37 protein-coding genes are annotated in these 46,685 nt (G+C 65.1%); 22 read left to right on the top strand and 15 right to left on the bottom strand.

Annotation, left to right across the window (positions count from 1 at the left end; genetic code table 11):
- Positions 1-82: 82 nt before the first annotated feature.
- The 4 genes from UNPF46_RS33590 to UNPF46_RS33575 all read right to left on the bottom strand — a co-directional run bounded on the left by UNPF46_RS33590 (position 83) and on the right by UNPF46_RS33575 (position 4,422).
- The gene (locus UNPF46_RS33590) at positions 83-805 is read right to left on the bottom strand and encodes a TIGR03809 family protein (protein WP_181770236.1); all 723 of its coding nucleotides are present in this window, start codon (positions 803-805) and stop codon (positions 83-85) included.
- A 626-nt stretch (positions 806-1,431) separates the two neighbouring features.
- Positions 1,432-3,144: a S8 family serine peptidase gene (locus tag UNPF46_RS33585; protein WP_142252934.1), complete on the bottom strand. Its 1,713-nt coding sequence runs from the start codon at positions 3,142-3,144 to the stop codon at positions 1,432-1,434.
- A gap of 16 nt (positions 3,145-3,160) precedes the next feature.
- Entirely contained in the window at positions 3,161-3,856 is a 696-nt protein-coding gene (locus tag UNPF46_RS33580) for a hypothetical protein (RefSeq protein ID WP_100180222.1), read from the bottom strand.
- On the bottom strand, positions 3,853-4,422 hold the full coding sequence (locus UNPF46_RS33575; RefSeq protein WP_174719206.1) for a sigma-70 family RNA polymerase sigma factor: 570 nt from the start codon (positions 4,420-4,422) through the stop codon (positions 3,853-3,855). Before UNPF46_RS33575 ends, UNPF46_RS33580 begins: the two co-directional genes overlap by 4 nt.
- Before the next feature lie 438 nt (positions 4,423-4,860).
- On the opposite strand from UNPF46_RS33575, the gene UNPF46_RS33570 reads away from it, so the two are divergent.
- Together UNPF46_RS33570 and UNPF46_RS33565 are read left to right on the top strand one after the other, a co-directional pair.
- A complete protein-coding gene (locus UNPF46_RS33570; RefSeq protein ID WP_142252933.1) occupies positions 4,861-6,018 on the top strand; it encodes a GGDEF domain-containing protein in 1,158 nt (385 codons plus the stop codon).
- Positions 6,019-6,081: 63 nt separating this feature from the next.
- A complete protein-coding gene (locus UNPF46_RS33565) occupies positions 6,082-7,185 on the top strand; it encodes a DUF2336 domain-containing protein (protein WP_142252932.1) in 1,104 nt (367 codons plus the stop codon).
- 11 nt (positions 7,186-7,196) lie between these two features.
- On the opposite strand, the gene UNPF46_RS33560 is transcribed toward UNPF46_RS33565, so the two are convergent.
- Positions 7,197-7,835 carry an NrsF family protein gene (locus UNPF46_RS33560; protein WP_100180226.1) on the bottom strand — a complete coding sequence of 213 codons (639 nt, stop codon included), beginning with the start codon at positions 7,833-7,835 and terminating at the stop codon, positions 7,197-7,199.
- 2 nt (positions 7,836-7,837) lie between these two features.
- Entirely contained in the window at positions 7,838-8,383 is a 546-nt protein-coding gene (locus tag UNPF46_RS33555) for a sigma-70 family RNA polymerase sigma factor (RefSeq protein WP_100180227.1), read from the bottom strand.
- A gap of 290 nt (positions 8,384-8,673) precedes the next feature.
- Here UNPF46_RS33555 and UNPF46_RS33550 point away from each other — a divergent pair, with 290 nt between their 5' ends.
- From UNPF46_RS33550 to UNPF46_RS33535, 4 genes are all read left to right on the top strand, one after another.
- Complete coding sequence (locus UNPF46_RS33550) at positions 8,674-9,366, top strand: hypothetical protein (protein WP_142252931.1); 693 nt, start codon at positions 8,674-8,676, stop codon at positions 9,364-9,366.
- Between the two features lie 111 nt (positions 9,367-9,477).
- A complete protein-coding gene (locus tag UNPF46_RS33545; protein ID WP_142252930.1) occupies positions 9,478-10,257 on the top strand; it encodes an enoyl-CoA hydratase in 780 nt (259 codons plus the stop codon).
- A gap of 220 nt (positions 10,258-10,477) precedes the next feature.
- On the top strand, positions 10,478-11,875 hold the full coding sequence (locus tag UNPF46_RS33540) for a TolC family outer membrane protein (RefSeq protein WP_181770237.1): 1,398 nt from the start codon (positions 10,478-10,480) through the stop codon (positions 11,873-11,875).
- Between the two features lie 143 nt (positions 11,876-12,018).
- On the top strand, positions 12,019-12,981 hold the full coding sequence (locus UNPF46_RS33535; RefSeq protein ID WP_142252928.1) for an amidohydrolase family protein: 963 nt from the start codon (positions 12,019-12,021) through the stop codon (positions 12,979-12,981).
- A 2-nt stretch (positions 12,982-12,983) separates the two neighbouring features.
- Here UNPF46_RS33535 and UNPF46_RS33530 read toward each other — a convergent pair whose 3' ends face one another.
- The 3 genes from UNPF46_RS33530 to UNPF46_RS33520 all read right to left on the bottom strand — a co-directional run bounded on the left by UNPF46_RS33530 (position 12,984) and on the right by UNPF46_RS33520 (position 18,941).
- On the bottom strand, positions 12,984-16,100 hold the full coding sequence (locus UNPF46_RS33530; protein ID WP_100180232.1) for an efflux RND transporter permease subunit: 3,117 nt from the start codon (positions 16,098-16,100) through the stop codon (positions 12,984-12,986).
- Between the two features lie 38 nt (positions 16,101-16,138).
- Positions 16,139-17,383 (bottom strand): efflux RND transporter periplasmic adaptor subunit, encoded by a 1,245-nt coding sequence (locus UNPF46_RS33525; RefSeq protein WP_100180233.1) that lies wholly within the window; start codon positions 17,381-17,383, stop codon positions 16,139-16,141.
- Positions 17,384-17,528: 145 nt separating this feature from the next.
- Complete coding sequence (locus UNPF46_RS33520; protein WP_142252927.1) at positions 17,529-18,941, bottom strand: CoA transferase; 1,413 nt, start codon at positions 18,939-18,941, stop codon at positions 17,529-17,531.
- Positions 18,942-19,009: 68 nt separating this feature from the next.
- On the opposite strand from UNPF46_RS33520, the gene UNPF46_RS33515 reads away from it, so the two are divergent.
- Together UNPF46_RS33515 and UNPF46_RS33510 are read left to right on the top strand one after the other, a co-directional pair.
- A complete protein-coding gene (locus UNPF46_RS33515; RefSeq protein ID WP_100180235.1) occupies positions 19,010-19,297 on the top strand; it encodes a hypothetical protein in 288 nt (95 codons plus the stop codon).
- A gap of 211 nt (positions 19,298-19,508) precedes the next feature.
- Positions 19,509-20,279 (top strand): SDR family NAD(P)-dependent oxidoreductase, encoded by a 771-nt coding sequence (locus UNPF46_RS33510; RefSeq protein WP_142252926.1) that lies wholly within the window; start codon positions 19,509-19,511, stop codon positions 20,277-20,279.
- Between the two features lie 166 nt (positions 20,280-20,445).
- Here the strand turns inward: UNPF46_RS33510 and UNPF46_RS33505 are convergent, their stop codons facing one another.
- Genes UNPF46_RS33505 through UNPF46_RS33495 form a run of 3 tightly spaced genes read right to left on the bottom strand, consistent with a single transcriptional unit; the run spans position 20,446 to position 26,190 of the window.
- Positions 20,446-23,916: an error-prone DNA polymerase gene (locus UNPF46_RS33505; RefSeq protein WP_142252925.1), complete on the bottom strand. Its 3,471-nt coding sequence runs from the start codon at positions 23,914-23,916 to the stop codon at positions 20,446-20,448.
- Positions 23,913-25,505: a Y-family DNA polymerase gene (locus UNPF46_RS33500; protein WP_181770235.1), complete on the bottom strand. Its 1,593-nt coding sequence runs from the start codon at positions 25,503-25,505 to the stop codon at positions 23,913-23,915. Before UNPF46_RS33500 ends, UNPF46_RS33505 begins: the two co-directional genes overlap by 4 nt.
- Complete coding sequence (locus tag UNPF46_RS33495) at positions 25,402-26,190, bottom strand: ImuA family protein (RefSeq protein ID WP_142252924.1); 789 nt, start codon at positions 26,188-26,190, stop codon at positions 25,402-25,404. Before UNPF46_RS33495 ends, UNPF46_RS33500 begins: the two co-directional genes overlap by 104 nt.
- Before the next feature lie 163 nt (positions 26,191-26,353).
- Between UNPF46_RS33495 and UNPF46_RS33490 the strand changes: the two genes are divergently transcribed.
- The 3 genes from UNPF46_RS33490 (at position 26,354) to UNPF46_RS33480 (ending at position 30,758) form a co-directional block, all read left to right on the top strand.
- Positions 26,354-27,589, top strand: a complete 1,236-nt coding sequence (locus UNPF46_RS33490) for a putative DNA modification/repair radical SAM protein (RefSeq protein WP_142252923.1) — start codon at positions 26,354-26,356, stop codon at positions 27,587-27,589.
- Positions 27,589-29,031: a UdgX family uracil-DNA binding protein gene (locus tag UNPF46_RS33485; protein WP_142252922.1), complete on the top strand. Its 1,443-nt coding sequence runs from the start codon at positions 27,589-27,591 to the stop codon at positions 29,029-29,031. Before UNPF46_RS33490 ends, UNPF46_RS33485 begins: the two co-directional genes overlap by 1 nt.
- A gap of 98 nt (positions 29,032-29,129) precedes the next feature.
- Positions 29,130-30,758 carry an inorganic phosphate transporter gene (locus UNPF46_RS33480; protein WP_142252921.1) on the top strand — a complete coding sequence of 543 codons (1,629 nt, stop codon included), beginning with the start codon at positions 29,130-29,132 and terminating at the stop codon, positions 30,756-30,758.
- A gap of 74 nt (positions 30,759-30,832) precedes the next feature.
- Here the strand turns inward: UNPF46_RS33480 and UNPF46_RS33475 are convergent, their stop codons facing one another.
- Positions 30,833-32,005 (bottom strand): M20 aminoacylase family protein, encoded by a 1,173-nt coding sequence (locus tag UNPF46_RS33475; protein WP_100180242.1) that lies wholly within the window; start codon positions 32,003-32,005, stop codon positions 30,833-30,835.
- A gap of 174 nt (positions 32,006-32,179) precedes the next feature.
- Here UNPF46_RS33475 and UNPF46_RS33470 point away from each other — a divergent pair, with 174 nt between their 5' ends.
- From UNPF46_RS33470 to UNPF46_RS33430, 8 genes are all read left to right on the top strand, one after another.
- Positions 32,180-33,799, top strand: a complete 1,620-nt coding sequence (locus UNPF46_RS33470; protein WP_142252920.1) for a GMC family oxidoreductase — start codon at positions 32,180-32,182, stop codon at positions 33,797-33,799.
- A 12-nt stretch (positions 33,800-33,811) separates the two neighbouring features.
- The gene (locus tag UNPF46_RS33465; RefSeq protein WP_142252919.1) at positions 33,812-34,693 is read left to right on the top strand and encodes an alpha/beta fold hydrolase; all 882 of its coding nucleotides are present in this window, start codon (positions 33,812-33,814) and stop codon (positions 34,691-34,693) included.
- 234 nt (positions 34,694-34,927) lie between these two features.
- Positions 34,928-35,872: a metallophosphoesterase family protein gene (locus UNPF46_RS33460; protein WP_142252918.1), complete on the top strand. Its 945-nt coding sequence runs from the start codon at positions 34,928-34,930 to the stop codon at positions 35,870-35,872.
- Between the two features lie 14 nt (positions 35,873-35,886).
- Positions 35,887-36,222, top strand: coding sequence for a cupredoxin domain-containing protein (locus tag UNPF46_RS33455; RefSeq protein ID WP_100180246.1), 336 nt, complete (start codon positions 35,887-35,889; stop codon positions 36,220-36,222).
- A gap of 103 nt (positions 36,223-36,325) precedes the next feature.
- On the top strand, positions 36,326-36,877 hold the full coding sequence (locus UNPF46_RS33450; protein ID WP_142252917.1) for a sigma-70 family RNA polymerase sigma factor: 552 nt from the start codon (positions 36,326-36,328) through the stop codon (positions 36,875-36,877).
- Complete coding sequence (locus tag UNPF46_RS33445; RefSeq protein ID WP_142252916.1) at positions 36,874-37,638, top strand: anti-sigma factor family protein; 765 nt, start codon at positions 36,874-36,876, stop codon at positions 37,636-37,638. Before UNPF46_RS33450 ends, UNPF46_RS33445 begins: the two co-directional genes overlap by 4 nt.
- Before the next feature lie 104 nt (positions 37,639-37,742).
- Positions 37,743-37,928, top strand: coding sequence for a hypothetical protein (locus tag UNPF46_RS33440; protein WP_142252915.1), 186 nt, complete (start codon positions 37,743-37,745; stop codon positions 37,926-37,928).
- A gap of 222 nt (positions 37,929-38,150) precedes the next feature.
- Positions 38,151-38,759, top strand: coding sequence for a hypothetical protein (locus tag UNPF46_RS33430; protein ID WP_181770234.1), 609 nt, complete (start codon positions 38,151-38,153; stop codon positions 38,757-38,759).
- A gap of 75 nt (positions 38,760-38,834) precedes the next feature.
- Here the strand turns inward: UNPF46_RS33430 and hpnO are convergent, their stop codons facing one another.
- Positions 38,835-40,226 (bottom strand): aminobacteriohopanetriol synthase HpnO, encoded by a 1,392-nt coding sequence (hpnO, locus tag UNPF46_RS33425; protein WP_100180252.1) that lies wholly within the window; start codon positions 40,224-40,226, stop codon positions 38,835-38,837.
- A gap of 142 nt (positions 40,227-40,368) precedes the next feature.
- Here hpnO and UNPF46_RS33420 point away from each other — a divergent pair, with 142 nt between their 5' ends.
- On the top strand, positions 40,369-41,001 hold the full coding sequence (locus UNPF46_RS33420) for a DUF2147 domain-containing protein (protein WP_174719208.1): 633 nt from the start codon (positions 40,369-40,371) through the stop codon (positions 40,999-41,001).
- On the opposite strand, the gene hpnN is transcribed toward UNPF46_RS33420, so the two are convergent.
- Positions 40,969-43,557: a hopanoid transporter HpnN gene (gene hpnN, locus UNPF46_RS33415; RefSeq protein ID WP_142252913.1), complete on the bottom strand. Its 2,589-nt coding sequence runs from the start codon at positions 43,555-43,557 to the stop codon at positions 40,969-40,971. The two genes, UNPF46_RS33420 and hpnN, sit on opposite strands and share 33 nt — an antisense overlap.
- A 462-nt stretch (positions 43,558-44,019) precedes the next feature.
- Here hpnN and ispH point away from each other — a divergent pair, with 462 nt between their 5' ends.
- Both ispH and hpnH read left to right on the top strand, forming a co-directional pair.
- Positions 44,020-44,946 (top strand): 4-hydroxy-3-methylbut-2-enyl diphosphate reductase, encoded by a 927-nt coding sequence (gene ispH / locus UNPF46_RS33410; protein WP_100180255.1) that lies wholly within the window; start codon positions 44,020-44,022, stop codon positions 44,944-44,946.
- A gap of 36 nt (positions 44,947-44,982) precedes the next feature.
- A complete protein-coding gene (hpnH, locus tag UNPF46_RS33405; protein ID WP_100180256.1) occupies positions 44,983-46,143 on the top strand; it encodes an adenosyl-hopene transferase HpnH in 1,161 nt (386 codons plus the stop codon).
- The last annotated feature ends 542 nt before the right edge of the window (positions 46,144-46,685 follow it).

The following is a 46,685-nucleotide window of genomic DNA, read 5'->3' as shown; positions in this document are numbered from 1 at the left end:
TTGAATCAGAACCGAAGCTCTAGATTCTTGTTTTGACGCGTTTTCTTCACGCGAACCGGTGTCCACTTCGCTCGAAAACGCTCTAGAACGCGTTCCTGAGCAGCGGGTACTTGGCTTCCAGGCCGTCGAGGCTGAAGGTGAATTCGACGACGCGCTCCGGGGCCGCGACGATTTCCTCGGCCGGCGGGGCGAATTGCGGCAGGAGCGCTGCCATCGCAGCAGGCGCGGCCTTCGGCGGCTTCGCGGCAGGCGCCGCGAGGGGCGGCCTCACTTCCGGCGCGGTGAACGGCGCCGTGGCCGCAGGCGCGAGCGGCGACCTCACGGCGGGTGCGGTGAGCGGGGCGGCCTTCGTGGCGGGAGCCTTGAGCGGCGGCATCCCGGCAGGCGCGGTGAACGACGCCACCGCTGCGGGCGCGGCAAGCGGCGCGATCGGGGCTTCGGTGATCTCGGCGAGAACGCCCGGCTTCGGATCGAGCCTGACCGGCACGGCGGTCTCGGGGGCGATGTGGACGGCCTTCGGCTGCACGGTCTGCACCTGCGGCTCACGCGGAAACACGCGGGGCATGGCCGCCGGCGACCAGCCGAAGGCGGGCGTCACGCTTGCAGCCGCCTCGGCAACGTCAGCGCCGGTTGCGAGCGCACGCCAGGTCTGGACGGCGCGCTTGGCCTCCTGGATGTTCTCGAGGAATGCGATCTCTGAATGATAACGCCGCCAGCGGCCGGTCTCGAACATTTCGGAGAGGTGCTGCAGCCGCTGCTCGGCGAGAGCGCACCAGCGCGCCGCAACGTCGCGACCAACAGCCACGGCACGAACAGACGTGCAGTCAGATTCTTGGCGAAGTGTCATAAACCAGCCCGTCAGGAGAAAATACGGACGCGGGGACGCAACGCACACGAATCAATTTAGACGTGACATGAATATTTTGTGGAAAAGTTTTGACTTGTCCAGCAACGACACGGCGCACATCGCCAAACACCGTAGTCGTGCGGAGATTTACTGTGTTTTCGAGTCAAGCTTCGCACAAGCATAGCGGACGTGCGGCGTGTTGCCCGAACGATGGCCGTGGACGTCGACGCGACCTTTCAACCGAAAGCTGAGCGCACGCGAAGTTTCAAAGAATCCGACGCCCAGAGCTGCGGGTCCGAGTGAATCACAACCGAAGCTCTGGCCCCTCGTTTCGACGCGTTGTCTTCCCGCAGACCGGAATCCACTTCGCTCGAAAACGCTCTGAAAAGAAAAGACCCGTCCGGGGGGACAACCGGACGGGTCGAGCCATATGGGCGCTTGGGGTGGATGGGCGCTCGCGCCTGATATGACTGATGGGGAGGGATAACCGCTCCCACATAATTTGGTCGTGGCAGCCAGCTGAACGTTCAACGCGGGGTTCGCTTTTTTGAGCTTCGATCTCCCGCGCGTCTTCGACCCAGCCGCTATCGCGTCGCCGGCCTATCCGTCTGAGAAACCGCGGATTTATCGTCCGCACTCGACAGCGAGGGTTGTTCGATCGCGCGGCTATTGGGCTCATCGCGACGCTTCGCGGCATCTTCACGTTTTGTTGTACCGGACGCAGCCGCAACCGGCGTCGTGCTGTCGGCGGGAATAGCCATGACCGCGGCAAATGCATCGGTCTGGCCGTCGCCGAAGAGTTCGTCGCGCCCGGGCGAGCCGAGGTCGCGCGCGGTCTTCGTCAGCGTCGTGCGCAGCGCTTCCGGCTTCAAGGCATAGTTGCGCTCGAGCAGCAACGCCGCGACGCCGGAGACATAGGCGGCCGAGAACGAGGTTCCCGACGTCATCTGGTACTTGCCGTCCGGCGCCGGCAGGAAGATGTCGACGCCGGGGGCGGCGATGGCGATGTAATTGCCGCGGTTGGACGCGCTGAACAACCGGTCCTGCTGGTCGGTCGCGCTGACCGCGATCACGTTCGGATTGGCGGCCGGGTAGAGCGGCGGCGATTTCGCGCCGGCATTGCCGGCAGCGGCAATCAGCACGAGACCTCGCGCGGCGGTCGCCGCGATGGCCCGCTCGATGACCGCGTCCTTCGGGCCGGCAAAGCTCATATTGACGATCTGCGCACCGTGCTCGGCGGCATAATTCAGCGAGCGCAGGATGATGTAGGACGAGCTCTCGGCGCCGCCATTGGCGCCGCCGAAGGCACGGATCGCGATGATGCGGGCCTCGGGCGCGCTGCCCATCAGCCGGGAATGCGCCACGATCGCGCCGGCGATGCCGGTGCCGTGGATGTGCGGCCCCTCGGCGCTACCGAGCGCATCGAAATTGTCCGCGACGGAATTGGCAAGCTCGGGGTGTCCGGCGTCGATGCCGGAGTCGATCACGGCCACCGTGACGTTGGCGCCGTGCGCCAGCGTATGCGCCTGCGGCAGGCGAAGCTTGGCCAGCGCGTATTGCGCGGGATCGCCCTCGCTGAGGGTCGTCGATTTCTGGTCCTGAAGCAGATAGCGGAAGTTCGGCTGGACCGAGCGCACGCTGCCGTCGGCCGCGAATTCCCGCCGCACCGTCTCGGTGGGCCGGCCGTCGGTGATCCGGAACAGGCCGAACGTGGCACCGATCAGCGGGAAATTTTCCGAGGAAATGCGCGTCAAGCCGTGCCGGCGCGCCAGCTCGTCGGCCTCGGCCGGCGACAGCGCACCGTCGATCTCGGCGACGAATTCGTTGGCGAAGCTGGTCGAATTCATCGCGGCCGGCGTATTGCTGCCGCGGCCCTTGCCCGCGCTCTTCTTGCCCGATTTCCCCGTGCCTTCGCCGCCGGCATTCGGCTGCGCCAGGCATTCGCCGTCGGCAGCGCGATAGGGCGCGGTGCAGGCCGGATACAGGTTCGGCGAGTAGCGCGCATAGGGCAGCACCGTCGTCGGCCGGATGCGCGAGGTCGTGGTGTGGGGGATGGCCGCGATGGTGCGCGGGCCGCGATCGACGCTGACCGCGCGCGCGGCGACGTTGGGACTGACGCGCGGGGTGATGTTCGACGAGATGGTCGGCGTTCGCGAGGGCAAGCTGATCGTGGGCGTGCGCATGATCGCCTGCGCCTTAGCGATCTCGACGCCGAGACAGGTGGCGATCAGAAGCGCGGCGCCGACCGACGAAACGTGGGCCCCGGCGCGCAACCTGCTCTTGGACTTGCCCGTCATCGGCTCAGCGGCGCGCCTAGGGCGCCGCGACGGCGAGGTTGACGAACTTCTCGCGCTGCATCTTGCCGAGCAGCGAGGCAAGCTCGTCCTGGCTCAAGGCCCTGTCGAACTGGAGGCGGAACATGCCGCCCTTGGCATCTCCGATGATCGAGGCCTGATAGCTGTCGAGCAGCGCGGTGATGTCGGCGACGCGCGCCTCGGGCGTGAAACGCACCAGTGCGCGCGCCGGTGCGGCGGTTGACCCGAGTTCGCGCGTGATCGGCGCACTGGTCGAGAGCGAGGCGGTCTGGAAGGTCGCGGGCTGCTTCTTCATCAGCACGGCGCCGATGATGCCGGCCTGCAGCACCAGCGCGACGGCGCCAAGGCTGGCCGACCAGGCCAGCGCGCGCGGCGACAGGCTCGCGAAGAAGGTCGCGATGCGCGCCGACAGCGGCAGCGAACCGCTCGCCCGCGCCGGCTCGGCGTCGATCGCGGCGAACAGCTTCTGCATCGCGCGCGCCGACGGAGCGCCCAGGCTCTCGTTCAGATGGATGGTCTCTTCGTACTCGCCGCGGATCGCGGCATATTGCTTCGCCAGAGCCGGATCGCGCGCCAGCGCTTCCTCGACCCGGCGCGCATCGCGCGCGTTCAGGGTGCCGGCCGCGTGCCACGGCAGCAGGAGTTCAATTTCACTGGGCTCTTGCTCCAGCATCTTCTTGCTCAAAGCCATCATGGCCAGCCTCGCTCAACGCCGGCTGCCTTCAGCAGTTCGGCCAGTTTCTTGCGCGCATAGAACAAGCGCGTCTTCACAGTGTTCTCCGGAATGCCGACGATCTCAGCCACCTCTTCCACGGACTTCTCGTGGTAGTAGACGAGATCGACGATTTCCCGGTGGTCCGGCGAGAGGCCGGTCAGACACTCCCGCAACGCTTCACTGGTATCCTTCTTCTGCACCACCGTCTCCGGATCGTCGGACGTATCCTCGATCGCGTTGGCGGCGTCTTCGTCCAGTTCAAAATCCTTTCTGCGCCGGAGCGCAGACAGGGCCTTGAACCGGGTGATTGCCAGCAGCCAGGTGGAAACAGCGGATCGGCCCTCGAACTTGCCGGCTTGACGCCAGACGTCCAGAAACACCTCGCTGATGAGGTCTTCCGCCGCCTGCTCGTCCCGCACGAGCCTCAGCCCGAAACGATACACCCTGACATGGTGCCGCCCGTACAGCACCTGCATGGCGAGCCGGTCACCCTGAGCGATCCTGGCGATGAGGACCTCGTCCGAAGCCGCCTGTGTCACGCTCAATGCCCGTCTCGCAAAGTTGGTCGGGTCGGCACGGCGGACGGTTCGACAGGGGGGGCAAAATTGTTCAGCCTACCGCAGTCATACGGGCGTCTGTGTGATCCACCCCACATACGCGCGCTTTTATTGGCACACCCACGGCGGTCAGCCGCCATCATCCAGATCGGTAACATAGTACTGCAATTCTTCCCTGCGGCATGCCTGTCCGGTACAGGCGGCCCAACCTCGTCCGGTTCCATAGCAGCCCTGCACGACATATGTCTCGCCAAGTCCGAATTAGGCTCGATCGCATCGCAGACTGGTGCCCGGTCCGCCGGCAAATTTCTCCCGCGGGCCCTTCACCTTGTTCCGCGCTGCACGGTTCGGATTCGGTTTCAAAGGATACCAAACCTAAAGGCTTGCCACGTAGATTTTTGCGCTGACACCACCACTGGCGGGACCATGAACACGGCCGCGACGTCCTTTCCCGAGAGGAATGCCGCTGAGGTCGCGGATCTCGTGCTGGCGCCCGAGACGGCCGCCCCCGAAGTCCTGGCGCGCCGGGCCCGGCAGCGCCGCCAGATGTATATCGGCCAGGTGGCGAGCTATTCGCTGGGCGCCTCCGTCCTGCTGCTCTACGCCTATGGCGGCGTGGTCTCGACGGCCGTTCCATCGCTGTTCTGGCTTGGCGGCCTGCTGATCATCGGCACGTTTACCGTGCTGTCGGAAGCCGGCTTCGGTGACCGCTTTGAGGATCACTACCTCACCGTTTTCCAGATCTCGGCGCATATGGCGCTGCAACTGGTGTTCCTGCTCGCCGTGCCGACGATCGGGGTCGCGTTCATCGCCGTGCTGTTCCTGATCTTCGCATTCGGCACGCTGCGGATGACCTCGAGCCAGGCGATGGTCACCTGGGGCCTTGCCACCTGCGGGCTCGCCGTCGTCTTCCTGGGCTCGGACCTGCCGATCGGACTGCCGGTCAGGACCCGCCTGGAGCGAACCGCCTCGATGCTGTGCTTCGTGCTGGTGATCGGCCAGTGCGCCTTCCTCGGCCTGTTCGGCGCCACTCTGCGCAAGATCCTGTACCGGCGCAGCATCGAGCTGAAGGCCGCCTATCAGCGCATCGAGGAACTGGCCGAGCTCGACGAACTCACCGGCTCCTACAATCGCCGCTGCATCATGCGCCTTCTCGACGTCGAGATCGAAAAATCGCGGCAGACGTCGACGCCAATCGCGATCGCGCTGATCGATCTCGACTGGTTCAAGCGCATCAACGACGCCCACGGCCATCCCGTCGGCGACGAGGTGCTACGCACCTTCGCGATCACCATTTTCGCCAACATCCGTCCGGACGATAGCTTCGGCCGCTACGGCGGCGAGGAATTTCTGCTGCTGCTGCCGGACACGTCGGGCGACGCCGCGCTGCGCATGCTCGAACGCTTGCGCAGCATCGTCGCCGATCTCGACTGGAGCGCCTTCTCGCCGGGCATGCGCGTGACCATTTCTGCGGGCGTCGTGACGCTGCGCGAGACCGATACTGCCGACACGTTTCTCGCGCGCGCCGACCGCGCGCTCTATTCCGCCAAGGCGCAAGGGCGCAACCGCATCGCAACGAGCTGACCAATCCATTTCCTCCCGACGTGGCAGCAGCCGCCGCCGGACCGAACGCTCCAGGACAGGGCAATGAGATCCAAATCCGCAAGATCATCCGAGAATCTGCTCGAGGAATTGCAGGCTGCGCTGTCGCACGGCACCGTCGCGCTCCGCGTCGAGACGCTGCGCCGTGTCACTGATCTCTTCGTCGGCAACGCGGTGGACTATTCCGACGACCATATCCGCGTGTTCGACGACGTGTTCCAGTGCCTGATCGAGCAGATCGAGGTTTCAGCCAGGGCGCTGCTCGCCGACCGCCTCGCACCGATCGCGGCCGCGCCTCCGAACATCATCCGCACGCTCGCGCTCGACGAGGTCATCGAGGTCTCGGGCCCCGTGCTGTCGAAATCGGAACGGCTCGACGAGACGACCTTGATCGAGATCGCGCGCACGAGGGGCCAGGCGCATCTCAAGGCGATCTCGCTTCGGCGGGTGCTGTCGGAAGCGCTGACCGACGTGCTGGTCAGCCGCGGCAATGACGATGTGGTGCAGTCGACCGTCGGCAATCCGGGCGCGCGGCTCTCAGAAGGAAGCCTGTCCGACCTCGTCACCCGCGCCGAACGCGACGGCGACCTCGCCGCCTGCATCGGCCTGCGCAAGGACCTGCCGCGTCATCATTATTTGAAGCTGGTCGCGAGAGCCTCCCTGAGCGTGCGCCGCAAGCTCGAGGCTGCGCATCCGGAGCTCGCGGACGAGGTGTCGAGCGTGGTCCAGGAAGTGGCCCAGCGGGTGCGCGCCGCCGCCATGACGAAGCAGACCGAGATGGCGCGGGCGCTGGTGAAGTCGCTGCACGCGGACGGCCGTCTCAACGAATTCCAGGTCACCACCTTTGCCGAGCAAGGCAAGTTCGACGAAACCAATGCGGGGCTTGCCGCGCTCGCCGGCGTCGCGGTCGAGACCGCCGAGACCATGATGATCGAAAGCCGCACCGAGGGCGTCATGATCCTCGCCAAGGTCGCGGGCATGTCCTGGCCGAGCGTGCGCGCCATCATCGCCATGCGCGAGAAGCTCTCGGGCGGCTCGCAGACCGACATGCTGACGCTGCGCGATACTTACGAGGCGCTGCGCTCATCGACCGCGCAGCAGGTGCTGCGCTTCCACCGCATGCAGCAGACCACCACGCCGGCGGCGTAAGACCGCAGCGTCTAGTATCTCAGGACCTTCGAGCCGGCCAACGCGCCCACCGCCGCGACGAACGCCGCCGCGAGCGTGTACCAGGTCGCGACGAACAGGGGTGAATCGTCGGTGCAGTGCGAGGCATAGAGCGTCGCGGCAAGGCCGGCCGACACCAGGCCGGCGAACGCACCGGCCAGCGCGGGCCGCGCAGGCGCGCCATGGCGCAGGCCGAACAGCGCGCCTGCGAGCAGCGGCAATGACATCGCAGGGATCGCAATCAGGCACACCCTGGAATTCTTGCCCACCAGCCGCATCGTCATCGGCATGGCCGGCGCCATCATCGCCTCGCTCCCGATCGCAACCGCAAGCAGCCCGACGGGGAGCAGCAGCAGCCAGGCCCAGCCGCGCATCAAGGCCTCGGGGCGTGACAGATGCAGGCTGACGATGATCGCGGGGATCGCGAGCGACAGCGTGACTGCGAACTTCATGTCGAAGAACGGGTTGCGCATGGCCGTCATCACGTCGGGCCGCACGCCGAGGAAGGTCGCGAAAATCAGGATCGACAAGGGCGCGGCGACCAGCAGCGCCGTGGTCAGCATGGTGCCGACGCGCGGCGCGCGGTGGGCGTTGTCGGCTGCGAGCGAGCGGATCAGTTGATCGGTATCCATGACTAGTGGTCCCGCAGTTTGGCCGTCAGCGCGGCAAGTCCGCGATGCAGTGCGACCCGCACCGCGCCTTCGCTCATCGAAAACTTCGTCGCCGTGTCCTTGATCGAGGCGCTCTCGACCGCGATCGACTGCAGCACGTCGCGCTGGCGCTGCGGCAGCGTGTTGAGCTGGGCTGCGACCTCGCCCGCGGAGGCCGTCTCCTGCGGCGCTTCGCCCGGCAGCGTCTCGGCGAAATCGTCGATGTTGACGAAGACCCGCCTGCCGCGCCGCCTGAGCGCATCGATCAGCTTGTTGCGGGCGATCGCGAACAGCCACGGCGCGAAGGGTGCTTCGCTGTCCCAGGTGTGCCGCTTCAAGTGCACCGCCAACAAAATCTCCTGCACGATATCCTCGGCCTGATCAGGGGGTTGCCCGGCCCGCGCCAGACCACGCCTCGCCGCGGCGCGCAGCACCGGCGTGACCGCCTTCAACAGGCGATGATATGCCGCATCATCGCCTGCCATGGCCGACCGCATCAGGCCGGTCCATTCGTCCTCACGTCCGCGCACGCGCGCCCCTCACCATGCAATTCGGCCGTTCGTTCAGTTTGTTACGCGGATCGGCGCGAGATCACAAATTCGTGATCAGAGCCGGACCTCGCGACCGATCCGGCCGTCAACCTCTGCGACGGCTCATAACACCGATCCGCTCGCACCGCACCCGGCGGCCGGCGGTACCGGGCCGGTTTGCCCCGTTTTTGCCCGGTGCAGCCCGAAGATTCCCATTTTCTGCCCCGCTGTCGTCACGGCCCAGGGTCTCTGTTCGCTCCGGGACGGGCGGAATTGGGGAGATCATCACCATGATGAAAGCCAGCGGGCGCGCGGCCCTGATCATTCTGGCCGGAATGTTGCTGCTGTTTGGAGGCCTCGCACAGGCGGCCCCAAGCTCAACCACCGGCAAATCGGACAGCGCGGGCCAGCGGGCCGACACGGCCAAGCCCGGCAAGCACCGGCGCCATGAGTCACGCCGCACCGGGAGCAGCATGACGGCGCAGAAGTCGGGCGACAAGACCGACACCCCGGCAAAGGCCGACGCGGCCAAATCTGATGGCAACAAGCCTGATGGCAAGACGGCCGACAACAAGGCCGACAATGACGTGCCGGTGTCGAGCCAGATGCCGCCGGCGGTCGCCAACGCCAACGCGCAGCTCGCCGCCACCGATACGCCGACCGCGGCTGCGGCCTCCGCGATGACGGATCGCGCCAACGACAACGTCCAGGCGGCCGCCGACAATACCAACGCCCCGAACGCCGAGAGCCAGGTCGTCGCAGCCGATCAGCTCAGCGACATCGATCGCGCCCTGCAACAGGACAGCCCACCGGCACAGAAGACGGTCCTTGCCGCAACCGAGGCCCAGCCCCGGCCCGCACCGGTCATGGCGAGCAGCCAGCAGAGCTCGGCCTGGGACCAGAGCTCCCTGATCGGCAAGATCTTCATCGGCGTCGGCACGCTGCTGACGCTGGCGTCCGCCGCACGCATGTTCATGGCCTGATTGCCGGTTCGGCCAGGACGCGCGGCCGGCGCGTCCTGCGTCCCCGGCCCCTCTTGAAGGCATCCGCGCCAGCGGGCACATTGCCCGCCCAATCAAAAGCGTGGGTGAAGCATGAGCACGTTCGAACACATCATCGTCGAAAGCACCGGTGCGGTCGGTATCATCAAGCTGAACCGGCCGAAGATGCTCAACGCGCTCTCCTTCGGCGTCTTCCGCGAAATCGCCGCGGCCGTCGACGACCTCGAGGCCGATGACGCCATCGGCTGCATCGTCGTGACCGGCAGCGAGAAGGCTTTTGCCGCCGGCGCCGACATCAAGGAGATGCAGCCGAAGGGCTTCATCGACATGTTCTCGGAGGATTTTGCCGCGATCGGAGGCGACCGCCTCGCGCGTTGCCGCAAGCCGACGATCGCAGCGGTCGCCGGTTATGCGCTCGGCGGCGGCTGCGAGCTCGCCATGATGTGCGATTTCATCATCGCCGCCGACACCGCCAAGTTCGGCCAGCCCGAGATCACGCTCGGCACCATTCCCGGCATCGGCGGTACCCAGCGCCTGACGCGCGCGATCGGCAAGTCCAAGGCGATGGATTTGTGCCTCACCGGCCGCATGATGGATGCTGCGGAAGCCGAACGTTCAGGTCTCGTCAGCCGCATCGTGCCCGCCGACAAGCTGATGGACGAAGTGATGGCGGCGGCCGAGAAGATCGCGTCGATGTCGCGCCCTGCGGTCGCGATGGCCAAGGAAGCGGTGAACCGCGCCTTCGAGACCACGCTCGCCGAGGGCATGAGCGTCGAGCGCAACCTGTTCCACGCGACCTTCGCGCTGGAGGACCGCTCCGAGGGCATGGCGGCGTTCATCGAGAAGCGCAAGCCGGTGAACAAGAACCGCTGACGCGGGCGGACGGTCAGGCTGGTGTAAGGCTCGGCCGCGTTCCCGCTAAATCCCTGTGACGAAGCTGCAACAAGCACGGATTTCATGGGAGTTTCCCCCGCGGCAGTTTGCCTGCGGGACCTCGGCTGGTTAAACAGTTAAGAGGCCCCGTCGGCGGGGGCGGACAGCCGGGGTTAAGCAGGATTACATGATTGGGCGTACCGCCAGAGCTGGTCGCGTGATGACGCGGCATCGATCGGGCGTGGGTCCTGTGCTTGCGACATGGACCACGCTGGCGCTCTGTTGCGCCCTGCCCGCCGCTGCGCGGGCCGAAGCCCTGCCGGAGGCGCTCGCCAAGGCCTACCAGACCAATCCACAGCTCAATGCCGAACGTGCGCGGCAACGCGCCACGGACGAGAACGTGCCGCAGGCCCTCGCCGGTTACCGGCCGCAACTCGTGGCAAGCCTCAGCGCCGGCTTGCAATCGGTGCGCAATCTGTTGCCCAACAACACGATCCAGACCGCCAATCTGAAGCCATGGGTCATCGGCGTCACCGTGACGCAGACCTTGTTCAACGGCTTCCGCACCGCCAATAACGTGCGCGCCGCCGAGTTCCAGGTGCAGTCGGGCCGCGAGGCGCTACGCAATGTCGGCCAGGGCGTCTTGCTCGACGCGGTAACCGCCTACACCAACGTGCTCGCCAACCAGTCGCTGGTCGAGGCGCAGCGCTCCAACGTCGCCTTCCTGCGCGAAACGCTCTCGGTCACCCAGCGCCGCCTCAACGCCGGTGATGTCACGCCGACCGACAGCGCCCAGGCCGAGGCCCGTCTCAACCGCGGACTTGCCGACCTCAACGCCGCCGAGGTCGCGCTCGCAGTCAGCCAGGCGATATACGCACAGGTGATCGGCAATGCGCCATCGCAGCTTCGGGCCGCCGAAGTGGTCGATCGTTATCTGCCGAAGAGCCGCGAGGATGTGCTGACAATGGCGATCCGCCAGCACCCAGCCGTGATGGCGGCAGGCTTCGACGTCGACGTCGCCTCCACCAATATCCGCGTCGCCGAAGGCGCGCTGCTGCCGAGTGCCACCATCCAGGGCAGCGCCAGCAAGAGTCGCAACAACGACCCGACGCTCGGCACCTTCGCCGAGGACCAGGCCTCCATCGTCGCCAACGTCACCGCGCCGATCTATGACGGCGGCCAGGCCGCCGCGCAGACCCGGCAGGCCAAGGAGATCACCGCGCAGAGCCGTCTCGTGCTCGACCAGGTGCGCAACCAGGCGCGCACTGCGGCGGTCAGCGCCTGGGTCGCCAATGAAGGCGCCAAGGTCGCGGTCTCGGCCTCGGAGTCCGAGGTGAAGGCGGCGACCGTCGCACTGCAGGGCGTGCAACGCGAGGCCGCCGGCGGGCAGCGCACGACAGTCGACGTTTTGAACTCGCAGGCCGATTTGATCCAGGCCAAGGCCCGCCTGATCGGTGCGCAACGCGACCGCGTCATCGCCTCCTACACGCTGCTCAGCGCCATCGGCCATCTCGACGTCAAGACGCTGAATCTGAACACGCCGGATTACCTGCCCGAGGTGCACTACCACCAGGTCCGCGATGCCTGGCACGGCCTGCGCACACCGTCGGGACAATAGCTTCAGATCATCGAGCCGGCGCATCGACGGCCCACGCCCGCTTGCGGTGCTTGTCGAGCAGCCATGCAGCGAAGCGCTGCGGCGGCTGGCGGGCCGATGTGATACCGTGCCGTGCGACCGAAAAAAAATCAGGGAGAGAAACCGTGCTCAACCGACGCTGTCTTCTGCTTGCCTCCCTCGCCGCCGGAGTAGCCATGACCAACAGAGCCCACGCGCGCGCGGCGCAGCCCGCGACGCCGATCAATTTCGATGTTCCGCCGCATGCCTGCGACTGCCATACCCACATCCATGGCGATCCCGAAAAGTTTCCGTTCTTCGCCGGGCGCGTCTACACGCCCGAGCTGGCCTCCCCGGAGGAAATGGCTGCACTCCACAAGGCGCTTCATATCGAACGCGTGGTGATCGTGACGCCGAGCGTCTACGGCACCGACAATTCCTCCACCCTGTTCGGCATGAAGGCACGCGGCCCGGATGCGCGCGGCGTCGCCGTGATCGACGACAAGACGACGGAAGCGCAGCTCGACGCTATGCACCAGGACGGCTTCCGCGGCATCCGTCTCAATCTCGCGACCGGCGGCGTCAACGATCCCAATGTCGCCCGGCCGCGCTTCACAGCCGCCGTTGAGCGCATGAAGGCGCGCGGCTGGCACGTGCAGCTCTACACCACGCTTGCGATGATCGCGGCGATCAAGGATCTCGTCGAGAGCGCACCGGTCCCGGTCGTCTTCGACCATTTCGGCGGGCTCGAAGCCGAGCGTGGCCTGGAACAGCCCGGCTTCTCGGACCTCGTCGCGCTGGTGAAGTCCGGCAAGGCCTATGTGAAGATCTCGGGCGCCTACCGCTCGTCGAAGCTCGCGCCCGATTATCAGGACATGGTGCCCTACGCGCAGGCGCTGATCGCGGCCAATGCGGACCGCATCGTCTGGGGCACCGACTGGCCGCATCCGGATTCCAGTCGCGTCGAAGGACGCAAGGCCACCGACATCGCGCCGCTCTATCAGATCGACGACGGGCGTCTCCTCAACCAGTTGCCGGTGTGGGCACCCGATGCCGCCGTGCGCAAGAAGATTCTGGTCGACAACCCGGCGCGACTTTACGGCTTTTGACGTCAGCGCGCGCGGCGCGAGAAGAACGAGATCAGGACCGGCAAGGTCACGAGGATCACGACCGGCGCCAGCATCATGCCGGTGACGACGACGACGGCGAGCGGCTTCTGCACCTGCGAGCCGATGCCCTCCGACAGCGCCGCCGGCAGAAGGCCGACGCCGGCGACGACGCAGGTCATCAGCACCGGACGAAGCTGCAGCTCGCCGGTGCGCACCACCGCGCTCATGCGGTCCATGCCCTCTTCGATCAGCTGGTTGAACTGCGACAGGATGATGATGCCATCCATCACCGCGATGCCGAACAGCGCGATGAAGCCGATCGCCGCGGAGACGCTGAACGCCGTGCCTGAGATCAGAAGGCCGAGCACGCCGCCAAAGATCGCCATCGGGATCACGCTCATCGCGAGCAGCGTGTCGGCCATCGAGCCGAAATTGAACCAGAGCAGCACGCCGATCAGCGCCAGCGAAATCGGCACCACGATCGACAGGCGGCGGATCGCGTCCTGGAGATTGCCGAACTCGCCGACCCATTCCATGTGCGAGCCGGGCGGCAGCTGCACCTGCTCGGCGATCTTGTCCTGGGCCTCGCGGATCGCGCTGCCGAGGTCGCGCTCACGCACCGAAAACTTGATCGGCAGGTAGCGTTCCTGCTGCTCGCGATAGATGTAGGCCGCGCCCGAGACGAGGCTGATGGTGGCGACCTCGCTGAGGGGAATCTGCGTGACGGTGCCGTTCGGCCCGGGTGCGCCGATGCGCAAATTCTGGATCGCCTCGGCGCTGCGGCGATATTCCGGCGCGAGACGAACGATGATCGGGAAGTGACGGTCGGAACCGGGCTCGTAGAGATCGCCGGCCGTATCGCCGCCGATCGCGACCTTGATGGTGGCGTTGATGTCGCCGGGCGCGAGGCCATAGCGCGCGGCCTTGGCGCGATTGATGTCGATCTGGACCGTCGGCTGCCCGAGCGAGGTGAACACCGCAAGGTCGGTGACGCCCTGAACTGTCGACAGCACCTGCTTGATCTTGTTGGCGGTGTCGGTCAGCGCCTGAAGGTCGCTGCCGAACAGCTTGATCGAGTTCTCGCCCTTCACGCCGGAGACGGCTTCGGAGACGTTGTCCTGAAGATATTGCGAGAAGTTGAACTCGACGCCGGGGAAGCGGTCGTCGAGCTGCTTGAGCAATTGCGCGGTCAGCTCTTCCTTGTCGCGGGTCCCGGGCCATTGGCTGATCGGCTTCAGCGGCGCGAAGAACTCGGCGTTGAAGAAGCCGGCGGCGTCGGTGCCGTCGTCGGGACGGCCGTGCTGCGATACGACGGACTCGACCTCGGGCCGGGCGCGGATCAGCTTGCGCATCTCGTTGACGTAGCTGTTGCCCTCCTGGAGCGAGATGGTCGGCGGCAGCGTGGCGCGAATCCAGAGATTGCCCTCCTCCAGCTTCGGCAGGAATTCGAGGCCGAGCAGCCGGGCGAGCGCCACCGTCATCAGCACGAGCCCGACCGCGCCGCCGAGCACGATGGCGCGATTGGCGACCGCCCATTGCAGCAGAGGCGAGTACAGGCGATGCAGGATCCGCATGACCCTGGTCTCGGTTTCCTCGACATGCGCGGGCAGGATGATCGCGGACAATGCCGGCGTGACCGTGAACGTCGCAAGCAGCCCGCCGGCGAGCGCATAGGCATAGGTGCGGGCCATCGGCCCGAAGATGTTGCCCTCGACGCCGGACAGCGTGAACAGCGGCAGGAAGGCCGCGATGATGATCGCCGCGGCGAAGAAGATCGAGCGCGAGACGTCGGCGGCCGCGCTGAGGATGGCGTGGCTCTTCATGCCGAACAGCGTCTCGTTGGACATGTGCTCGGATTCCGACATCGGCGTCGTCTGCGTCAGGCGGCGGAAGATCGCCTCCACCATGATGACGGTGGCATCGACGATCAGGCCGAAATCGATCGCCCCCACCGACAGCAGATTGGCCGATTCCCCGCGCAGCACCAGGATGATGACGGCGAAGAACAGCGCGAACGGAATGGTGGCACCGACGATCAGCGCGCTGCGGAGGTCGCCGAGGAAGATCCACTGCAACAGCACGATGAGGAGAATGCCGACCACCATGTTGTGCAGCACGGTGTGGGTGGTGAGCGCGATCAGGTCGCCGCGGTCGTAGATGCGCTCGATGCGCACGCCGGGCGGCAGGATGCTGGAGTTGTTGATGGTCTGGACGAGCTGGTGGACGCGCTTGATGGTTGGCGAGCTCTGCTCGCCGCGGCGCATCAGCACGATGCCCTGCACGATGTCGTCGGCATCGTCGATGCCGGCGATGCCGAGGCGCGGCTTCTGACCGACGGTGACGGTGGCGACGTCCTTGACCAGCACCGGATTTCCATTGGTCTGCGAGACCATGGTGTTGGCGACATCGTCGATGGAGCGGATCAGGCCGACGCCGCGGACCACGGCCGATTGCTGGCCGATATTGACGGTGTTGCCGCCGACATTGACGTTCGCATTTCCGACCGCCTGTAGCAGTTGCGGCAGCGTCAGGCCGTTGGCGACGAGCTTGTTGAAATCGACCTGGATCTCGTAGGTCTTGCTCTTGCCGCCCCAGCCGGTGACGTCGATCACCCCGGGCACGGCGCGGAAGCGGCGCTGCAGAATCCAGTCCTGGATGGTCTTGAGATCGAGCACGCTGTAGTTCGGCGGACCGACGAGACGGTAGCGGAAGATCTCGCCGATCGGGCTGAGCGGCGAGATCTGCGGCTGCACGTTGCCCGGCAGCGGCGCCAGCTGCGCCAGGCGGTTCAACACCTGCTGCAGCGCCTCGTCATAGGTGTAGGCGAACGAGAACTGGATTTTGACGTCGGACAGACCGTAGAGCGAGATGGTGCGGATGGTCGTGATGTTCTTCAGGCCCGCGACCTGAGTCTCGATCGGGATCGTGATGTAGCGCTCGATCTCCTCCGCCGACAGCCCCGGCGACTGCGTCACGATGTCGACCATCGGCGGGGTCGGGTCGGGATAGGCTTCGATGTTGAGCTGGTTGAATGCGATCACGCCGCCAATCAGCACGGCGACGAACATCCCAACCATCAGAAAGCGCCGGTTGACGGCAAGGGCGACGAGACGATCCATTCAAGCTTCAGTTTGTCTTGAGTTTATTGGGTCGTCGATCAGCTACCGGACGCCGCGCGGTCGATGAACAGGCTGCCCTTGACGACGATCTGCTCGCCGGGTCGGAGATTGCTGGTGACCTCGACGAGGTTACCGTTGATGAGGCCGATCTTGATCTCGCGCAGCTCGACCGACTTGTCGTCGCGCGCAACCCAGATGCGGACCTTGTCGGCCTCATAGATCAAAGCTTGTTTCGGCACGGCCGGCGCGGCGCGGTCGCCGGCCGAGTAGATCGTGACGTTGGCAAACATTTCCGGCTTGAGCAGGCCGTCCTTGTTGTCGATCGTGGCGCGGACCAGCAGGCGGCGGGTGGCGGGATCGATCGCAGCGGCGACGTAGTTGATCTTGGCCGTCAACGGCCGGCCCGGCAGCGCCATCACGTTGACGGTGATGTCCTGGCCGATGCACACCGCGGCCGCGTCGCTCTCGCGCACGAAGGCGGTGAGCCAGACGGTGGAGAGGTCGCCGATTACGAACACCGGATCGCTGGCGCCGGCGCTCACATACTGGCCGGGGCCGATCTTGCGCTGCACGACCGTGCCGGAGATCGGCGAGTAGATCGTGATCTCCCGATTGATGATGCCCTGGTCCTGGAACGCCTTGATGGTCTCGTCGGTGAAGCCGAGGATGCGCAGCTTGTTGCGCGCGGCTTCCAACGCGGTCCCCGAAGAACGCATGTCGTTCTGCGCCTGGACCTGGGTGGCTTCCGCCTGCTGGTAATCCTTCAGCGGAATGGCGTGGCCTTCGTAAAGATCCTTGGCGCGCTTGAACTGGATATCGGCCAGATCGATCGCCGACTTCGCCTTGTTCTGCGCGGTCATCGCCGCGATGAAATCGTTCTGGGCCTGCACGGTGTCGGCGGCCTCGATTGTGAACAGCGGTTGACCTTGCTTCAGCGTCTCGCCCGGCTTGGCCAGCAGCTTGGTGACGCGGCCCGCATAGGGAGAGAACACCGGGGTCGAACGGTCCTCGTCGACGGCGACCTTGCCTTCGGTGACGTATTCGGCACGGAAGGCCTTGGCCTTGACCGGCTCGATCGTCAGCGTCGCCCATTCGGATGCGGTCGGTGTGAAGTTCTGCGCATTCCTGCGCGACTGGCTGGAGATCTCGGAGTGCTTCTTTTCCTTGGGCCCCAAAGAGAGGAAGCCGTAGGCACCGGCGCCGGCAAGAGCTAGTAGAACTACGGATGTGATCACCCGTTGTTTCGTAAACACCTGCAATCGCTTGGTATTTTCAATTACCATGGAGCCCGGTCGTGTCTGCGACGATCTCGGCAGGTCCCTGCCTTATCGGTTGCGCTAATAGTGCCGAATTGGGATTTCAAACAACCTAAAAAGTGCCGATCGGCTTTCGGTTTGCGTTAAAATTTTGCGACGCGTCAGCTTCACGTCAGCTTCGCGCCGGCCACCGTGCCGGATGACTGCCGAGCGGCATCGCCGGACGCGACCATTGCGCCGGTGTCGCCGACAGCAGCGCCGCATGACGCACCGCCTTCAACATGCCGAATCCAGATGGCATGCTCTCGATGAACGCAGCATGTACGGCTTCGCCCGTAAGATCCGGGATACTTAGTCCGCCGTCCAGCCGGCCGAGATTCCACAGCCAGCGCCCGGTCTGCGCCAGTGACACGCGCACGTGCCAGCTGCCGCCTTCGCGGGCCTGGCGCATCCGGGCCATCGTCGCGCCGAACGCCATCAGATAGCCGGTGGCATGGTCGAGCATCTGCGCTGGCAATTCCTTGGGACCATCGAGGCCGGCAGCGCGCCCCTCGGCGTGATTGAATCCGGTCGTGGTCTGCACGAGGGAATCGAAGCCGCGCCGCTCGGCCCAGGGGCCGGCATGGCCATATGCTGACAGCGTGACGTAAACGATGCCGGGATTGAAGCTCGCGGCATCCTCCGGTGAAAAGCCGAGCGCTGCGAGAGCGCGCGGGCGATAGCCTTGCGAGAGGATGTCGGCGTCTTTCAACAGTTCGCGCAATTGCGCCCTGCCCGTCTCACTCTTCAGCTCGATGAAGCTGGTGAGCTTGCCGCGGCCGGTGTCAATGGTGAGCCAGTCAATGGCGGGCAGCTCCGGACCCGACACCAGCATCACATCCGCGCCGTGCGCAGCAAGCGTGCGGCCGGCGACGGGACCTGCGATGACGCGGGAGATATCGAGCACGCGAAGACCTGCAAGCGGACGATCGTCCTTCGCGTATCTTTGCGGCCACGGTTTCGGCGCGGCCTCGCCGATCTTCTCGATCGAGATCAGCGGCAATTGCGCGAGCGCGTGCGCCTGCGGCAGCGCCGACCATTCGTCGTAAGAGCGCATCAGGGCGACAACGCCGCCCGCGGCATAAGCCGCAGTTTCGAACGCCTCGCCCTTCCATTGCATCAGTGCCGCCTGCACCTTCTCGCGCTCGGGCTCGCAGGCCAGCACGCTGCAGACGGCGTCGCGATGATGCGGGAAGTTGGTATGACAGCGGACGAAGCGGCCATCGCCGGTCCTGTAGACACCGGCGATGGCGTCCCAGGCCGGCGGCGGAGGCTTGTCGTCGAGACGCAAATAGCGTTCGGAGCGGCACTCGGCGACGGCATGGCGCATGTCGACGGAGACGTCCTGCACCTGCCCGCTGCGCAGCCGCCAGATCTCGGCGGCAGCGAGGCCCGCGGCAGCGATGGTCGTTTGTCCGGCGACGGCGACACGGAACGAGGACGGAAGCTGCGGCTCCTCGCCGGTCAGCCGCGCGCGTTCGAGCGCAGCCGGATCGCCGCCGGCGGACGTCCAGATGTTCTCGAGAATGTCGGAGGGGCTTTGCATGACCGCTTCTCTCCCTCGTCATTTGCTGTACTTTTCTCAACCATGTCATGATCGCAGAAAGGAATGCAATGGCCGCCATTGATCCCCTCATCGCCGGTGCCGTGTTCATCGCAACGGCCGCGACCGACGCCGTCTACGTCATGTTCACCTCGGCCGTCATCGCGCGCAAGCGTATCCCGGCGGCGAACTGGAGCGCGGTCTGGTACCTGCTCTCATCCTACGCGGTGATCAGCTACACCGAAAACGCCGTCTACGTCGCCTTCGCCGCGATCGGCTCCTGGGCCGGTGCCTATGCCTCGCTGACCTTCCTGCACCGCCCGCCCGGCGGCCCGCCGGTGGGGGCTGCGCCGGAGTGAGGACACCGTCTCTCTCCACGTCATTGCGAGAAGCTCTTGCGACGAAGCAATCCAGACTGTTTCCGCAGATGCATTTCTGGATTGCTTCGCGGAGCCTGTCATCGGGCCGCGCTTTGCGCGGACCCGGTGGCTCGCAATGACGATGTGGAGGCTTCTGAATTCCTCTCGAAACAATTACACTCGCTGCCACCAACAACAAGGACAACCAACAATGGATCTCGGTCTCAAAGGAAAGAACGCCATCGTGCTCGGCGGCACGCGCGGCATCGGACGGGCGATCGCGGCAACGCTCGCCGGCGAAGGCGCCAATGTCGCGGTGTGCGCCCGCAATGCCGATCAGGTTGCGACCACCGTCGCTGAACTGAAGGCGAGCGGCATCAAGGCGACCGGCGGCGCAGTCGACGTCACCGACGGCGCGGCGCTGAAGTCCTGGATCGAGAGCGCCGCAAAGGAGCTTGGCGGCGTCGACCTGCTGTTCTCCAATGCCGGCGCGATGGCCCAGGGTCACGATCCTGCATCGTGGCAGCAGAATTTCCAGCTCGACGTTCTCGGCGCCGTGCATGCCTTCGACGCTGCGCGGCCGTTCCTCGAAGCGAGCGGCGCGAACAGCGGCGACGCCGCCTTCGTCATCATCTCGTCGATCTCGGCGGCGCAGGCCGACACGGCCAGCTCCTACGGCCCGATCAAGGCCGCGCTGATCCACATGGCCAAGGGACTGGCGCGGCAATATGCCAGGAAGAAGATCCGCGTGAATGTCGTGTCGCCCGGCACCGTCTATTTCAAGGGTGGCGTCTGGGAGATGATCGAGAAGAACATGCCCGACCGCTACAACGACGCGATGAAGCGCAATCCGACCGGACGCATGGCGACGCCGCAGGAGATCGCGAGCGCGGCGGTGTTTCTGGCGAGCCCGGTGTCGGGCTTCACCACGGGATCGAATCTCGTCGTCGACGGCGCGATCTCGAACCGGGTGAATTTTTGAGAAGAACGCGGCTTGCATCGTTCTCTCCTCCGTCATGGCCGGGCTTGACCCGGCCATCCACGAGGTGCCGCGCGCGCTGAAGGACGTGGATGCCCGGAACAAGCCCGGGCATGACGACTGAGAGTATGACGCGGCATTACGGTGTGGACGAATCCCGCACCACGCTTCAATGAAAATCCCGCGACGGCGGCAGGATGCGGACGTTGCGGGGGTGGCGGATTTTCTGCGCGGGCATATCGGGGAGATCGCGGCGATCGTCGTTGAGTTCGCCCCCGGTCTCAAGCGGCACAGGATGCTTGCGGCTGAGGGCATCGTTGGCGAGGCCGACCAGATCGTGCGAGCGGTCGATCATGCGCTGGGCGATGAGATGCGTCACCTTCTCGGGGCTGCTCTGGACATAGCCCTGGACCTCGATGAGGCGCGCGCCCATCACCTCCTTGCGGTACTGCTCCATGACCTTGGGCCACACCACGACATTGGCGATGCCGGTCTCGTCCTCCAAGGTCATGAACACGACGCCGCTGGCGCTGCCCGGCCGCTGCCGCACCAGCACCACGCCGGCGCAGCGGACACGGCGCCGCTCGTTCTCGTGGCTGATCTCCTTGCAGGCGACGATCCGCTCGCGCGACAACATCTCGCGCAGAAATTCCATGGGATGGCCCTTCAGCGACAGCCGGATGGTCTGGTAATCCGCGACCACCTGCTCGGGGAGCGGCATCTCGGGCAGCGGCTTTGCATGCTCGTCCGGCTGCTCGCGCGCGGTCGCCGCCTCGAACAGCGGCAGCGGCACGTCATCGGGCAACCGCCGCACCTGCCACAGCGCCTCGCGGCGGTCGAGCCCGAGCGAGCGGAACGCGTCGGCGTCCGCGAGCAGGATCAGCGCGCGCTTGGGCAGGCCGGTGTCACGGGCGAAATCCTCGAGCGAGGTGAAAGGACGGCGGTCGCGGGCGGCGACGATGCGGTCGGCCCAGTCTTCCTTCTTGTCATTCCGGGGCGACGCGTCAGCGTCGAGCTCTGATGCGCAATTGCGCATCTGAGAATCCATTCCGCCAGGCGTATGCGGCCCGATGGATTCCGGGTTCGCGCTTTGCGCGCCCCGGAATGACGACTGAGAGCGCTTCAACTGCTCTTCATCCTCGTCAAGCCAATGAAAACCGTCGATCTGGCGGAAGCCGAGGCGCACGGCGCAGTATCTGCCTCTCCCCTCCTCCAGCGTGTTCTGCGCAAAGCTGTAGGACACGTCGATGTCACGCACCTCGACACCGTTCTTGCGGGCATCGCCGACGATCTGTGCCGGGGCGTAAAAGCCCATCGGCTGCGAGTTCAACAGACCACAGCAGAACGCGTCGGGGTGATGATATTTCAGCCATGACGAGATGTAGACGAGTTGCGCAAAGCTCGCGGCATGGCTTTCCGGGAAGCCATAGGAGCCAAAGCCCTTGATCTGGTCAAAACAGCTTCGGGCGAAATTGGCATCGTAGCCGCGCGCCACCATGTTGCCAATCAGCTTCTCCTCGTACTGGCCGATGGTGCCGACATTGCGGAAGGTCGCCATCGAGCGGCGCAGGCCGTTGGCCTCCTCGGAGGAGAATTTTGCCGCCTCGATCGCGATGCGCATCGCCTGCTCCTGGAATAAAGGCACGCCTTTGGTCTTGTGCAGCACCTTGTAGAGCTCGTCCGCGGGGCCATGCTCGGGGGATGGCGAGGGATAGGTCACCTTCTCCAGACCGTTTCGTCGCCTCAAGTAAGGATGCACCATGTCGCCCTGGATCGGCCCCGGCCGCACGATCGCGACCTCGATGACGAGATCGTAGAAGGTTCGCGGCTTCAGACGCGGCAGCATGTTCATCTGGGCGCGGCTCTCGACCTGGAACACGCCGAGCGACTCGCCTCGTTGCAGCATTTGATAGACTTCGTCGTCATCCTCCCCCTTGATATCCGCCAGCACGTAGCGCTTACCCTTGTGCTGATCGATCAGATCGAAACATTTCCTGATGCAGGTCAGCATGCCCAGGGCAAGCACGTCGACCTTCATCATGCTCAGCGCATCGACGTCGTCCTTGTCCCATTCGATGAAGGTGCGGTCGTCCATCGCGGCATTGCCGATGGGGACATAGGTGTCGAGCCTGTCCTGGGTCAGCACGTAACCGCCGACATGCTGGGACAGATGGCGCGGGAATTCGATCAGCTCGGTCGCAAGCTCGACCGCGAGGTTGATCATGGGATTTTGCGGATCGAGCCCGGCCTGCCTGACCTGCATGTCGTTGAGGCCCTTGCCCCAGCTGCCCCACACGGTGTCGGCGAGCGCGGCGGTGACGTCCTCGGTCAGGCCCAACGCCTTGCCGACGTCGCGAATGGCGCTGCGCGGACGGTAGTGGATGACGGTGGCGATGATCGCGGCACGGTGGCGGCCGTAGCGGCGGTAGACATATTGCATCACCTCCTCGCGCCGCGAATGCTCGAAATCGACGTCGATGTCGGGCGGCTCCAGCCGCTCCTTGGAGATGAAGCGCTCGAACAGCAGGTCGACCTTGGTCGGATCGACCGAGGTGATGCCGAGCACGTAGCACACGGCCGAATTCGCCGCCGAGCCGCGGCCCTGACACAGGATGTTCTGGCTGCGCGCGTAGTGCACGATGTCGTGCACGGTGAGGAAGTAATGCGCGTATTTCAGCTCGGCGATCAGCGCGAGCTCCTTGTTGAGCGTCGCGCGCAGCTTGTCGTCGATCTCGCCGCCGAAATATTTGTCGACGCCCGCCCAGGTCAGATCCTCCAGATGCCCCTGCGCGGTCTTGCCCGGCGGCACCGGCTCATCAGGATATTGGTATTTGAGCTGATCGAGCGTGAAGTCGATCCTGTCCGCAAAACGCATGGTCTCCGCGATTGCCTCAGGAAAATCGCGGAACAGCCGCGCCATCTCCCTTGGCGTCTTCAGGAAGCGTTCGGCATTTGCCTCCAGCTTACGTCCGACCGCTTCGATCGTGGTCTTTTCGCGGATGCAGGTCAGCACATCCTGAAGCGGACGGCGGCCGGGATCGTGATAGAGCACTTCGTTGGTCGCAAGCAGCGGCACTTTTGCCTTGGCTGCTAGATCATCCAGCTGTGCCAGGCGTCGCCGGTCATCGCCACGATAGATCAGGCTCGCCGCCAGCCATACACCCTCAGCGCCGCTGGTCCTGAGCTTGGCAAGGATATCGAGCGCCTGCACGGGATCGAAACGATGCGGCAGCGTCAGGATCAGAAGCTGGCCTTCCGAGAATTCGAGAAGATCGGCAAACCCGAGATGACACTCGCCCTTCTCGATCCGCGTGATGTCGTCGCCGCGCTTGCCCCGGGTGAGAAGCTGGCACAGCCGGCCATAAGCGGCGCGATCACGCGGGTACACAAAAATATCGGGCGTGCCGTCGACGAAGACGATGCGGGCGCCGATCAGGAGTTTCGGCTTGTGCACCACCTTGTCATTGTCGAGCTCATTCCAGGCCCGCACCACGCCGGCGAGCGTGTTGTGATCGGCAATACCGATCGCGGGAATGCCGAGCTTGCTCGCCTGATGCACATAGGCGCGGGGATCCGAGCCGCCGCGCAGGAAGGAGAAGTTGGTGGTGATGCCGATCTCGGCATAGCTAAGCGTATTCATGCGAAGAGACCGTGCACATACCAGTTGGGCGGCGCGGGCTTGCCGTCGGCGTCGAACACCTCGCCCTCGTAGAGACCGTCGCGAAAGATCCAGAAGCGCAGGCCCTCGGCATCCTCGATGCGGAAATAGTCCCGCGTCAGTTGCTTGCCGTCCTGCCGCCACCATTCCATGGCGATGCGCTCGGGCCCTTCCACCCGCACGACCGCATGTTTTGCACGACGCCAGGTGAATTGATGGGGCGGGCCGTCAGGCACGGTCGCGAACGGCACGGTGACCGGCTCCGGCTTGTCGAACAGCCTTAAAGGACGCAGCGGCGGCTCGCTCTCGACACGTGCGGGCCATTCGGCCTGCATGGCGGCGGCGAGATGATGCTGCGCGGACACGGCCAGCGCCGCCTGCTCCGGGATATGAGTATCCTCGGGCAGGTGCACGATCACGCGCTTGCCCCCGATGCGCGCGGCGATGCGGTCGATCAGCGCGGCAAGCTCGTCATTGTCATGGACATGGGCGTCGAGATCGCGCTGCTCCTGCACCACGATCTCGGTGCGGCTCGCCGACAGGCGCACCATGTCGAAGCCGAAGCCGGGATCGAGGGGATCGGCGAGCGCATCGAGCCGCTCGCGGAACAGGCGGTCGATCACCGCGCTGCGCGTCACGGGACGTCCGGTCTCGACCATGATCGCACGCACCGCGCCGTCGGTGCGGAAGAACGCCGCTTCCAGCCGCCGCGCGCCTTTTCCCTGCTTCTCCATCGACGCGATCAGCGTGTCGGCGAGCCGCGACAGCGTCATCGCAATCATGGTGTCGGTCGCGATCGGCTCGGCAAAACGCTTTTCCACGATGTAATCGGGCAGCGGTTTTCGCGGGCTGATCGGCGCATCGCCCTGCCCCAGTGCATGGGCGAGCAGCGTGGAAAACCGGGCGCCGAACCGCGCCGTGATCTCGCTTCGTGAGCGCGCGGCGACGTCGCCGATGGTCTTCAGGCCGGCGCGGCGCAGGCCGGTGGTGATGGCCTCGTCCGCACCGAGCGCGGACACCGGAAACCGGTCGATCGCCGCCGCCTCGCCGCCATCGGGAACGATGCTGCCGGAGGCCTGCCGCGTCAGCGTACGCGCGCAGACCGAGGTGCCGGCGATCGCCGCCCCCACGGCAAAGCCCTGGCGGGCAAGCGCACGAACCAGCGTCTTGAGCAGCGCGGCTTCGCCGCCGAACAGATGCGCGCAGCCGGTGATGTCGAGGAACAACCCGTGCGGCGGATCGAGCGCCACCAGCGGCGTGAAGCGGTCGCACCAGTCGGCGATGTCGCTGAGCGTCTTCGCATCGGCCACGACGTCGGCGTCGAACACACGCAAGTCCGGGCACATCGCCCGCGCATTGGCCAGGGGCTGGCCGATATACAGACCGAGGCGCTCGGCGGTCTCGTCCAGGGCATGGATCACCAGCGCATTGTTGTCCTTGATGACGACGATGCTGGGCTCATTGTTTTTATGCAGTCCGACGTTCCCAAAGAACCGCTGGATCCGGTCGATCGGCAGGCGTGGCAGCCACAGGCTGAGAATACGTCGACGGTTCACTGAACTGGCACTCATCACAATTCCATTCCATGATCCACCGGCCGCAGAGGCCATGACGATTACGCAAGAGCTCGGCATCGAAGCGCGGCGTGCCCCAGGCGCTCCACACGGACCCCGGCGGCGAATGCGCCGCGCGCAGCATCCATCGCGTCTCCGCAGTCGAGGGCAGCGGCTGCGCGGCCATGCGCAGCATCAGGCCGGTGACGCCGGAGCCTTGCGCAGCCAGCGTCAGCTTGCGGCTCGCCACGAGATCGAACTGCCTGACATCGCCCCAGAGCTCGAGCACCACGGCGCCCAGCGCATCGCAGGCGAGCGCATCGGCCGAGGTGCGCAGCGCGCTCTCGACATCGGCGGCGCGCACCATCACCACGCGGCGCGGATCGAGGCCGAGCTCGGCGAGCCCGCTCATCGACAGCGCGCCGGTTTCCAGTTCCGAAAAATCCTGCCGCACCCACAGCAGGGGCCGCTGCGCCGAGATGCGCCCTGCGAGCCCCATGACGAACCCCGTGGCGGCCGTGCCCTGCCGGCCCTCGCAAAACACCTCGTGGATCGCCGCGCGCGCAAGTCCGCCCTTCAGCACGCCGTCGATCTCGCCGTGGCCGAGCGCGACGCGCTCGTGCAGATGCACGGCTCCCGCCGTCTCGATGCGCTCGATCTGGCCGCGCAAGGTCGCAAGCGCGCTCATACGTGCGCCGCTCATATACGCCGCTCCTTCAGAGGTGATTGCCGAGGGTCCTAAAAATAAGAACCTGCGGCTGGCTCATTTGTTCATGATATGTTCTAATATAAAGCTAACGCCGCCAGAAGAGTCAATCGAATTGGCGCGCTGTCGGATTCATCAGCGGAATCAAAGGGATTCAACCATGGACGTGCAACGCAAGCTGGCGATCCTGGCCGACGCCGCCAAGTACGACGCGTCCTGCGCCTCCAGCGGCACCGAGAAGCGGGATTCCAGCGACGGCAAGGGCATGGGCTCGACCGCCCCCGGCATGGGCATCTGCCATTCCTACGCGCCGGACGGACGCTGCATCTCGCTGCTCAAGGTGCTGCTGACCAACGCCTGCAATTACGATTGCCTCTATTGCGTCAACCGCGCCTCCTCCAACGTGCCGCGCGCCCGCTTCACCATCGACGAAGTGGTCAAGCTGACGCTCGACTTCTACCGGCGCAATTACATCGAAGGCTTGTTTCTCTCCTCCGGCATCATCCGCAGCCCCGACTACACCATGGAGCAGGTCGTCAGCGTCGCGCGAACCTTGCGCGAGGCGTATCATTTCCGCGGCTACATCCACCTCAAGACCATTCCCGAGGCCGACGACGCGCTGATCGCGGAGGCCGGCAAATATGCCGACCGCCTCTCCATCAACATCGAGATGCCGCAGGAGACGAGCCTGCAGCAATTCGCGCCGGAGAAGGACGTTCGCGCGATCCGCCGCACCATGGGCCGGCTGCGGCTGAAGCTGGACGAAGCCGAGGAGAACCGCGCAACAAAAACGAAAGCAAAGCCTCAGCGTTTCGCGCCGGCCGGCCAAAGCACCCAGATGATCGTCGGCGCCGACGCGGCCTCCGATCACACCATTCTCCACACCAGCTCCAATCTCTACGGCTCATACAAGCTGCGGCGCGTCTATTACTCCGCCTTCAGCCCGATCCCGGACGCCAGCCGCGCCTTGCCCCTGGTGCAGCCGCCGCTGCTGCGCGAGCACCGGCTCTACCAGGCCGACTGGCTGATGCGGTTCTACGGCTTCGATGTCGGCGAGATCGTCGACGACAGCGCCATGCTGCCGCTGGACATCGACCCGAAGCTCGCCTGGGCGCTGCGCCACCGTGACCGCTTCCCGCTCGACATCAACCGCGCCAGCCGCGAGGAATTGCTGCGCGTGCCGGGCTTCGGCACCAAGGCGGTCGAGCGCATCATCGCAACGCGGCGCACCACCACGATCCGCCTCTCCGATCTGGCGCGGCTGCACGTGCCCAAGCACAAGGCGCTGCCGTTCATCGTCCTCAGCGATCACCGCCCCTCACCGCATCGCCTCGATGCGGCCGGGCTGATCGAACGTTTCAAGCCGAAGGCAACACAATTGGGGTTTGGCTTCTGATGCAGTACATCACCCTCGACACCGAAACCGATTTCGACGGCTGGCGTAAAGCGGCACGCAGCCTCGTGCTGCATCATGTGCAGCCCGCCGATGTCACCTGGACCGTGCAAGGCCGCGATGCCGAGCTGTTCGCACCGCAACCGCCGTCTCCGATCCTCGAGGTGAACGAAGGCACCTTCAACGTATCGGGCAAATTCGTCGAACTGGCCCAGGCCGCGATCCTGCATCGCGATTCCGAGCGCTTTGCGATCCTGTATCGCCTGCTGTTCAGACTGAAGGACAATCACGACCTCATCGAGGTCGCGACCGATGCCGATGTCGCGCAGGTCACGGCAATGGCACGAGCGGTTCATCGCGACGAGCACAAGATGCATGCCTTCGTCCGCTTCCGCGAGATCGGCCGGGAACGCGCGGCGCATTACGTCGCCTGGTTCGAGCCGGAGCATCACATCGTCGCGCTCGCAGCCCCGTTCTTCGCCAAGCGATTTGCCGACATGCCCTGGTCGATCCTGACGCCGGACCTCTGTGCGCATTGGGACGGCCACGAACTCTCGTTCACGCCGGGCGTCGGCAAGAGCGAAGCGCCAGGCGAAGACCGGCTGGAGGAAACCTGGCGGCGCTACTACGCCAGCATCTTCAATCCGGCCCGGCTCAAGGTGAAGGCGATGCAGGCGGAGATGCCGAAGAAATACTGGAGGAACCTGCCCGAGGCTTCGATCATTAAGCCCTTGATCGAGGACGCCGAGCGCATGACCGGTGCTATGATCGCCAATGCCGCAACCGATCCGCACAAGCCCCAGAAGCGGCCGGAGGCCCCGATGCCACGCAAGACTGCCGCCAACGATCTCGAAGCGCTCCGCGAGGAGGCCGCCCATTGCCGCGCCTGCCCGCTCTACAAGGACGCGACCCAGACCGTGTTCGGCGAGGGCCCTGGGAATGCGAACATCATGCTGGTCGGCGAGCAGCCCGGCGACAAGGAAGACCTCGCCGGCCATCCCTTCGTCGGCCCGGCCGGCCAGATGCTCGACCGCGCGCTGGAGGAGGCCGGCGTCGACCGCAAGAAGGTCTATGTCACCAACGCCGTGAAACACTTCAAATTCGTGCCGCGCGGAAAGATCCGCCTGCACCAGAAACCGAACACGCCGGAGATCCGGGCGTGCCGGCAATGGTATGAGCGGGAGGTTGCGGCGATCCGGCCCGATCTCATCGTCGCGATGGGGGCCACGGCCGCGCAGAGCGTGTTCGGCAAGATCACCCCGGTCGGCAAGACCCGCGGCCGGCTCATCGACCTTCCCGACGGACGCAAGGCGCTGGTGACTGTGCATCCATCCTATCTGCTGCGGCTGCCCGATCCGGAAGCCAAGGCGCTGGAATATCGGCGCTTTGTCGAGGATCTGAAGATCGCGGCAGGCCTGCAGAAGAAAACCGCGCGCGCCGCCTGAAGAGTGTTGAGAAAACGGCTTTCAATCGCCGCTTGTCATCCGGCCTTCAAATCCATCGCGGACAATGGCCCCTCAGGAAAGTTAAGGGGCGTCCAGACATGACCGATGTTGCATTCGACCGCGCGGTAGCCGATCCCGCGCCCGTCCAGCCGGCCTCGCGGCCAAATCTCGACAAGGGCTTCAATCCGCTGACGATGATCCTGTTCTTCGGCATCCTCGCCGCGGGTCTGCTGTTCGTCGCCTACAGCATCTACGTCGACGTCAACGCCACCGGCACGCGCGTGACGACCTACCTGCCCTACATCCTACTGTTCGTCGCGCTGCTGATCGCGCTCGGCTTCGAGTTCGTCAACGGCTTCCACGACACCGCCAATGCGGTGGCGACCGTGATCTACACCCATTCGCTGCCGGCCGAAGTCGCGGTGATGTGGTCGGGCTTCTTCAACTTCCTCGGCGTGCTCTTGTCCTCCGGCGCGGTCGCCTTCGGCATCGTCTCGCTGCTGCCGGTCGAGCTGATCCTCCAGGTCGGCTCCAGCGCCGGTTTTGCCATGGTGTTCGCGCTGCTGATCGCCGCGATCCTGTGGAATCTCGGCACCTGGTTCTTCGGCCTGCCCGCCTCCTCCTCGCACACGCTGATCGGCTCGATCATCGGCGTCGGCGTCGCCAACGCCGTCATGCGCGGCCGCGACGGCACCTCGGGCGTGGACTGGAGCAAGGCCACCGAGATCGGCTACGCGCTGCTGCTGTCACCGCTGTTCGGCTTCATCTGCGCCGCCGTGCTGCTGCTCGTGCTCAAGTTCATCGTGCGTAACCCCGCACTCTACGCAGCGCCCGAAGGCAACAAGGCGCCGCCGCTCTGGATCCGCGGTCTCTTGATCGCAACCTGCACCGGCGTCAGCTTCGCGCACGGCTCCAATGACGGCCAGAAGGGCATGGGCCTGATCATGCTGATCCTGATCGGCACCGTGCCGACGGCTTACGCGCTCAACCGTGCGCTGCCGGAATCCCAGGTCGCCCAGTTCCAGAAGACCTCGGATGCCGCTTCCAGGGTGATCGCGGCGAAGGGCGCGGGCCACAGCATCATTGGCGATCCCCGCCCCGCGGTGACGCAGTACATCGCACTGCATCAGATCAACGAGGGCACCTATCCCTCGCTCGCCGTGCTGGTGAAGGACGTCGGTGATCAGGTCGCCAAATACGGCACCTTGAACAAGGTCCCGGCCGAGGCCGTCGGCAACACCCGCAACGACATGTACATGACCTCGGAAGCGATCCGCTTCCTGATGAAGGACAAGGAGAACGATCTCAGCAAGGAGGAGATCGCGACCCTGAACGCCTACAAGGGCTCGCTCGACGCCGCCACCAAGTTCATCCCGACCTGGGTGAAGATCGCGGTGGCCATCGCGCTCGGTCTCGGCACCATGATCGGCTGGAAGCGCATCGTCGTCACCGTCGGCGAGAAGATCGGCAAGAGCCATCTCACCTACGCGCAAGGAGCGTCCGCCGAGCTGGTCGCTGCCGCCACGATCGGTGCCGCCGACGTGTTCGGCCTGCCGGTCTCCACCACCCACGTGCTGTCGTCAGGCGTCGCCGGCACCATGGCCGCCAACGGCTCGGGCCTGCAATGGTCCACCATCCGAAACCTGCTGATGGCCTGGGTGCTGACGCTGCCCTGCGCGATCATGCTGTCGGCCACGCTCTACGTGATCTTCTCGCGGATCTTCTAAATCCGAGCGCATCACCCAAGACAGAGGGCCCGTGCAATGCACGGGCCCTCTTCATCTGAGCGTCGACTTCGGCCTTACGATGCCGCGAGCGATTCCTCGACGAGCTTCACCCAGTAGGACGTGCCGTAGACGATCGCCTCGTCGTTGAAATTGTAGGCGGGGTGATGCAGGCCGGCGCTGTCGCCGTTGCCGCAGAAGATGAAGGCGCCGGGGCGCGCTTCCAGCATGTAGGCGAAATCCTCGCCGCCCATCAGCGGCGGCATCTCGTGCACATTGGCTTCGCCCGCGACCTGCTTGGCGATACGGCGCGCCACCTCGGTCTCCGCGGCATGGTTGTTCACGACCGGATAGTTGCGCTTGTAGTGCAGGTCGATCTTGGCGCCGGTGATCTGCGCGACGCCCGCGACCACCTCGTGCACGCGCTTCTCGACCAGCTTGCGCACCTCCGGCGAGAGCGTGCGGATGGTGCCCCGCAGCGTCGCGGTCTGCGGAATGACGTTGCGGGCATTGCCGGCGTGGAATTCGCAGATCGAGATCACGGCCGATTCCAGGGGATCGACGCTGCGCGCGACGATCGACTGCAGCGCCGTGATCACCTGCGCACCAACCAGCACGGAATCGATGCATTTGTGCGGACGCGCGGCGTGGCCGCCGAGGCCTTCGATCATGATGTCGACCTCGTCGGTCGCTGCCATGATCGGGCCCGGCCGGATCGCGAACGAGCCGATCGGGATGCCCGGGCCGTTGTGCATGCCGTAGACCTGCTCGATGCCGAAGCGCTCCATCAGGCCGTCCTTGACCATGGCCTCGCCGCCGGCGCCGCCCTCCTCGGCCGGCTGGAAGATCACGATCGCATCGCCGGCGAAGTTGCGGGTCTCGGCGAGGTAGCGGGCTGCTCCCAGCAGCATCGCGGTGTGCCCGTCATGGCCGCAGGCGTGCATCTTGCCCGGGGTCTTGGAGGCGTAAGGCAGGTTGGTCTGCTCCTCGACCGGCAGCGCGTCCATGTCGGCACGCATCCCGATCACCTTGAGGCCCTCGCCGGCCGGCTTGCTGCCCTTGATCACGCCGACCACGCCGGTCTGGCCGAGGCCGGTCACGACCTCGTCGCAGCCGAACTCGCGCAGCCGGTCCGCCACGAATGCTGCAGTGCGATGGACGTCATAGAGCAGCTCGGGATGCTGATGGATGTCCCGGCGCCAGGCCTGAATATCGGGTTGGAGGTCGGCGACACGGTTCACGATGGGCATGGAGGGTCTCGAGATTTGTTGGGAATACAGGACTGTCTACCATGCAAGCGCCAGTCCACCCAACCGCCTGACATCGGGGTCTAGCCCTGCCCGCCCGGCATGGCCGGGCTTGTCCCGATCCGCCGCGTCTGCCTATTAGGGCGGAACGCTAGTGACCATCCGGGTGGAAGCAGAATGCCAAGGCGGCTCGAAGGTGAGTTTGACTACATTGTCGTCGGGGCCGGCACGGCCGGCTGCATCCTCGCCAACCGGCTCTCGGCCGAGCCCAGGAACCGCGTCCTCGTCCTCGAAGCCGGCGGCGACGACAACTGGATCTGGTTCCACATCCCCGTCGGCTATCTCTTCGCGATCGGCAATCCGCGCTCGGACTGGATGTTCAAGACCGAGGCCGAGCCGGGCCTGAACGGCCGTTCGCTCGCCTACCCCAGAGGCAAGGTGATCGGCGGCTGCTCGGCGATCAACGCCATGATCTCGATGCGCGGACAGGCCGCCGATTACGACCATTGGCGCCAGCTCGGCATGACCGGCTGGGGCTACGATGACGTGCTGCCGCTGTTCAAGCGGCTCGAGGATCACTTCCTCGGCGCCAGCGAGCATCACGGCGCCGGCGGCGGCTGGCGCATCGAAGCGCCGCGGCTGTCGTGGGACGTTCTCGATGCCGTTGGCGATGCCGCCGAGGAAATGGGCATCAAGCGCATCCCCGATTTCAATACCGGCGACAACGAAGGCACCAGCTATTTCCACGTCAATCAGAAGCGAGGGCGGCGCTGGTCCTCGGCGCGCGGCTTCCTCAAGCCGGCATTGAATCGCCCCAACCTCCGGCTCGAGAAGCACGTGCTGGTCGACCGTCTCGTCATCGAGCAGGGCCGCGCGGTCGGCGTGCGCTTCATCCAGAACGGCGAGGTCATCGAGGCGCGCGCCAGGCGCGAGGTGGTGCTTTCGGCCGGCTCGATCGGCTCGGTGCAGGTGCTGCACCGCTCCGGCATCGGCCCCTGCGACTGGCTGTCGCCGCTCGGCATCGACATCGTCATGGACAAGCCCGGCGTGGGGCGCAATCTGCAGGACCATCTCCAGCAGCGCGCGATCTACAAGGTCGAGGGCGTGCGCACGCTGAACGAGACCTATTACAATCTGTTCCGCCGCGGATTGATGGGCCTCGACTACGCCTTCCGCCGCCGCGGTCCGCTGACCATGGCGCCGTCGCAGCTCGGCATCTTCACGCGGTCGGACGCGACGCGCGCGCGGGCGAACATCCAGTTCCATGTTCAGCCGCTGTCGCTCGACAAGTTCGGCGATCCCCTGCACCGTTTTCCCGCCATCACCGTCAGCGCCTGCAATCTGCAGCCGACCTCGCGCGGCACCGTGCGGCTGCGTTCGGCGGCGCCTGACGAGAAGCCGATCATCGCGCCGAACTACCTCTCCACCGACGACGACCGTCAGGTCGGCGCGGACGCCATCCGCACCACCCGTCGCCTGATGCAGCAGAAAGCGCTCGCCAAATATCGCCCGAGCGAATACCTGCCCGGCCCCACCGTCGGCGATGACGATGCCTCGCTGGCGAAAGCCGCCGGCGACATCGGCACCACCATCTTCCATCCCGTCGGCACCGCGAAGATGGGTGCGGTGAGCGATCCCATGGCGGTCGTCGACGAGCGCCTGCGCTTCTACGGCCTCGACGGCCTGCGCATCGTCGACGCCTCGATCATGCCGACCATCACCTCCGGCAACACCAATACGCCGACCGCGATGATCGCCGAGAAGGGCGCCACGATGATCTTGGAGGATGCGAAGTAGCGTCCCGCCACCATGATCAATCCACACCGCTTTTCAATCGGCCGCGCCGGCGCAGAGATCGCCATGCTGCAATGGGGCGAGAGCGGCAGGCCGCCTGCCCTGCTCGTGCATGGCACCGGCTTCGTCGCCGATGTCTGGAGCGAGGTCGCGTGCGAGCTGGCATCGACATATACGGTCTATGCGTTCGACCGCCGCGGCCACGGCGCAAGCCACAAGCCGAGCACCTATCACTTCCTGGATTATGCCGATGACGTCTGCCGGGTGATGGACGCTCTCGGTTTGCGCGACATTTATGGCATCGGCCATAGCGCGGGCGCGACCGATCTTCTGCTTGCGGCAAAGCTCCTGCCCGGGCGTTTCACGCGGCTGTTCGTGATGGAGCCGACCATCATGGACCCTCGCGCGGCGCGCGCCGGCGGATTGGACGACGACTCCCTGTCCCGTGTGCAAGGCGCGCTGCGCCGTCAGGCGGAGTTCGACAGCCTGGACGTCGTCTTCGAACGCTACCGCGCGGCGCCTGTATTTGCGGATTGGACCGAAACGTCGCTGTGGGCCTATGTGCGCCACGGCTTCGTGTCGCTCGAAGACGGCCGGGTCCGGCTCTGCTGCACGCCTGAGACCGAGTCTGCGATGCTGCGTCCCATCTACGAGGCGATGACGCAGGTCTATGTTGGCGATGCCCGCGGCAATCCATTTGCCTCACTTACCGAGATCGATTGTCCCGTGCGCGTCACCACCGCCGCGAAGTCGTGGCCGGTCTACAAGGTGATGGCCGCGCGCGCCACTTCCCTGATTCCGCACGTCAGCACGATGGTTTTCGAAGGTGCCGGGCATTGCGTGGCGCAGGAAGTGCCGGCGCGGGTGGTGCAGGCCACACTGGAATTCGCAAAGTAAGTCTCGTGCCCCGGACGCAGCGCAGCACGCAGTGATGCGCTGCTGAGCCGGGGCCCATCTCACCGCGTACCCGCGTGGCCTTCTGGATCCCGGCTCTGCGCAGCAATGCCACGCATTGCAGCGCGTCCGGGACACGAGACCTCCTCACGAAATCGTCATCTCATCCGGGAATAAGTCCCCTCCTCCCCCAATCACCTCCCCGAAGCCCAATTCCGGGCGAAGCGGAGATGCGCGATGAGCGGACACGATCACGGCGGCGACGGCGTCAGCCGCCGCAAGGTGCTGGAATGCATGACCTGGGCCGGCACCGGAGTGCTCTGGACCGTCACGGGCGGCGTGCCGCGCTCGCTCGGCATCATCGATTCCGCGCAAGCAGCGACCGCGGTCGCACCCGGCATGACCTTCCTCCAGATCAGCGACAGCCATGTCGGCTTCGACAAGCCGGCCAATCCCAACGCGCTCGGCACGCTGGAGGAGGCAGTCAATAAGATCAACGCGATGCCGGCCAAGCCGTCGTTCATGATCCACACCGGCGACATCACGCATCTGTCGAAGGCCGCCGAGTTCGACAATGCCGAGCGCATCATCTCGCAAACCAAGCTCGACGTGCACTACGTGCCCGGCGAGCATGACTTCCTCGACGAGGAGGTGAAATTCTATCGCGAGCGCTATGGCCGCGGCACCAAGGGCCACGGCTGGTATTCGTTCGATGCCGGCGGCGTCCACTTCATCGGCCTCGTCAATGTCGTCGACCTCAAGGCCGGCGGACTCGGCAATCTCGGCGCCGAGCAGCTCGCCTGGCTGGAGGACGACCTGCGTGGCAAGTCGAAATCGACGCCGATCGTGCTGTTCGCGCACATTCCGCTCTGGACCGTCTATCCCGAATGGGGCTGGGGCACCGAGGACGGCGGCCGTGCGCTGGAGCAGGTGAAAGGCTTCGGCTCGGTCACCGTGCTGAACGGCCACATCCACCAGGTCATGCAGAAGGTCGAGGGCAACGTCACCTTCCACACCGCGCGCTCCACCGCCTTCCCGCAGCCGGCGCCAGGAGCCGCGCCTTCACCCGGACCGATGAAGGTCGAGGACGCCAAGCTCCGCGGCATGCTCGGCGTTGCCAGCATCAACTTCAAGCAGAACGAGCAGCGGCTCGCGATCATCGACACGCCGCTCCAGGGTTAAGGTGGAAGCCGACAATGAAGACCCTCAACCGCCGCGACTTCGGTCTCGATCTCGGACTTGCCTTGGCCGCGGCCATTCTGCTGCCCGCAACGACAGCCCGCGCCGACGACATGGAGGTGCATATCGACAATTTCGTCTTCCAGCCGGCCGAGCTCAAGATCAAGGTCGGCACGACCGTGACCTGGACCAACCGCGACGACATCCCGCACACCGTGGTGTCGGCCGGCAAGTTCAGGTCCAAGACCCTGGACACCGACGACAAGTTCTCGTTCACCTTCACCAATGCGGGCGACTACAAATATTTTTGTTCGCTGCACCCGCACATGACGGGGATGATCAAGGTTGAGTAACGTCTCCAACCAAGGCATCAACGTCCTGCCCGGCCGGTGGTCCCACGCCGGCCGGGCTCCTGCGTCTCCTGCGACATCAGGCGAAACGGCAAAGCGAGCGGCGATGCCAGCGACAAGCGACGATCCAGACAAGGCGCGGCGTTTTCGCGAAGCGGCTCTGCCCTATCTCGACGACGTCTACACGCTCGCGCGCTACTTGCTGCGCGACGCGTCCGATGCGGAAGACGCGGTGCAGGAATGCTATCTGCGCGCGCTGAAGCACTTTGACAGCTATCGCGGCCCGGCCATGAAGCCCTGGCTGTTCGCGATCCTGCGCAACGTCTGCAACGCCGAATATGCCAGGCGCGCGGCGAGACCCAGCGCGATCGAGGACACCCCCGGCGCCGCCGACCAGACGCCGATCTGGCAGGAGAGCGAGGCGAGCCCGGAGGCGGAAGTGCTGCGCAGCCGCGACGCCGGCGCCATCCGCAAGCTGATCGACGCGCTCGCCGAGCCGTTCAAGGAAACCTTCGTGCTGCGCGAGATCAACAATTTGTCCTATCGTGAAATCGCGGAAGCCGTCGGCGCCCCCATCGGCACCGTGATGTCCCGCCTCGCCCGTGCCCGCGCCATGCTGCGCGCGGCCTGGACGGCGGAAGAGGAGCACTCCAGATGACCTGCGACGAAGCAAGGATCATGCTTCACGCGCTGCTCGACGGCGAGCTCGACGCCGGCCATGCGCGCGAGGTCGAAGCCCATATCGCCGACTGCGCGGACTGCGCCGCGGAATTCGCGGCGCAGCGCCAGATGCAGCGCGTGCTCGCCGACACCAATCTGCGTTACGCCGCGCCCGCCAGCCTGCGCAACAAGATCGAGGCCTCACTGCCGAAGGCACAGACCCAGCCCAGCCGCCGCTCCGTGCTGCGAGGCTTTGCGATGGGCTCGGCGGTCTCCGCGCTCGCCGCCACAGGCATCGTCGCATTGGTGCTGCGCCAGGACGACCAGCAGCGCATCCTCTCGGAGGTGGTCTCCGCGCATCTGCGCTCGCTGCAGGCCGGACACCTCATCGACGTGGTCTCGACCGACCAGCACACGGTCAAGCCCTGGTTCAACGGCAAGCTCGACGTCGCCCCGCCCGTGATCGACCTCACCGCACAGGGCTTTACCCTGGTCGGCGGCCGGCTCGACTATATCGACGCCCGCGCCATCGGCGCCGTGGTCTACAAGCGGCGCCAGCACGTCATCAACCTGTTCGTATCGCAGACATCGAGCACCGAGCACCAGCCGCCGAAGACGCAGACCATGCAGGGCTTCAACTGCCGCCGCTGGGGCGAGCGCGGCCTGAACTTCTGGGCCGTCAGCGACATCGGCGGCGACGAGCTCGCCGAGTTCGTCGACAAGTTCGAGGCGGCCATGAAGGCGAATGTGGAGGGGTAACTGCCGGCGGCGGGGGAAGCTCCGCGGCATGGTTCAGAAGTGACGACTCTCACAGTCCTCGCGAGCGCAATTCGGCAGGTTGCAGCTCCATTGGGAGGACTGACATGGTTCCGTTGTTGATTATCTGCGCCACGCTGCCGTCGATGTTCGCGGCAGGCTGCGCCGCCTTGCTGGCCTTCAGGGAGCGCAAGCAATGGATCTGGTTCGCGCTGCTGTCCCTCATTGCCGGCTTTGCCGGCCTGCTCACGCTGAACATGCTTCACATCTGGGAATACGCCGGACGTTGCTGAGGCGCAGTCGGCGGAAGGTCAAGCCGACCTTCACACCGACCGGATGGCGCCGGGGCGATCGCAGCTTGAACTTCTGGGCCGTCAGCGATGTCGGCGGCGACGAGTACGTCGAGAAGTTCGAGGCTGCGATGAAGACGGATGCGGAGGGAGAGCGACGCTCCCCGCAGGACCAGACCACAACTTTTGATTGCGAGGCCAGGAAAGGGCTGCTAATTCAGCGCCATGATGCGCCCTCTTTTCCTTGCCGCCGCTCTTGCCTGGACGATCGCCGCTTCCCTACCGGCAACAGCCCGCGACGGACTCGCCACCACGATGCGAGCCGTCCTCTACGAGGAAGACCCGAGCAATCCGAAGGGTAACCGCGCAGACGGAAAGATCATCTGGCGGGTAGAACCGACGACCGATGCTGCGGCACCGTCAGGCGACGTCACGATACGCGGCGACATCGAGGTGCCTTCGCGAAATCTGCGGATGACGCTCTCCATCCGGCGTAATTTCGACCCCGCGCTGCCTGCCACTCACACGATGCAGATCGATGTCGCCCCAGACTTCGCGGCCGGCAAGATCAAACAGGTGATGGGCCTGCTGATGAAGGTCAACGAACAGGCCAAAGGCGCGCCCATCGCCGCGCTGACGGTGAGAATTGACGACACCCATTTCCTGATCGGCCTGTCCGCTGTGCCACAAGATGCATCCAACAATTCGCTTCTGATCCGAAGCCGAGCCTGGATAGACATCCCGATCCTCTATGCAACGCAACGCCGCGCCATCCTCGCGGTCGAAAAGGACGGCGACGTTCTACCGCTCTTCAATACGGTATTTGGGCACTGAAGCGGACGCACGCCGCCGTGGCGTTCGATCACATCGAAGCGGCGAAGAAGCCGATCACCGCTTGAGCGACAGGCCTTACGCCGACCTTCTCACCGCGTTGTCCACCAGCGTCTTGCCGAGCGACCAGATCGCGCCGGGGACCTTGTGGCTGCCGGCGATGACGTCGTCGAACGCCTTCTCGATCCAGGTGCAGTCTTCTTCCGTGATGGTGAGCGGCGGCAGCAGCTTGATGGTGTGGCTGCCGTGGCCGGCGACCTGCGTCAGGATCTTGTGATCCTTGAACAGCGGCACGGTGATGAGCTGGCAGAACAGGCCCTTGTTGGCGGTCTCCAGCACGTTCCAGGAGGCGCGCAGGCGCAGCGATTTCGGCGGGCCGAACTCGATGCCGATCATCAGGCCCTTGCCGCGGACTTCCTTCAGCAGCTCGTAGCCGGGCACCATGCGCGTCAGCGCGAGGCGCAGCTCGGCGCCGCGCTTGGCGGCGGACTCGATCAGCTTCTCGGACTCCATGACGTCGAGCGTGGCGATGCCCGCGGCCATGGCGAGGTCGTTCTTCGAGAAGGTCGAACCGTGCACCACGGCGCGGTCCATCTGATTGAAGATCTTGTCGAAGATGGCCTTGCGCGTCAGCACCGCGCCGACAGGCACGTGGCCGCCGGACAGCGACTTCGACAGCAGCACCATGTCGGGCTCGACGTTCCAGTGCTCAACCGCGAGGAAGCGGCCGGTGCGGCCCATGCCGGTCTGGATCTCGTCGGCGACGAACAGCGTACCGTATTTCTTGCAGAGCGCGGCCGCGCCGGGCAGGAACTCGTCGGTGGGCATGTTGACGCCCTTGCCCTGGATCGGCTCGACCACGAAGGCCGCGACCTCGCGCGAGGCCAGCGCCTTTTCCAGCGCGGCCAGATCGTTGAACGGGATCGAGGTGCAGCCCGGCAGCAGCGGCTCGAAGCCGGTGCGGAAATTCGAATCGCCGGTCAGCGACAGCGCGCCATAGGTCAGGCCGTGATAGCCGTGGGCGCAATAGACGATGCCGGGGCGGCCCGTCGCGCCGCGCGCGAACTTGATCGCGGCTTCGACGCATTCGGCACCGGAATTGGCGAAGAACGCCTTGTCGAGATAGGGCACGTATTTCAGCAGCCGCTCGGCAAGCACGCCGGCGAGCACCGAGACGTCGAACTGGACGAGATTGGGCAGGTCGGCATCGAGCACGCTCTTGAGCGCCTCGCGCATGACCGGATGATTGCGGCCGATCGCAAACACGCCGAAGCCGGACAACAGGTCGAGATAGCGCGCGCCGTCGCGATCGTAGAGATACTGCCCCTGCCCCTTCTGGAAGCCGACATCGTAGCCGATGGTCTTGAGGACCCGAACGAACTGCTCGTTCAGATACCGATTATGCAGGGTGCTGCGCTGGGCCTGACGGTCCGCGAATAGCTGAGACATGTCTGGATTTGGGCTGTGCATCCGTTACATACTTCGGTTGAGGGTCGTCTCGTCAACTGAAAAGGGACCGTTACCTGAAAACGGTCTGTGCGGCCTTTTGCCCTTTTTCGGACCATCTTCGCAAGCACAGCTTTAAACCATGTTGCACTGCCGAGGAACTATCATGCGTTTAGCCCTTTACACCGGACTAATACTGGCTGGCGGTTACACCTGCCTGACGCCGGCGCTCGCCGCCGATCCCACCGGCGACTGGCGGGTGGCCGACGGCGTCGCCAACATCCGCGTCGCGCAATGCAATGGCAGCATGTGGGGCGCCGTGGCCTGGGAAAAGAAGCCCGGCGGGCGCGACGAGAACAATCCGGATGTCTCGAAAAAGAACAGGCCCACGCTGGGCATGGTGACACTGATCGACATGAAGAAGAAGCCCGGTGCCGATCAGTGGGAAGGACAGGTCTACAACGCCCAGGACGGCCAGATCTACAGCGCGACCATCACGCCAACGGGCACAGATCAGCTCGAAATCAAGGGCTGCGTGATGGGCTTCCTCTGCGGTGGCGAGACCTGGACCCGGGTTGGCCCGCCGATCCCCTTGAGCACCGCCAACGCCATGGCCAAGGGCGCGCCGAAGCCCACCGCCGCGGCGCCGAAAGCCACAGGCACGACGGTTGCCGCCGCGCCTGCGCCCGCAGCCCCGAAGGCCCCGGCCCCGGCCGCCGCCAAGCCCGGTCAGAAGGGCGCCGCCGACCCGGTCGGCGACATCTGTCTACTCCCTGAGATTGCGGGGTTTGCCCATTAGGGCCGGCTGGAACAGCAGCACGGCCGCGAGCGTCGTCACCAGCGAGAGGGCAAGCAGCTTGCCCATGCTGGACGTGCCGGGATGGCTCGACAGCCACAGGCTGCCGAACGCGGTCGCGGTCGTCAGCGCGCTGAAGAAGATCGCGCGCGTCAGGCTGGTCTGCAGCAGGTTTGTCCTGCCGGAGCGCCAGGCCACGACATAATAGATCTTGAAGGCGACGCCGACGCCGAGCAGCAGCGGAAACGCGACGATGTTGGCGAAGTTGAGCGGCAGGCCGATCAGCACGCAGATCTCGAGCGTCACCGCGCCCGCAACCAGGAGCGGCACCAGCGTCATCAGCACGTCGACGAAGCGGCGTAGCGTGATCCACAGCAGCAGGCCGATCACCAGCAACGCGTAGATGCCGGCGTGGATGAATGCCCGCACCACGGTGTCGCCGGATTTCAGGATCGAGACCGGCCCGCCAATGGCGGTTGGCTCGGCGACGAGCACCGCAGCCGCAAATTTGCGCAGCGTGTCGTTGTCGTTGGGATCGCCCTTGGGCAGCGCCTCGACGCGGATGATGCCGTCCTTGCTCTTCCAGGCGCTGACGAGGTCGGGCGGCAATGACTTCAGGGTGACCGGCTCGGCCTGCATCGCATTCCTGAGCTGGTCGAACACGATCTTCATCGGCGTGACGAACACGTCCTGCGCCTTGTTGCGCGTGGCCTCGTCGCCATTGGCGAGCTTTTCGAGCGCGTCGGCCAGACGGCGCGAGGCGACCGCGCCCGGGCCCTTCGCGTCGCCGGCGGTGCGGCGCAGATTGTCGACCGAGGATTTCAGCGACTCGACGTTTTCCTGATCCGACGGCGCCGCGTCGATCTGATCGGGGTTGAGCGCGGGATTGAGCACCTTGGCGCCCTGCGCGAGCAGCTTCAGCTTCGGCGGCTGGTCCTGCGGCACGAAGCTGTCGAGCGACATCACCCTGAGCACCTCGGGCACCTTCTCCAGCTTCGCCTCGACCTGCCTTGCCTGCTCCTCGGACGTGACCATCACGTTGATGGCATTGGCGCCGGTGTTGGGGTCCTTGCGCAGGTCGAGGAAGGTCGCGATCGATTCGGCCTTCGGATTGCGCAGGTTCATGGGGTTGAAGTCGAACTTCATGAAATAGAGCAGCGGCAGCCCGGCGAGCGCGAGCAGCAGCGTGCCGCCCACGACCAGCACGCGGTGCTGCTCCAGGAAGTGATCGAGCGGCGCCAGGAAGGCATAGCCGACCGGCTCCTTCTCGCCGGGCGGGTTCAAGAGCTTCAGCATGGCCGGCAGAACGGTGATCGACGAGATGAACGCCACCAGCATGCCGACGCCGGCGATCTGGCCGAGCTCCGCGATGCCTTTGTAATCGGTCGGCATGAAGCAGAGGAAACCGGCAGCCGTCGCCATCGCCGCCAGCGACAGCGGCACCGCCGAGCGCTTGGCAGCCAGCACCAGCGCGCCCGTGAGGTCGTCGTGCTTGAAGCGCTCGGAGCGGTAGCGGACGCTGTACTGGATGCCGAAATCGACGCCGAGGCCGACGAACAGCACCGCAAACGCGATCGACAGCAGATTGAACGACCCGACCATCATCAGGCCGGCCGCGGTCGTCAGCGCGAGGCCGACGAAGAGGTTGACGAACACGGCGAAGATGATCTTCGACGAATGCAGCGCGAGCCACAGGATGAGCAGCACGACGAGAACCGTGCCAACACCATTGACGACGGCACCTTCCTGGACGGTGGCGTATTCCTCGTTGGCGATCGGAATCGGGCCGGTCAACCGCACCCGCGCCTGGTACTTGGTCGGGAAGTCCAGGTCGGCCGCCGCTTTCCGGATCGCGTCGGTGGCATCCTTGCCGGGCTCGAGCGCGTTGTAGTCGAGGATCGGCTTGAACTCGATGAAGGCGCGCTTGTCCGAATCCTTGAGCGGCTCGTCGCTGACGAGTTCGCGCCAGGAGAAGCTCGCATCGCCCTTGTTGAGCACTGTCTCGACCGTCTGCGCGATCAGGTTGAAGGGCCGCGCGGTGCTGTCGAGCTTGACCTGGCCGCGCTTGACGCCCGCAAGTCCGGTCTCCAGCGCGCCGGTGAGGCCGCGAATCGAGGGATCGCCGGCCATGATCTCGATCAGGGGCGCGGCGGATTCGAACTGGCCGGTGATCTTGCCGACCTCTTCGGTCGGCAGGAACAACAGGCCGTTCTTTTCGAAGAACTCGCCGCTGCCGAGCTGCTGCATCGACTGGAAGTTGGTCTTGTCGCCTTTCAGCTTGGCATAGAGCGCGTCCGACGCTGCGCTCGCCATCTCGGGCGTTCGCGCTTCGACCACGGCAAGAATGAGCTCATTTTGGTCGAACGCCTTGTCGAACTGCTGGTCGCGCTTGCGCCAGTCAAGGTTTTGAGAAATCAGCGAATTGATGTCGGTGTTGATGGCAAAGTGCCGGGACGCGTAATAGCCCGCGCCCACCGCCAGCAGGAGCCCGAGAACGACGACGAGGGAGGCAAACCGGGTGCAGGCCCTGACGATGGCAACGACGACGCTTTGCAGCACTTCTTTTCTTTCTGCGGTTAACAGCTTGCCGGAAACGCCCGCTGTTTATCGGAGTTCCCGGGCGAAACCTATTGCTGTTTTGGGTGGCTCTCCCGGAACAAGGTTCGAAGTAAACGGCGGGAGGCCGGGCAAAATCATGCGGGGCGGTCGGGTATAGCCGGGGAGTTGAGGCGGGAAAGTGACGAAAGGCTGAGCACCCGTGTTGCCCATCTTGCTAGCGCCTGCCACCCTACTATAATACCTAAATATCAATCGTGTCGGGACCTGGCGGTTTCATTCGACCTTTCCTTGCTGCCGATTTTTTGACACAAAGAATTGCGCCTCCATGCGCCGGAGCCCCACGGGGGTGGGTGGCTACCGCGTTCGCGAACCAATGGTGCGGATATTGCAACTCATTGGTCAGTATCGGGTGCCGCCGGGGACTGAAAAGCGGAATGGTGCAACTTGCGTGATGGGCGTCCCATGGAAGTTTATCTGGCGCAACCGCGCGGCTTCTGCGCGGGCGTGGTGCGTGCGATCGAGATCGTGGAACGGGCGCTGGAGAAGTACGGCCCGCCCGTCTACGTGCGCCACGAGATCGTGCACAACAAATACGTCGTCGAGAGCCTGAAAACCAAAGGTGCCATCTTCGTCGAGGAACTGTCCGAGGTTCCACCGAGGGCGGTCACGGTGTTCAGCGCCCATGGCGTCGCCCGCAGCGTCGAGGAAGAGGCCGCTGCGCGCGACCTTCCGGTGCTCAATGCCACCTGCCCCCTGGTCACGAAAGTTCACAATCAGGGGAAGCGTTACGTCGGCACGGGCCGCACGCTGATCCTGATCGGCCATGCCGGGCACCCCGAGGTCGAGGGCACGATGGGCCAGGTTCCCGGCCCCGTGCTGCTTGTCCAAAGCGTTCAAGAGGTTAAGGCCCTGAGCCTGCCCGCGGATCAGCCAGTGGCCTACATCACCCAGACCACCCTGTCGGTCGACGACACCAAGGACATCATCGCTGCCCTCAAGGCCCGCTTTACAGATATTCAAGGCCCGGATATCCGGGATATCTGCTATGCGACACAGAACCGCCAATCTGCGGTAAGGGACTTGAGCAAGCTGGTCGACGTGATCTTGGTGGTGGGCGCTGCCAACAGCTCGAATTCGAACCGGCTTCGCGAAATCGGCACCGAGGCCGGCGTCGCGAGTTATTTGATTGCCGACGGCAGCGAGCTCAATCCGGAGTGGTTGAAGAGTGCGAGGACGGTCGGTGTTACGGCCGGCGCTTCGGCGCCTGAGGTACTCGTGGATGACGTGATCGAAGCGATGCGGCGGATCGGACCGGTCAAGGTCCAGGTACTGCCGGGCCGTGAGGAAAACATCGAATTCCGGCTTCCGGCCCAATTGGCTGCGAGCTGACCCACCTGAATTCAAAGCCCAGAAAGAAACTTTGTAATGGCTATCCCCTTCTTCAAGGAAATGCGTATCGGCGGCTATTTGCTCAAGCAGAAACTGCTTGGCCGCAAACGCTATCCGCTCGTGCTGATGCTGGAGCCGCTGTTCCGCTGCAACCTCGCCTGCGTCGGCTGCGGCAAGATCGATTATCCGGATGCGATCCTCAACCGCCGCATGACCGCGCAGGAGTGCTGGGACGCGGCCGACGAGTGCGGCGCGCCGATGGTCGCGATTCCCGGCGGCGAGCCGCTGATCCACAAGGAGATCGGCGAGATCGTGCGCGGCCTCGTCGCGCGCAAGAAGTTCGTCTCGCTCTGCACCAACGCGCTGCTGCTCGAGAAGAAGCTCGACCTTTTCGAGCCCTCCCCTTACCTGTTCTTCTCCGTGCATCTCGACGGCCTGCGTGACCACCACGACAAGGCCGTGTCGCAGAAGGGCGTGTTCGACCGCGCGGTGTCCGCGATCAAGGCGGCCAAGGCGCGCGGCTTCACGGTCAACGTCAACGCCACCATCTTCGACGGCCATCCGGCCGAGGAGATCGCAAAATTCCTCGACCTCACCGTCGAGCTCGGCGTCGGCGTCTCGATGTCGCCCGGCTACGCCTATGAGCGCGCGCCGGACCAGGAGCACTTCCTCAACCGCACCAAGACCAAGAAGCTGTTCCGCGACGTCTTCGCGATGGGCAAGGGCAAGAAGTGGAACTTCATGCATTCCGGGCTGTTCCTGGACTTCCTCGCCGGCAACCAGGAATACGAGTGCACGCCCTGGGGCATGCCCGCGCGCAACATCTTCGGCTGGCAGAAGCCCTGCTATCTGCTCGGTGAAGGCTACGCAAAAACCTTCAAGGAGCTGATGGAGACCACCGACTGGGATTCCTACGGCACCGGCCGTTACGAGAAGTGCGCCGACTGCATGGCCCATTGCGGCTACGAGCCGACGGCTGCGACCGCAGCCCTCAACAACCCGCTCAAGGCGATGTGGGTGTCGCTGCGCGGCATCAGGACCACGGGCCCGATGGCGCCCGAGATCGACATGAGCAAGCAGCGCCCGGCGCAGTACATCTTCTCGGCGGAAGTGCAGAAGCGTCTGTCGGAGATCCGCAAGGACGAGGCCGAAGCCGCTGCCGCGAAGGCCGCGCAGAAGGCTTCGACCGCGGCGTAAAGCGCGCACGATCAAATCTCACCACGAAGGCCCGGCCGCGATCGCGACCGGGCCTTTTCCTTTGTAGGCCGTTGTGCCGCAAGACGAGCGGCCCGTGTCCCGGACGCGCTGCAGCGCTTCTATAGCGCTGCAGCGCAGAGCCGGGACCCAGCAGCCGCGTGCCGTGTCGATGCATGGGCCCCGGCTCTGCAGCGCATCGTCGAAGGGACGCTGCGCTGCGTCCGGGGCACGAGAGGAGATTGAGCCGTTCTCTCTCGCCGTCATTGCGAGCGTATGGGGCACGGCCTGCGCTCAATCAGCTCTCTTCCTCGCAGACGCGACTTCGCATTCCCGCGGCTTCTTTCGCCCGAGCTTTGCTGTTCGTTCGCGCCCCTGAAAGACCAGAGGGCGCAGGGAAGGCCGGGCGCCGGCGGCACCCGCGGTCCGCGTGCAATGAAAACGCACACGGGGTGGACTACAGGTGATGCCGGTCGCCCGGCCTTCCCTGCGCGGATGGTTTTAACGGTGTCCTTCGTGCTCTCCTCGGGGAGCGTTGCACTATT

Source organism: Bradyrhizobium sp. UNPF46, from assembly GCF_006658625.1.
Lineage (GTDB): Bacteria > Pseudomonadota > Alphaproteobacteria > Rhizobiales > Xanthobacteraceae > Bradyrhizobium > Bradyrhizobium nitroreducens.
The sequence above is the reverse complement of the archived record's forward strand: the minus strand, read 5'-3'. Positions and strand labels throughout refer to the sequence as shown.

Bases quoted from the DNA above. Each gene is read 5' to 3' on its own strand.
- UNPF46_RS33550 (WP_142252931.1), top strand. From the start codon at position 8,674: ATGATGAAAGCCAGCGGGCGCGCGGCCCTGATCATTCTGGCCGGAATG.
- UNPF46_RS33585 (WP_142252934.1), bottom strand. From the start codon at position 3,144: ATGACGGGCAAGTCCAAGAGCAGGTTGCGCGCCGGGGCCCACGTTTCG.
- UNPF46_RS33560 (WP_100180226.1), bottom strand. From the start codon at position 7,835: ATGGATACCGATCAACTGATCCGCTCGCTCGCAGCCGACAACGCCCAC.
- ispH (WP_100180255.1), top strand. From the start codon at position 44,020: ATGGAAGTTTATCTGGCGCAACCGCGCGGCTTCTGCGCGGGCGTGGTG.
- UNPF46_RS33450 (WP_142252917.1), top strand. From the start codon at position 36,326: ATGCCAGCGACAAGCGACGATCCAGACAAGGCGCGGCGTTTTCGCGAA.
- UNPF46_RS33485 (WP_142252922.1), top strand. From the start codon at position 27,589: ATGCAGTACATCACCCTCGACACCGAAACCGATTTCGACGGCTGGCGT.
- UNPF46_RS33565 (WP_142252932.1), top strand. From the start codon at position 6,082: ATGAGATCCAAATCCGCAAGATCATCCGAGAATCTGCTCGAGGAATTG.
- UNPF46_RS33545 (WP_142252930.1), top strand. From the start codon at position 9,478: ATGAGCACGTTCGAACACATCATCGTCGAAAGCACCGGTGCGGTCGGT.
- UNPF46_RS33500 (WP_181770235.1), bottom strand. From the start codon at position 25,505: ATGAGTGCCAGTTCAGTGAACCGTCGACGTATTCTCAGCCTGTGGCTG.
- UNPF46_RS33445 (WP_142252916.1), top strand. From the start codon at position 36,874: ATGACCTGCGACGAAGCAAGGATCATGCTTCACGCGCTGCTCGACGGC.
- UNPF46_RS33420 (WP_174719208.1), top strand. From the start codon at position 40,369: ATGCGTTTAGCCCTTTACACCGGACTAATACTGGCTGGCGGTTACACC.
- UNPF46_RS33570 (WP_142252933.1), top strand. From the start codon at position 4,861: ATGAACACGGCCGCGACGTCCTTTCCCGAGAGGAATGCCGCTGAGGTC.
- UNPF46_RS33470 (WP_142252920.1), top strand. From the start codon at position 32,180: ATGCCAAGGCGGCTCGAAGGTGAGTTTGACTACATTGTCGTCGGGGCC.
- UNPF46_RS33440 (WP_142252915.1), top strand. From the start codon at position 37,743: ATGGTTCCGTTGTTGATTATCTGCGCCACGCTGCCGTCGATGTTCGCG.
- UNPF46_RS33455 (WP_100180246.1), top strand. From the start codon at position 35,887: ATGAAGACCCTCAACCGCCGCGACTTCGGTCTCGATCTCGGACTTGCC.
- UNPF46_RS33465 (WP_142252919.1), top strand. From the start codon at position 33,812: ATGATCAATCCACACCGCTTTTCAATCGGCCGCGCCGGCGCAGAGATC.
- UNPF46_RS33520 (WP_142252927.1), bottom strand. From the start codon at position 18,941: ATGCAAAGCCCCTCCGACATTCTCGAGAACATCTGGACGTCCGCCGGC.
- UNPF46_RS33525 (WP_100180233.1), bottom strand. From the start codon at position 17,383: ATGGTAATTGAAAATACCAAGCGATTGCAGGTGTTTACGAAACAACGG.
- UNPF46_RS33475 (WP_100180242.1), bottom strand. From the start codon at position 32,005: ATGCCCATCGTGAACCGTGTCGCCGACCTCCAACCCGATATTCAGGCC.
- UNPF46_RS33510 (WP_142252926.1), top strand. From the start codon at position 19,509: ATGGATCTCGGTCTCAAAGGAAAGAACGCCATCGTGCTCGGCGGCACG.
- UNPF46_RS33495 (WP_142252924.1), bottom strand. From the start codon at position 26,190: ATGAGCGGCGCACGTATGAGCGCGCTTGCGACCTTGCGCGGCCAGATC.
- UNPF46_RS33460 (WP_142252918.1), top strand. From the start codon at position 34,928: ATGAGCGGACACGATCACGGCGGCGACGGCGTCAGCCGCCGCAAGGTG.
- UNPF46_RS33505 (WP_142252925.1), bottom strand. From the start codon at position 23,916: ATGAATACGCTTAGCTATGCCGAGATCGGCATCACCACCAACTTCTCC.
- UNPF46_RS33530 (WP_100180232.1), bottom strand. From the start codon at position 16,100: ATGGATCGTCTCGTCGCCCTTGCCGTCAACCGGCGCTTTCTGATGGTT.
- UNPF46_RS33430 (WP_181770234.1), top strand. From the start codon at position 38,151: ATGATGCGCCCTCTTTTCCTTGCCGCCGCTCTTGCCTGGACGATCGCC.
- UNPF46_RS33580 (WP_100180222.1), bottom strand. From the start codon at position 3,856: ATGATGGCTTTGAGCAAGAAGATGCTGGAGCAAGAGCCCAGTGAAATT.
- UNPF46_RS33480 (WP_142252921.1), top strand. From the start codon at position 29,130: ATGACCGATGTTGCATTCGACCGCGCGGTAGCCGATCCCGCGCCCGTC.
- hpnH (WP_100180256.1), top strand. From the start codon at position 44,983: ATGGCTATCCCCTTCTTCAAGGAAATGCGTATCGGCGGCTATTTGCTC.
- UNPF46_RS33540 (WP_181770237.1), top strand. From the start codon at position 10,478: ATGACGCGGCATCGATCGGGCGTGGGTCCTGTGCTTGCGACATGGACC.
- UNPF46_RS33515 (WP_100180235.1), top strand. From the start codon at position 19,010: ATGGCCGCCATTGATCCCCTCATCGCCGGTGCCGTGTTCATCGCAACG.
- hpnO (WP_100180252.1), bottom strand. From the start codon at position 40,226: ATGCACAGCCCAAATCCAGACATGTCTCAGCTATTCGCGGACCGTCAG.
- UNPF46_RS33490 (WP_142252923.1), top strand. From the start codon at position 26,354: ATGGACGTGCAACGCAAGCTGGCGATCCTGGCCGACGCCGCCAAGTAC.